Source organism: Streptomyces sp. NPDC053755 (genome assembly GCF_040677675.1).
Lineage (GTDB): Bacteria > Actinomycetota > Actinomycetes > Streptomycetales > Streptomycetaceae > Streptomyces.
Window position 1 is genome coordinate 262,551 of sequence record NZ_JBFASK010000001.1, and the last position, 56,299, is coordinate 318,849.

A 56,299-nucleotide genomic window follows, 5' to 3' on the forward strand; every position below is an offset into this window, starting at 1 on the left:
GGCGTCGTCCGTGTGACCGGCGGCGAGGAGCTGGAGCGTCGCGCTCTGCTGTGCGGTGAGACCGTGTTCGTCGTGCGCGGAGCCGCTTCCGAGAGGCTGGGCCGAGGCCCAGATGGTCTCGAAGAGCGCGCAGAGGGCGGTGACGATGCCGTCGCTCGTCAGGACCACCGCTCCGACCGCGGTGTCCTGGCTGGCGAGCGGGATGACCGCGGTCTTGCGGTCGACCACGATCATCCGGGTCGGCAGCATCGGTGCCGTGCGCACCTGAGCGCCGCGTGTGGTGAGCCAGTCCGCGTAACCGAGGGTCGGTTCGTCGTTGCGGACGCTGTCGAGGTAGACCGTGCGCATGCGGACGCCACGATCGAAGAGTTCCTGGTCCAGCGGGCGGGACGCTTCCATGGCTTCGGCGGTCTGCGCTCCGTCGGTGTTCAGCCCCAGCAACTCCTCCCGTACGTCCCGGGTCAGGATGGCGAGGCGTTCGCGGATCTGGTCGAGGCCGTCGAGCTGTTCCACGCCGGGTCCGCTGACCGTGGGCGTCAGGGTCGCGTAGTCGGCGATGAGACGGGCCGCCGCCTCCCGTGAGGCTTCCAGGCGCTGCTGGCGTGCGGCGAGTTCGGCCTGCTGGCGGGCCATCAGGACCTCCATGCCGAGGGCCGGCGGCACGGCCCGCAGCTGGTTGCGGGATTCGTACGACGGCCGGATCAGCGTCAGTTCGCTGAGTGTGTCCAGCGCGGTACGGACCTGGCCCTCGGCCAGGTTCAGACTCTCGGCGATGGCCCGCACACCATGCCGAGGGTGGGCGAGCATCATCCGGTAGACAGCCTCTGCCGTGCTGTCCAGGCCCAATTCCACGAGCATCTCTAACATCCCCCCCGGAACGTCTTCGACAGGTAGATCGACGGACGAGGATCATGCCAGGTACACCCATCGGTGACCAGGCAGAAAAGACCGTTCCAACCCCTTGGCCGATTCCGGCCTTGGGGTTGTACCGACCCCGTGGCCTGTTCCGGCCATGTCCCCAACCGGCCCGAAAGCGGGCAGGTCAGCGGCTGCCGCAGCTGGAAGCCTGACGGACATGTATCTCGTTCACGTCCATCTGCGCCGACCCGTGGGCGGTCACGTTCCCGAGGAGATCGGCGTCTGGGTGAGCGACGTCGCCGCCTTCGGGCGAGTCGAGCACGTCGCCGTGCACCTCACGACCCCCGCCCGCCCCGTCCTGGGCGTCTACCTGCTCGCCGACCGCCTGGAGGAGGCCGAGGAGCTGGCGCTGACGGCCTGTCGGCGGGTGGTGGCCGAGCGGCCCGAACTGCGGGGGTGGCAGGTCGTCGAGGGATACGTGCCGCTCCTCGCTCCCGTCTACGAATCCTTCGTCGGCGTCGCCGGTCCGGCCGCCGTGGACGAAAGCGTCCAGGGCCGATTCCGTCCACAGGAAAGCTCTTCTCCCGGGCCTGAGCTGGGGGAAAGCTAGAACTCGCCGCCGGGGAGACCCGGTCGGGCCACTGGATGCGGCATCACCGCGGGATGCGATCCGGAGTCCTACCGCCCACTCAGGAAAAGGAACCACGTCATGCTGCGCACCCGTATCGCCGAGACCGCCGCGGTCACCGTCCTCGCCCTCGGCGCCGTCCTCCTCGGCACCGCCGCCGCGACCACCACCGCGGGTTCCGAGTCCGTCGTCGCCGAGGCGACCACCACGGACGCTCCTCCGGCCACAGGGACCGACAACATGACCTGGCAGTAGCAGTGTCCGCCCGCACCGGGGCGGATCCCCTGACGAGAGCGCGTCCGGTCAGCCGACGCGACCGCGGCCCGAGGTCCTCGCCGCCGCCCTCCCCCCGTCCTCACCGCTTCGCCACCGGGAGGTTTGTCATGCCCAAGCCCTGCACCTCCCGCCGAAGCGCCGTCCTCGCCTTGTCGATCGCCTCCGACGACTTCGTGATCTGGGGCTAGGCCCCACGCCCGGCCTTCACCCCTCGTCAGCCCCCGTAGAGGAATCGAGCCTCCATGCCGTACGTCAGCTCCCGCACTCGTTCCACCCGACACCTCGCCGCAGCCGTGCTGATCGCCGTCGGAATCACCGGCCCGCTCACCGCCTGCGGAAGCTCTCCACCCTCACCTCCCCACGCCCTGACCGCGGGAGCCGCATCGGCCCAGTCGGCTCCCGGCGGCTCGAAACCGTCGGCCACCTCACCAGCCGCCCGGTCACCGCAGGCGGTGCTCCCTCCGCGGCGCGGGGGCACCCCTGGCGGACCCCAGGGCTCGCGGACGGCTCCGCCCGCCCCGGTTCCGATTCCCACCCCGCCCGCGGGGCAGTCGCAGCGTCTCCCCGAGGGACGGTTGACAGTCGCCGACTCCGCGCGGCTCACCGTCGAGATCGACGACCTGCCGGCCTCGCCCCGACTGGTCTCCGGCGGCGCACCGGTGGAGTTCACCGTGACACTGCGCAACTCCGGAGACACCGACTTCCCGTTGATCGCCCCCGTGGTGCGGTTCGACCAGTACGACGGCGGGCTCGCGCCCCTCGGTTCGGTCGCCGGCCGTCTGGAGCGCTTCGATCCGTCCACCCACGCCTGGCGGCCCGCCCCACTGCCGCAGGCCTCGGGGATGGACTATCTCCTCGCCGCCACCGGTGGTGCGCCCCTGCCCAGGAACGCGGTGACGACGATCCGCTATCGGGTCGCGCTCGACGCCGGCCTGCGCGCCGGTGTCACGGAACTCCAGGTGCACGCCGTCTCCCAGCCGTCCAACCAGCAGGCCGGCGTGGCCGCGGCCAAGGTGGTCATCGCCCCCTGAGCCGTCCGTGACCGGCAGCTCCCTCGCCCGACCGACCGCTCCTCACACACCCGGCACCACCCCGGCACCCACGTGCCCACACGAACTTCACCATGCCCGAAAACAGGAGACAAACAATGTCAAAGCTCGCTCTTCGCCGCACGCTTCAGGCCATGCTCGCCACCGCGGCCCTCGCTCCCGCCCTCGTCTTCGCCGGCGCCCATCCCGCCTCGGCCAGTGTGGGCACCACGATCACGGGCATAGCCGAGCAGAACCTCGGCAACGGGCCGTGCGACACGAACAGCGCAGGAGGCTCCGGTTACTACGGGAGTTGCTCGGAAGCGTGGTGCGCCGACTTCGCGAAGTGGGTCTGGGCCCAGGCCGGTGTGAACGTCACCGGTCTCACCGCGGCGGCCGGCAGCTTCGGCCAGTACAACGGCGGACTCCAGAGCACCCCGCACGTCGGTGACGCGGTGGTCTTCAACTACAACGGCGCCGGATACGCCGACCACGTGGCGCTGGTGAAGTCCATCAACGCCGACGGCACCATCACCACCATCGGCGGCAACCAGAGTGGCGCCGTGACCTACGGCACCATCAGCAACGGTTACTACAACTCCCAGAAGGTCAGCGGCTATGTCTCGCCGATCGGCGGGGTGGATGCCGCGCCCGCTCCGGTCTTCACGCAGACGGCGGCGGCGGACTTCAACGGTGACGGCGAGGCGGACATCATCGCCCGCGACGCCTCCGCGACGCTGAAGATCTGGACCCACAACCCGGGCGGCTACTTCAACTCCCCGGTCAACGTCACCGCGGGCTGGAACTTCACCCAGACCGCCGCCGCCGACTTCAACGGCGACGCGAAGGCCGACATCATCGCCAAGGACGCCAACGGCAACCTCAAGATGTGGACCGGCCGCGGCAACGGCACCTTCAACACCGCCGTCAACGTCACCGCCGGCTGGAACTTCACCCAGACCGCCGCCGCCGACTTCGACGGCAACGGCAAGACCGACCTCATCGCCAAGGACACCGACGGCAACCTCAAGATCTGGGCCGGCCGAGGCGACGGCACCTTCAACGCCCCCGCCCACCTCTCCGCCGGCTGGAACTTCACCCAGACCGCCGCCGCCGACTTCAACGAAGACGGCCAGGCCGACATCATCGCCAAGGACACCAACGGCAACCTCAAGATGTGGACCCACAACCCCGGCGGCTACTTCAACGCCCCCGTCCACGTCACCGCAGGCTGGAACTACTCCCAGACCACCGCCGCCGACTTCGACGGAAACGGCAAGGCCGACCTCATCGCCCGCAACGACACCACCGGCGACCTCACCATCTGGGCCGGCCACGGCGACACCACCTTCGGCACCGCCGCCAAGCTCACCGGCGGCTGGTAACCACCGCACCGGAACCGAGCCGGCCCGTGGCCGGTGAGCATCACACCAGCACCCGGCTCACCGGCGGCCGGTGACCACCTTCGGCCCCCCGCCCGGATCACCGGCACCCGGTGACCGCTGCACCCGCCTTCGCCGGTGCCGTACGGACGTGATCGGTACGGCACCGGCCCCCGGCCCGCGACGCGGCCGGTCCTCCTCGCTCTTCTCCCCGCTCTCCCGCCCGGAAGGTTCCTTCGCCATGCCCTCCCGCACCTCCACCGTCCGCCGCCGTACCCTCGCCCTCTCCCTCGCGACCTGCTCCGCGATCGTCGCGCTCGGCGGCGCGGCCGGAAGCTCCCACGCCGCCTCGGTCAGTACGTGGGAGAAGCTCGCCGAATGCGAGAGCGGCGGCAACTGGTCGATCAACACCGGCAACGGCTACTACGGCGGCCTCCAGTTCAGCCTCGCCACCTGGCAGTCGATCGGCGGAACGCAATACGCCGCCTACCCGCACCAGGCGACGAAGAACGAGCAGATCCTGATGGGCGAGAAGCTCCTCGACGCCGCGGGCGAGAACCAGTGGCCCGTCTGCGGCCCTCAGGTGGGACTCGGTTCCGACCCCGCCGACCCGTTCCCCGTGGACGTACCCCCGGCCGCGGTGTACACGCAGACGGCGGCGGCGGACTTCAACGGTGACGGCGAGGCGGACATCATCGCCCGCGACGCCTCCGCGACGCTGAAGATCTGGACCCACAACCCGGGCGGCTACTTCAACTCCCCGGTCAACGTCACCGCGGGCTGGAACTTCACCCAGACCGCCGCCGCCGACTTCAACGGCGACGCGAAGGCCGACATCATCGCCAAGGACGCCAACGGCAACCTCAAGATGTGGACCGGCCGCGGCAACGGCACCTTCCACACCGCCGTCAACGTCACCGCCGGCTGGAACTTCACCCAGACCGCCGCCGCCGACTTCGACGGCAACGGCAAGACCGACCTCATCGCCAAGGACACCGACGGCAACCTCAAGATCTGGGCCGGCCGAGGCGACGGCACCTTCAACGCCCCCGCCCACCTCTCCGCCGGCTGGAACTTCACCCAGACCGCCGCCGCCGACTTCAACGAAGACGGCCAGGCCGACATCATCGCCAAGGACACCAACGGCAACCTCAAGATGTGGACCCACAACCCCGGCGGCTACTTCAACGCCCCCGTCCACGTCACCGCAGGCTGGAACTACTCCCAGACCACCGCCGCCGACTTCGACGGAAACGGCAAGGCCGACCTCATCGCCCGCAACGACACCACCGGCGACCTCACCATCTGGGCCGGCCACGGCGACACCACCTTCGGCACCGCCGCCAAGCTCACCGGCGGCTGGTAACCACCAGACTGGTGGCAGCGTTCGACGACATCGACCAGACCAGGAAAGGCAGTTCTCCATGCCCCGCACCGCATTCGGGTCCGCCAGGACGAGAGTCGTGGCGGCCGCCCTCGTCCTCGGGCTGGCCACCACCGGGCTCGCGGCCATACCCGTGGCCGCCGCCGAGACCACCACCTACCCCACGTTCGGCAGCGCGTTCAACAACGCGGGTATCGCCACGCAGGCCAACCCGGGCGTGGCGAACCTCGACGGCAGCGGCGACAGCCTGTCGGCCGACGCGCTCAGCGCCGCCGGGTGGGCGCGGGGAGCGCGCGTCACGGTCAACGGCACCACCTACACGCTCCCCGACGTGGCGCCCGGCCAGCCGGACAACATCGTCGCCGACGGCCAGCGGGTCCCGGTGGCCGGTGCCGGCAACGCCCTCGGCCTCCTGCTCACGGCCACCGGGGGCACGGTGACCGGGTCCGGCACGGTGCACTACAGCGACGGCAGCACCTCGGCGTACACGCTCGACGGCGTCGGCGACTGGGAGGCGGGGAACACCCTCGCCGCGGCCGTCGTCCTCGACCGCTCGGCGCGCGGCACCACCCCCGTGAAGCTGTTCGCGGTCACCGTCCCCCTCACCGCGGGCAAGACGGTCGCCTCGGTCACCCTGCCCGCCGCGTCCTCGGGCGGCCGGCGCCTCCACGTCTTCTCCATGGCGGTGCGCAGCACCCCGGCCGCGCCCGGCGGGGCCTCCTGGACCGGTAGTTGGGCCGCCTCCATCGGCAACGCGGCGTCCACCTCCATGGATGGGGGATATCCCGACTGGACGAACCAGACCCTCCGGATGGTCGTCAACCCGCACACCAGCGGCAGTACGGTCCGCCTGCGGTTCGCCAACACGTTCTCTCCCGACCCGCTGAAGCTCGGTCACGTCACGGTCGCCACGCAGTCCGCCGGGGGAACCGCCACGCAGACCCCGGTCACCGTGACGTTCGGCGGCAGCCAGCAGGCCACCCTTCCGGCCGGCGGCGAGATCGTCAGCGATCCGGTCGCCTTCCCTGTCACCGCCGGGAAGAACCTGCTGGTCAGCTACTACCTGCCGGGTACGGTGAAGTTCTTCGCCCACCACGCCTACACCAAGGCCACCTCGTACTCCACCGTCTGGAAGGGCGGCGACCGGACGACCTCCGTGGATCAGAACGCCTTCCCGAACGACGGCATCGAATTCTGGGGCGTGGTCAGCGGTGTCGACGTGGCCACGAGCGGAAACCCGGGAACCGTCGTCGCCCTCGGAGATTCCCAGACCGACGCCGGCCACAGCAGCCTGAACGCGAACAAGCGCTACCCCGACTTCTACGCGGCCTTCCTCAAGGAGAAGGGCGACGGCAGGGGGGTCCTCAACGCCGGCCTCAGCGGCAACCGCATTGCCAGGGACGTCACTGGGGGTCAGGGACCCGGCGCGGTCACCCGCCTCGACCGCGACGTCTTCTCCCAGCCCAACGTCCGTGAGGTCGTTCTCTACGAGGGCGTGAACGACATCACCGACGGCGCGTCGGCGGCAACGGTCACTCACGCCATCCGGACGATCGCGTCCCAGGCCCGTGCACGAGGGGTCCGGATCACCGTCGCCACCATCCCCGGCTTCTCCGGCTACACCTCGGCCGCCTCGACCTTCCGCGTCAAGGATGCCGTCCGGCAGGCGGTGAACGACTACATCCGCACCACGAGCGACATCGACGACTACATCGACTTCGACGTCGCCACCAAGGACCTCGACGACCCCTACGCCCTTCGGCCTTCGGTCGCGAGCCCGGACAAGCTGCACTTCGACGACGCCGGCACGGAGCTCCTCGCCCGCACGCTGGCCGACCGCACCCCTCGGGCGTCGCTCCCCATGGGAGAGACCACGGCAGCCGACTTCAACGGCGACTCGATCTCCGACCTCATGGCCCGGCACGACCCGACGGGCACCCTGAAGATCTGGTTCGGCCGCGGGGACGGCACCTTCGCCGCGGCGCAGGACCGCACCGGCGGCTGGCAGAACTACTCCCAGACCGTCGCCGGGGACTTCACCGGCGACGGCAAGGCCGACATCATGGCCCGCTACCAAGGCCCTGCCGACGAGAGCATCCCCCACAACACGCTCCGCCTGTGGGTCAACCAGGGTGACGGCTATTTCCACGCCCCGACGAACGTGACCGGTGGCTGGAACTTCACCCAGACCACCGCGGCCGACTTCGACGGCAACGGCAGGACCGACCTCATCGCCAGGGACCCCGACGGCAACCTCAAGATCTGGGCCGGCCGAGGCAATGGCACCTTCAACGCCCCGGCGCACCTCACCGCCGGCTGGGACTTCACCCAGACCATCGCAGCCGACTTCAACGAGGACGGGCGGGCCGACATCATCGCCCGCGACCCCTCCAACGACTCGCTCAAGATGTGGACCCACAACGCGGGCGGCTACTTCAACGCCCCCGTCCACGTCACCTGGGGCTGGACCTTCTCCCAGACCACCGCGGCCGGCGACATCGACGGCGACGGCAAGGCGGACCTGCTCGCCCGGGACAACGCCACGGGAAAGCTGAAGGCCTGGTCGGGCCGGGGCGACACCACGTTCGGTGCGGCCCGGGACGTGACGGGCGGCTGGTGACCCCGAGGCGGGGCGTGCGCCACTCCGTCCACTCGTGAACGAAGCCCCAGGTCGTCTCGTCGGCCTGGGGCTTCTCGGCGCCCGACCCCGCCCGTACCTCGCGGCGGGCGGTCCGTACGTCGCACGGTCCGTCCGTCAGGCGGAGCGCCGGTTGCCCCGCGCGTCGCAGGGCAGGTCGGCCGCTGTGTGGCGGGTCAGGAAGTCGCGGGTGGCCTGCCGTTCGGCCTCGGCGATGGCGGTGGACTTCACGCTGATGACGCCGCCGAAGGGACGGTCGACATCGCGGATGATGCACAGTGCGGCGGTGAGGAGCGCGGTGATGACGGTGAGGGTGATGATCTGCCCGCGGTTGTTGCGGCGGGGCAGACAGACGCCGAGGGCCACCACCGTGATGACCAGCGTCACCAGCAGGAACCAGAGGATCACACCGGGAATGCTCGCGGTCGCCTGGGTGAGCCGCTCCTCGCGCTCCTCCGAGCGCTTGTTGTCGGCGGCCACCAGCATGCCGAAGGCGGGCTTGCCGTCCAACTCGCGGAAGACCCGGCGGAAGTCGGTGGACCAGACGCTCGGGGCCGCCGAGCCCTTGCCGTCGGCCATGGCGGGCCATTCCTGCTCGCGTACGGCACGGGTGTAGCAGACGGCGTCCGCCTGGACCTCGGCTCTCTGCGCGTCGGGCGCGTATTCGGCGGCCTCGACGAGCTGGTCGACGGCTCGGGCCTCGCCGCGAGAGGCGACCTCGGCCTTGCCGTAGGAACCGTTGGCGGTGACGAGGACGAACGCGAGCAGGAGCACGGTCAGGGTCAGCAGGGGGCCGACCAAGTCCTTGACGGCCATGCCCGAGTCGTCGTCCTCGCTGATGAGACGGGGCCGCAGGAAGCGGTTGGCGGCGAGGCCCGCGAGCAGGGCCAGTGCGGCGACGACGATGACGAGGACCACGGACGGTCACCTCCGGGTGGAAGGGGAGAGCCCAGGACGTGGGCGCGCCGGGATCCCTGCCTCGCCTCGGCGGCCTCCGGAACAGCGGAAACGTCTCCTCGCCTTCGAACGGGCGACGTCCTTGCGCCGGAGGGCCCCGTGTTCCCCCTCGGCACCCGCGCGGTACTCCCCCGGATGTCGCCCGCCGGAAACCCCGCGTCCGCCCCCGCGGCGGAGTAGGCTGCGAGTACCGGGAGTAACTCGAACACCCGCTCCCACGCGGACGTCGTTTCCGGCGATCAAGACACCTGGGCCGCCCTGCAGGGCGGCCCGGAGACGGGTCCGCGATCATGACCGCCACCCTCGCACCCCCGCTGTCGGCACGCCTGTCGCTGACGCCGAAGACCTCCCTCACCGGCCTGCTGGACGGCGCCTGGTGGCCCCGTTCACGCGACCTCGCGACCGAGCTTCCCTTGCTGGTCGACGCGCTGGAGGCGCGCTTCGGACGCATCACGCGTGTCACGGTGAACCCCACTCGTTGGCCCGTCGTCCCGCACAAGGTCCCCGCCACAGGGCACCTCGTGCACGTCGGCTGGTTCACCGAGCAGGACCCCGACAAGGTCATCCTGCTCTCCTACACCGTCGGCCGCTGCGACCTGCTGGTGATCCCGCCCGAGACCGAACCCGCCGCCGCGGCCCGCCTCATGACCGTCGCCGCCGTCCCCGGCGGCGCCCTCCCCGCCGGTGTGCTGATGTCCGACGAAGGAACCACCGGACGCCGTATGCGGGAGGCCCGAAGCCGTGAGGACGCCTGGGAGACCGACGGCGGATCGGCACCGCCGCCCCTCCGGCACCCCCTCGTCGGTGCGCGGATGATCTCCGTGCCGGGCGTCACGGGGAGGTGACGACATGGAGGTCCTGATCACGCTCGCGGCCGGCGCCCTCCTGATCGTGCTCGGCATGACCCTGATCCACCGGCTCAACGCCCAGCACACGGCCCGCATCGCGGCCTACCGCTTCAGCACCCCGTACCCCGCCCTCGCCCGTCCGCCCGGCCGGGGCCACCAGGAGCAGCAAGGGCGGACTCCCGGCCACCGGCGCACCGGCACCTGGCCCTGATCCCGACAGACCACTCCTCCGACCGAAGGCCGCGGGTGGGGCACCCGACACCCGGGACAACCCACCCGCCGGCCTCTCGCTTCGCCCCGAAGGGGACACATGCAGCACGCATTCGAGAACCAGGACGCGGTCGGGAACGAGACCCCGCCGGCGGCGGGGCACGCCGAGATCCGGATCGTCGCCGCCACCCCCGAGGCCGCCCGCGCGGTCGCCGAAGTGATCCGGCTCTCCTTCGCCGGGACGGAGCAGCGCAGTTACCCCGTTCCCGACGGCGGCACCCGGCTCCATCTCACCGTGGACACCGGGTCCGCCGCCGCGTCCGGGCTCTCCTGGCTCACCACCAGCGAGGCGTCCGCCCTCACCGGCACCCACGTCGACGAGGTCTGAGCCGGAAGGCCGGACGCCGAGACGTCGGACGCCGGGCGTCAGATGCGGGCGAAGTCCCGTGTCTGCTGGGCGAACTCGTGGGTCATGGCGGCGCTGACGGTGGGTTTGGTGTCGCCGATGGTGTCCAGGTAGTCGTCGGTGGTGGGGCGGGCCCGGGTGCCGGTGTCGAAGGTGCGCTCGAACTGGAGCTGGGAGACCGTACGGGCCACATGGGCGATGTCGGCGGGGGTGAATCCCTCACTGGCGGACGCCAGCGCCCCGCTGTCGGCCTCCGCCCCCGCCCGGTCCAGGTAGCTCTCCCACAGCGCGGTCCTGGCGCGGTGATCGGGAGGACCGATGGGCAGGACGTAGTCGAAACGGCCGTGCCGCAGGAACGCGGGGTCGAGCGTGGTCACGTTGTTCGTGGCGCACACGAGCAGCCGCCCCTCCTGGCCGCGGAACCGGACGATCGCCTTGAGCAGTTCGTTGACGACGCCGACCGCGGTCGCGTCCGCACCGCTGCGTGTCCCGGCGACCTCCTCGACCTCGTCGATGAAGACCAGCGCGTGATCGAGCTGGGCGATCTCGTCGAAGCGCCGGTTCAGCCCGTTCGCCAGCCCGTACTCGGCGGCCAGACGGGCGGGGAACAGTTCGAGGAAGGGCCATCCCAGGCGGCTCGCGATCGCGTGCGCGAACGTGCTCTTCCCGGTCCCCGGCGGACCGAAGAGCATCACCGCGCGCGGCGGCTCCACTCCGTGCTGGCCGGCGAGTTCCGGGTGGGCGAGCGGCAGGACCAGACGTCGTTCGATGAGGCGCTTCTCCCGCTGCATGCCCGCGACCTTCTGCCACAGCCCGCCGGGCGGCAGCTCCGCCCCGATCGAGGCGAGCATGCCGACCTCCTGAGCGGTCACCGGCCCGCGCTTCTCGAAGAAGACCAGGTCCGGGCGGTCGCCGAAGCCGCAGTTGCGCAGGGCGGCGGCACCCGTCCCGCCCTCGGGCAGAGCCGCGTGCACCGTCCGGACGCCACCGGCGAACAGCCGGTGCTCCAGAGCCGTGATCAGGTTGCTGCCCAGTCCCCTGCGCCGCCAGGCGGGCGCCATGCAGATCCGCAGGATCCACGCCCTGTCACCCTCCACGCGGCTCACCGCCGCGCCGACCACCACCTCGTCCGCCGTGGCCACCACCGCCGGGTGGAGGGCCTGGAGGGCCGCCACGGTGTCCGAGAGGGGGAAGAGCGGCGGCTCCTCGGCCGTACCGCTCTCCGCGTCGAGTCGGACCAGCGCTTCGAGATCGTCCTGGGCGTAGTCCCTGACCCGCCAACCCGTCATGATCAGCTCCGCGTGTTCGGCCGTACTCCCATCATCGGCCGAGGTGCGCGCGATGCGCGCGGGGGGCGGCTCAGCCCCGCTGCCGCGGGACCCTGGGCGGGCCCGCGGCGGCGCCACGCGAGAGAAGGCGACCGGGCCGGCGTGAGGGGCGGGGCGGCCTGTTCGTCAGCTTTGTGGCGGGTAGCGCCACGTACGGGTGATTACCGACCGTAAAACCGCTTCCGGGCGTTCCGGGCCCCGGCGACCCGCCAGAGTTACTCCATGATCATCGAGCCGGCGCAGAGCCCTCTCCCCTCCGACGAGCCCCACGACCCGCCGTCCCCCTCGCCCTTGCCCGGGCCGTCCCGCCGCACCCTGATCGCCGGGGCGGGCGCCGTCGCCGGGGCGGGGGTCGTGCCCGTCGCCGTCGGCGCCTTCGGCGGGGCCGAGGCCGTCGCGGCGCCCGTCGCGGCGGGGACGGACTGGGCCGCCTGCCTGACGGTCGCCCGGGCCATCCTCGTACGGGACGAGGAGGACGAGCCGCTGGTACCCCGTTACGCGGACATCCTGCTGCGGGACGGGCTGCCCCGGGGCCGGAACCGCAGGAACGTGCTGGTCGTCGGAGCCGGGCCCGCCGGGCTCACCGCCGCCCACCTCCTGCGCGAGGCCGGGCACCGCGTCACCGTCATCGAGGCCAACGGCAACCGCGTCGGCGGGCGGATCAAGACGTTCCGGGCGGGCGGGCACGAGCAGGCCGCACCGCCCTTCGCCGACCCCAAGCAGTACGCCGAGGCCGGCGCGATGCGGATCCCCGACAGCCACCCCCTGGTCACCGGGCTCATCGACAGCCTCGGGCTCAAGCGGCGGCGCTTCCACCTCGTCGACGTCGACGCGACCGGCCGCCCCGCGTACCGCACCTGGATCCTCGTCAACGGCATCCGCGTCCGCCGCGCCGACTACGCCGCCGCCCCGCAGGCCGTCAACCGTTCCTTCGGCGTGCCCGCGCGCTACGAGTCCGTCCCCGCATCGCGGATCGTGCGCGAGGCCTTCGCCCCCGTACGGGCGGAGATCGAGGGCAGGCAGGGCAAGGCGCTCGTCGAGGGCTGGGCCCGCGTCGTCCAGCGGTACGGCCACATGTCCATGTACCGCTATCTGACCGACGAGGCGAAGCTCGACGAGCGGACGGTCGACCTCGTCGGGACCGTCGAGAACCTGACCTCCCGTCTCCATCTCGCCTTCATCCACAGCTTCATCGGCGCCTCCCTGATCAGCCCGGACACCGCCTTCTTCGAACTCCCCGACGGCACGGGCACCCTGGTCGACGCGCTCTACGAGCGGGTGGAGGACCTCGTGCGGCTCGACCGGCGCGCCACCCGGATCACCCACGGGAACGGCGAGGTCACCGTCGACACCGTCTCGGAGGGCCGCGGCCGCCGCGGAGTCGAGCGGGAGACGTTCACCGGCGACACGGCGATCATCACCGTCCCCTTCTCCGGTCTCCGCCACATCCCCGTCACCCCCGCCCTCTCCTACGGCAAGCGGCGGGCCGTCACCGAGCTCCACTACGACGCCGCCACCAAGGTGCTCCTCGAGTTCAGCCGCCGCTGGTGGGAGTTCGACGAGGCCGACTGGAAGCGCGAGCTGGAGGCCGTACGGCCCGGGCTGCACCGCGCGTACCGGCTCGGCCGGACCCCGCACGACGGCAGTCTGCTGGGCGCCCACCCCTCCGTCCCCCGGGGTCACGTCTCCGCCGGGCAGCGCGCCCACTACGCCGCCTGCCGCCACGTCGCCCGCGACCAGCCCGAGGCGGCCCGCGTCGTCGGCGGGGGTTCGGCCACCGACAACCCCAACCGCTTCATGTTCCAGCCGTCCTACCCCGTCGAGGGCAGCCCGGGCGGGGTCGTGCTCGCCTCCTACAGCTGGTCCGACGACGCTCTGAAGTGGGACGCCTTCGACGACGAGGAGCGCTATCCGCGCGCGCTCGCCGGGCTGCAGGAGGTGTACGGGCAGCGGATCGAGGTGTTCTACACCGGCGTCGGCCGCACCCAGTCCTGGATGCGCGACCCGTACGCCTACGGCGAGGCCTCCGTCCTCTTCCCCGGCCAGCACACCGAGCTGTTCCCGCACATCCGCACGCCCGAGGGCAGCCTGCACTTCGCCGGCTGCCACACGTCGATCAAGCCCGCGTGGATCGAGGGCGCGCTGGAGTCGGCGGTCCGGGCCGCCCTGGAGGTCCACCTGGGGGGTTGACCGGGGCGGCCTCGAGCGCGGTGCGGCGGGGCGCCGGTGCGCGCGGGTGGCCGTGAGGGCGCCCGTGCCACCCGTCCGGGGCAAGGCGCGACGGGCTCGGGTGCCGGGACGGCGGCGGCGTGGTGTGCTGGCCGTGGGCAGAGGCCGCCACGGGGCGGCGGGGGGCGGCCCCCGCATCCGTACGAGGAGGGTCCACCCATGGCGATCCTGATCCATGCCGTACTCCCCGGTGTGACGACCGAGCAGTACGACGCCTTCAGCGCGAAGCTCCAGGAGGTGCCCGGCATCTTCCGGGGCTGCCTCTCCCACACCTGCGTGTCGACCGACGGCGGCCTGGAGGTCTTCGACCTGTGGGAGTCGGAAGCCGACATGGACCGGTTCGGCGAACGGATGACGCCCATCGCCCAGAGCATGGGCTTCGCCCAGGACGCCGGGCGGCCGAAGGTCCTGCGGGTTCACCGCTACATGCTTCCCGGTGCCGGTACACAATGAAGGTGTGGCCTATGTGGCGGTGACGGCACTCAGCCACGACGGGCTGGTGCGCGAGCACAACGAGGACAGCCTGGCCGTGGGTCCGTGGATCCTGTGCGGAACCGTCACCGAGACGCCGCAGACCTTCGTCTTCCCGCTCGGCAGGCCGCTCGTCGTCGCGGTCGCCGACGGGCTCGGCGGGCAGCCCGCCGGCGAGGTGGCCAGTGCCCTGGTCGTGCGGCGGCTCTCGTGGCTCGGGCCCTCGCTGGACGGGGAGGAAGCCGTCCGCGACGCGGTGGAGCTGTGCAACCGCGCGGTGTACGAGGCCGCCGGCGACGATCCGGCGCTCTCCACCATGGGGACCACCGTCGCCGGCGTCGTCGTGCTCGGTGACGCCCTGCTGTCCTTCAACGTCGGCGACAGCAAGGTGTACGACGCCACCGGGGACGCCTTGCGCCAGGTCAGCGTGGACGACAGCCCGCCGCCGGCGCCCGGGCACCGGACCACCTCCGTGGTGACGCAGACCCTCGGCGGCAGCCCGGACCTCACCGCCGTCACCCCGCACGTCTCGTCCGCCCCGCTGGCCGTCGGGCACCGGCGCCTGGTGTGCAGCGACGGCCTGACCGATCCCGTACCGGACGACGAGATCGCCGCCCTGCTGCGCGTGCACGACGACGGCCGGGCCGCCTTCGAGCTGTGGAAGGCCGCCATCGACGCCGGAGGTCCCGACAACATCACGCTCGCGCTGGTACGCGTCGGGGAGTAGGCGCGCGGCGCACGGGGGCGCGTCAAGGGGGCCACCCCGCGCGCTCGCCCCGACGGGTCCAGCCGCCGCCGGCTCGTGGACGCCTTCCCGGCCGCGATGCGCGGCTCCTCCTCATCACGGAGATCGACATCGTCGCCGATCCGGAGCGCCCGCCCTCGCTGGACATCGCGGTGGCCGACGGCTGACGCCGTGACGGATACCTCAACCCGCGTGCGCGCACAGTCGGATGAGCACATGGACGTATCGGCCGGAACGCTGCATTCCAGGCGGTAGGATCCGCGCCAATCGACGCGAAGCCGGTCTCATCAGCTGAGATCCGCCGGCAGTTCCGGGCAATCGCCGCGCCGTACAGAACCACGACCCTGATTTTCGCATCTTCCTCATCGCCGCATTCACCGTTTCCACACAGGGGGACCACTCGATGAACGTCCCGCGCACACCGAGGGTCTCCCTCGTCGTGCCCGTCTACAACGCCATGCCGTACCTGGAGCAGACGCTGGCCTCGGTCGCCCAGCAGACCATCGGCATGGACGCCTTCGAGATCGTGGCCGTGGACGACGGCAGCACGGACGGCAGCGGTGAGGTCCTGGACCGGTGGGCGGAGAAGTACCCGTGGCGGATGAAGGTCATCCACCAGGAGGCTTCCGGCGGGCCGAGCCGGCCGCGGAACGTGGGGCTCGACCACGCGGAGGGAACGTACGTCTTCTTCCTCGACGGTGACGACTGCCTGGGGCCCGAGGCCCTGGAGCGGCTCGTGGCGATGGCCGAGAAGAACGACTCGGACGTCGTCCTGGCGAAGCTGGTCGGCGTGGGGCGGCGCGTGCCCAAGCAGGTCTTCGCCAAGAACGTCGACAAGGCCGACCTGTCGAAGGGCGACATCTACTACACCCTCATGCCGTTCAAGCTGTTCCGGCGCGGACTCCTCGAGAAGCACGGCCTCCGGTTCCCGGAGCACATGCGCATCAGCGAGGACCAGCACTTCGTCGCGCGCGCCTATCTGCACAGCAAGGTGATCTCCGTCGTCGGCGACTACACCTGCTACTACGTCGTCAAGCGCGGCGACGACGGCAACATCACCGCGGACGGCATCGACCTCGACGTCTCCCTGCGCCAGGCGGCCGAGATGGTCGAGATGGTCACCGGCATGACCGAACCCGGTCCGCTGCGCGACCACTTGGTCTGCCGCCATGTGCGGGTGGAGATGCTGCGCCGGTTCGACGCCCGGTTCGTCGCCGCCGACGAGGCCGAGCGGGCGGCCCTGGTCGAGCTGGCCAGGCCGTACGCACAGCAGTGGGTCACTCCGGCGGTCCTGGCGAAGCTGAGCGTCGCCGAGCGGCTGGTCGCGCACTGCCTGCGCGAGGGGCTCGTCGAGGAGCTGGCCGACGTGGTCGCCTGGGACCTCGCGGGCCGCCCGGGCAAGGCACGGGTCCGCGACGGCAGGGTGTACGCGGCCCCGCCGTTCCCCTCGGCCGACTCCGCCGAGTACGAGCGGCTCTGCGACATCACCGCCGTCACGGTCGGCGCCAGTCCGCGCCGCTGGGTGGACCGCCTCGCCTGGAAGGGGACGGTCCTCGAACTCTCCGGCTACGCCTACGTCGACCAGGTGGACACCGACGACCTGACGACCGACGTGGTGCTCCGCGACGCGCGCGGCGGCCGGGAGTTCTCCGTGCGCGCCGAGCAGGTGCCCTCGCCCCACCTGACCGTCAGCCGCGGCAAGGAGACGTACGACTACGGCCGGGCCTGCTTCCGGGCCGTGGTCGACCTGGCCACCGTCGCCGACGGCGGCGCGCTCCCGAACGGCGACTGGCGCATCTCGCTGCGCTGCACCGCTCAGGGGGTGAGCGCGGAGGGCGGACTCGGCGCGGCGCTCGGCGGCCGGATCTCGCGCCGGGCGGACGAGCACGCGCTGTCCCTCCCGGGACCGGGCAAGCAGCTGCGCACCGGACGGGTCGGTCCGCGCGGCGGGGAGCTGGTCCTGCGGCTCAAGGCGGCGCCGTCGGCGCTGTCCGCCTACGCTGTCAGCATCGGCTGGAAGGCCGCCCGGGTGGTACGCGCCCGGGTCGACTGGCAGTAGCACCGCGGGAGAACGGGGCGGGGGAACGATGCGAGAGCCGTCGGGCCGGTCGGACGTGAGGCGGTCGACGTGAGGCTGCGCTGTGCCGTGCTCGACGACTACCAGGGCGTCGCGCTCGCCTCGGCCGACTGGAGTCCGCTCGAGGGCCGCCTGGACGTGCGCGTCCTGCGCGAGCACCTGACCGACCGGGACGCCCTCGTCGCCGCCCTGGAGGACTGCGAGATCGTCGTCGTCATGCGGGAGCGCACGCCGCTCGACGCCGGGCTGCTCGACCGCCTGCCCCGGCTGCGGCTGGTCGTCACCTCCGGGATGCGCAACGCCTCCATCGACCTGGCCGCCGCGGCCCGGCTCGGGATCACGGTCTGCGGCACGGCCAGCGGCCCGGAGCCGCCCGCCGAGCTGACGTGGGCGCTGATCCTCGGCCTGGCCCGGCAGGTGCGCACCGAGGCGCAGGCGCTGCGCGACGGCGGACCCTGGCAGTCCACCGTCGGCATGGACCTCGCCGGGCGCACCCTGGGCGTCGTCGGGCTGGGCCGGATCGGCGGCCGGGTCGCGCGCGTCGGTCTCGCCTTCGGCATGGACGTCGTCGCCTGGAGCCCGCACCTGACGGGGGAGCGGGCCGCCGAGCACGGGGTCCGTCTGGCGGCCGGCAAGGAGGAGCTGCTGCGGGTGGCGGACGTCGTCTCCCTGCACATGGTCCTCTCGGAGCGCACCCGCGGCCTGATCGGGGAGCGCGAGCTGCGGGCGATGCGCCCCTCCGCGTATCTGGTCAACACCTCGCGCGCCGGTCTCGTCGACGGCGGGGCGCTGCTGCGGGCCCTGCGGGAGGGCCGGATCGCGGGGGCCGGCCTCGACGTCTTCGACACCGAACCGCTCCCGCACGACGATCCCCTGCGCGCGCTGCCGAACGTCCTGGCGCTGCCGCACCTGGGGTACGTGACGGAGGCGAACTACGCGCGGTTCTACGGCGGCGCGGTCGAGGACATCGAGGCGTATCTGGCGGGGTCACCGGTACGCGTCCTGGGGTGACGGGCACGCGGCGGGACGCGGGCGGAGGGGGAGGCGGTGGGCCCCCGGGGCGGCCCGCGCGCGGCCCGCGAGGCTCAGGAGGCCGTGAGGCTGGTGCGGACCAGGGCCAGGACGTCCTCGTCCGACAGGCCCAGCTCCCTGGCCTCGGCCACCACGGCGCGGACCCGGCCGACCAGGCGTGCCCGGTCCGGGACGGCCGCCCCCGGGACGATGACCGCGCCCCGGCCGCGGCGGAGTTCGATCAGCCCCTCCTCGCGCAGCCGCTGGTAGCCCCGCAGGACCGTGTGGACGTTGACGCCCAGGGAGTCGGCGAGCTCCCGGGCCGCCGGGAGGCGTTCGCCGGCCGTGGCCGAGCCGTCGGCGAGGGCGCCCCGGACGCAGGCGGCGATCTGGTCGCCCAGGGGGACGGCGGATGCGGGGTCGACCCGGAAGAGCATGGTCAGACCCTCCCACGGCGCTCGACCAGCGTGTTCAACAGGGCCGCCGCCGTGGCCGCGTCGGGCACGGTGACCGCGAACTCCCGGCCGCCCTCGCGGCGGACCACCAGCGCCTCGCCCGACCGCAGGACCAGGCCGGTGCGGTGGGCACGGACGCGGTAACCCCAGCCGCCGAACTCGCGCACCGCGTCGACGTCCCGGGCGACGGCCCCCTCGACGCCCTCCAGGGGGACGCCGACGCGGGGCCAGGGCGCGAGGGCGGGGCGGACGGTCACGCCGCGCCGGTCGACGGTGACCCGGACCCGAGCCAGGAGCAGGACCAGGAGGCCGGGGGCGAGCAGGGCGAGGCCGAGCCACCGCGGTGCCGGGTACGCCCCGGCGAGGCCGACCAGCCCGGCTGCCGCGGACACGGCGCCCACGACCGTCAGGGAGCGCGAGTCCGTCGCGCGGGACCAGCCGGCGACCTCGCTCGCGCCGAGCGGCAGCCGTGGCCCGTCCGCGCCGCCCGCCCCCGGCCGCGCGGGCTCCCGCGGTACGCACCGGGTGAGGGCCAGGCCCGCGAGGGCCGTGAGGGCGGCCGCCCCGGCCGCGACCATGAGGCTCACCAGCGGCGAGACGACCTGGCCCGCGTCGGTGGCGTCGAGGTTGTCCCGCAGGAGCAGGGCGAAGAGGGCCGTGGTGAAGCCGGCGGTCGCCCACGCCCCCCAGAGCGTGCCGCGGCGTGTCAAGAGCGTCCAGCCGGTCCCGGCGACGAGGAGCAGGCCGCAGCTGACGAGGACGAAGCCCGTCAGGCCGATCAGGCCGTCGGCGCGGCCGCCGTCGGCGGCGGAGAAGTGGGTGGCCAGCGGGTCGGGCAGCCGGTCGCTCCAGAGCGCGAGGAGGGTGAGGTGGAGGACGAGCGCGAGGAGGAACGGGAGTGCGGTGAGCACCCTGAGTCGGGTCGGGCCACGGTTCATCGGAGAGCCTCCCTCTGGACTGATTGTTTGTACTCTACTAGAACAAGTGGTTTTACGGCGAGGTCAGGGCGGGGTGACGCCTCGCGCCCGCCCCGCCCCACCGGGCCGGCCGGCCCCGGAGTCCGGCGGCGCGCGGGCGCGGCGGGTGACCGTGCGGCGGGGTTGTGGGACCGTGGAGACATGGCCGTACCCGTGATCCTCGACTGCGATCCCGGACACGACGACGCGTTCAACATCCTGCTGGCCGCGGCCCATCCGGCGATCGACCTGCTGGCCATCACCACCGTCGCGGGCAACCAGACGGTCGAGAGCACCACCCTGAACGCGCGCCGGGTCTGCACCGTCGCCGGGATCGAGGGGGTGCCCATCGCGCCCGGCCGGGACCGGCCGCTGCACGGCGCTCCCTTGGCCGGCGAGAACATCCACGGCGACTCCGGCCTCGACGGGCCCGGCTTCGGCGACGACGAGCCCCGGGTGCCGCGGGACCCCCGCGACGCGCTCACGCTCGTCCGGGACATCCTGCGCACGCACCCCGCACCGGTGACCCTCGTGGCGACCGGGCCGCTGTCGAACGTCGCGACCCTCCTGCTCGCGCACCCGGAGCTGAGCCACCGGATCGAGCGGATCGTGCTCATGGGCGGATCGACCGGGCGCGGCAACACCACCCCGGCGGCGGAGTTCAACATCCTCTGCGACCCGGAGGCGGCGGACATCGTCTTCAGCTGCGGGCGTCCGGTGACGATGTTCGGCCTCAACGCCACCCACCAGGTGCGCGCGACCCCCGAGATCGTGTCGCGCATCGCGTCGCTGGGCACCCCGCTCGCCCGGCTCTGCGTCGAGCTGCTGACCTACTTCGCCGGGACCTACCGCGAGGTGTACGGCTTCGAGACCCCGCCCCTGCACGACCCGCTGACCGTGGCGCATCTGATCGACCCGTCGCTGATCAGCCTGGTCCGGGCGCCCGTGACGGTCGAGCTGGCGGGGGCCCACACCCGCGGCGCGACCCTCGTGGACCTCGACGGGGTGACGGGGCGGCCCGCCAACGCGGAGGTGGGGATGGAGGTCGACGTCCCGGGGTTCTGGGACCTGATGATCGAGGCCGTGCGGGTCCTGGGCGACCGCTGAGAGACCGCCGCGACCCGCCCGACGGGGCTCCGGACCCGAGACGAGACGCAACGTCTTGCGAAAAAGCGCGTACTGACCTAGAGTCGGGGCATCGACAAGACGATACGTCTCGTCTTGATCAGGCCTCGCCGTCGAACGAAGGAATCGCCCTTGTTCCGTGTCCTCCTCACCGACGTCGTCAAGCGCTACGACGACCGGCTCGTCCTCGACCGGGTCTCCCTCTCCGTCCGCGCCGGCGAACGCGTCGGCGTCGTCGGCGACAACGGCTCCGGGAAGTCCACCCTCCTGCGGCTCCTCGCCGGCCTGGAGACCCCCGACAACGGCACCGTCGCCGTCGAGTCCCCCGGTGGCACCGGACACCTCGCCCAGACCCTGGACCTGCCCGGCACCGCACGCGTCGGCGACGCGGTCGGCCTCGCGCTCGCCGGCGTACGGGACCTGGAGCGCCGGATCAGGACGGCCGAGGCCGCCCTGGCGCGCACGGGCGACCTCGACGGGTACGCGGAGCTGCTCGCCGCCTACGAGGCGCGCGGCGGCCGGGACGCCGACCGGCGGGTCGAGACGACGCTCCGGCAGCTCGGGGAATCCGCCCCGCTCGACCGCGAACGCCGGCTCGCCACCCTCTCCGGCGGGCAGCGCTCACGGCTCGCGCTCGCCGCGACGCTCGCCGCCGACCCCGAACTGCTGCTGCTCGACGAGCCGACCAACGACCTCGACGACGAGGCCGTCGCCTGGCTGGAGGAGCGGCTGCGCGCCCACCGGGGCACGGTCGTCGCCGTCACCCACGACCGGGTCTTCCTCGACCGGGTCACCACGACCGTCCTGGAGGTCGACCACGAGCGGCGTCGCCTGCGGCGGTACGGCAACGGCTACACCGGCTACCTGGCCGGCCGGGCCGCCGAACGGGCGCGCTGGGAGAAGGAGTACGAGGACTGGCGGGCCGAGCTGGCGCGCCACTCGGCGCTCGCGGACACCCACATCGACCGCTTCTCCGCGATCCCGCGCAAGGCACCGGCCTCCTTCAGCGGAGCGGGGGCTTTCCGGGCCCGGTCACGGGCGCACGGTGCGATGAGCCGCATCCGCGCGGCGCGGGAACGGCTCCAGCGGCTCACCGACCACCCGGTGGCCGCGCCTCCGGAGCCGCTGCGCTTCACGGCGCGGGTGGAGGGGGAGGCGGCGGCGGTCGACCTGACCGGCGTACGGGTGGAGGGGCGCCTGCGCCTGGACTCCCTGCACCTGGACGCCGGGGAACGGCTGCTCGTCACCGGACCGAACGGCGCGGGCAAGACCACGCTGCTCCGGCTCCTCGCGGGCGAACTCCTCCCGGACGGCGGGTCGGTGACGGCCCCGCGCCGGGTCGGCATGCTGCGCCAGGACCCGCCCGACGTGCCCGACGCCCCCCGCACGGTGGCGGAGTCCTTCGGCGCGGACCGTGCCGAGGAACTGCTCGCCCTGGGGCTCTTCACGGCGAAGGACCTCACCACCGAGGTCCGGCACCTGTCGGCCGGCGGGCGCCGCCGTCTGGAACTCGCCCACCTGGTCACCCGCCCGGCGGACCTGCTCCTCCTCGACGAACCGACCAACCACCTCTCCCCCGGCCTGGTGGAGGAGCTCGACGCGGCCCTGGCCGTGTACCCGGGCACGCTGGTGATCGTCACCCACGACCGCCGCCTCCGGGAGGGTTTCCGGGGGCGGCGTCTGGAACTGACGCCGTGGGCCGCCGCCCGGTGTCCGGCGTGAGCGGCGGCCCGGGACGTCAGTCCTCGGTGCCGTCGTCCTCCAGGTCGCCCTCGGTCTCCAGGAACACCTCGCGCAGCGCCGCCAGGACCTGCGGGTCCGGCTTCTCCCACATGCCGCGGGACTCCGCCTCCAGGAGGCGCTCCGCGATGCCGTGCAGCGCCCAGGGGTTGGCGTCCTTGAGGAAGGCCTGGTTCTCCGGGTCCAGGACGTACGTCTCGGTGAGCTTGTCGTACATCCAGTCGGCGACCACGCCGGTCGTGGCGTCGTAGCCGAAGAGGTAGTCGACGGTCGCCGCGAGTTCGAAGGCGCCCTTGTAGCCGTGGCGGCGCATCGCCTCGATCCACTTCGGGTTGACCACACGGGCCCGGAAGACGCGGGAGGTCTCCTCCACCAGGGTGCGGGTGCGGACCGTCTCGGGGCGGGTGGAGTCGCCGATGTACGCCTCGGGGGCCGTGCCCTTCAGCGCGCGGACGGTCGCCACCATGCCGCCGTGGTACTGGAAGTAGTCGTCGGAGTCGGCGATGTCGTGCTCACGCGTGTCGGTGTTCTTCGCCGCCACGGCGATCCGCTTGTACGCCGTCTCCATCTCCGCCCGGGCCGGGCGGCCTTCGAGACCGCGGCCGTAGGCGTAGCCGCCCCACACGGTGTAGACCTCGGCGAGGTCCGCGTCCGTGCGCCAGTCGCGCGAGTCGATCAGCTGGAGGATCCCCGCGCCGTACGTGCCGGGGCGGGAGCCGAAGATACGGGTCGTGGCGCGCCGCTCGTCGCCGTGCTCGGCCAGGTCGGCCTGGGCGTGCGCCCGTACGTAGTTGGCGTCGGCCGGCTCGTCGAGGGCGGCCGCGAGCCGGACGGCGTCGTCCAGGAGACCGATGACGTGCGGGAACGCGTCGCGGAAGAAACCGGAGATCCGCAGGGTGACGTCGATGCGGGGGCGGCCCAGCTCGGCGAGCGGGATCGGCTCCAGGCCGTTGACGCGCCGGGACGCCTCGTCCCACAGCGGCCGGACGCCCAGCAGCGCCAGCGCCTCCGCCACGTCGTCGCCGGCCGTGCGCATGGCGCTCGTGCCCCACAGGGAGAGACCGACCGAGGTCGGCCAGGTGCCGTTGTCGGTGCGGTAGCGCTCCAGGAGGGAGTCGGCGAGCGCCTGACCGGTCTCCCACGCGAGGCGGGAGGGGACGGCCTTGGGGTCGACGGAGTAGAAGTTCCGGCCGGTCGGCAGCACGTTGACCAGTCCGCGCAGCGGCGAGCCCGACGGCCCGGCCGGTACGAAGCCGCCGTTCAACGCGTGTACGGCGTGCGTGAGTTCGTTCGTGGTGCCGGCGAGCCGGGGCACGACCTGCTCGCAGGCGAAGCGCAGGACGTCCGCGACCTCGGGGCCGTATCCGCCGGCGATCCCGGCGACGGCGTCCACGGACCAGTCCGCGGCCTCCAGCGCCTCGACCAGCTCCCTGGCCTTCTCCTCCGCCTCGTCCGCGGTCCGCAGCGTCGCGGCCGACTCGTCGAGCCCCAGGGCCTCGCGGAGGCCGGGGAGCGCCTGCGTGCCGCCCCAGATCTGCCGGGCGCGCAGGATCGACAGCACGAGGTTGACCCGCGCCTCGCCCTTCGGCGCCCCGCCGAGCACGTGCAGACCGTCCCTGATCTGCGCGTCCTTGACCTCGCAGAGCCAGCCGTCGACGTGCAGCAGGAAGTCGTCGAAGCCGTCGTCGTCGGGCCGGTCCTCCATCCCCAGGTCGTGGTCGAGCTTGGCGGCCTGGATCAGCGTCCAGATCTGGGCGCGGATCGCCGGCAGCTTCGAGGGGTCCATGGAGGAGATCTGCGCGTACTCGTCGAGCAGCTGCTCCAGGCGCGCGATGTCGCCGTAGGAGTCGGCGCGGGCCATCGGCGGCACCAGGTGGTCGACGAGCGTGGCGTGCACCCGCCGCTTGGCCTGGGTGCCCTCCCCCGGGTCGTTGACCAGGAAGGGGTAGACCAGCGGGAGGTCGCCGAGAGCGGCGTCCGGGCCGCAGGCGGCGGAGAGGCCGGCGTTCTTGCCGGGCAGCCACTCGAGGTTGCCGTGCTTGCCGAGGTGGACCATCGCGTCCGCCCCGAAGCCGCCGTCCTCGGCGCGGGCGGCGATCCAGCGGTAGGCGGCGAGGTAGTGGTGGGACGGCGGAAGATCGGGATCGTGGTAGATCGCGATCGGGTTCTCGCCGAAGCCGCGCGGCGGCTGGATGAGGATCAGCAGGTTCCCGCGCCGCAGGGCCGCGAGGACGATGTCGCCCTCCGGGTTGCGGGAGCGGTCCAGGAACATCTCGCCGGGCGCCGGGCCCCAGTGCTCCTCGACGTGGCGGCGCAGCTCCTCGGGCAGGGTCGCGTACCAGCGCTTGTAGTCGGCCGCCGGGATGCGGACGGGGTTGCGGGCGAGCTGCTCCTCCGTCAGCCAGTCCCGGTCGTGGCCGCCGGCCTCGATCAGGGCGTAGATCAGCTCGTCGCCGTCGCCGGAGACCAGACCGGGGATCTCGTCCTCGGGCCCGAAGTCGTACCCCTCCTCGCGCAGGCGCCGCAGCAGCGCCACGGCGGAGGCGGGGGTGTCGAGACCGACCGCGTTGCCGATCCGGGAGTGCTTGGTCGGGTACGCGGAGAGGACCAGGGCGAGCTTCTTCTCGGCGTTCGGGATGTGCCGCAGGCGGGCGTGGCGGACGGCGATCCCGGCGACGCGGGCCGCGCGCTCGGCGTCGGCGACGTACGCGGGCAGGCCGTCCTCGTCGATCTCCTTGAAGGAGAACGGGACGGTGATCAGCCGGCCGTCGAACTCGGGGACGGCGACCTGGCCGGCGGCGTCCAGCGGGGAGAGCCCCTCGTCGCTCTCCTCCCAGGCCGCGCGCGAGCCGGTGAGGCAGAGCGCCTGGAGGATCGGCACGTCGAGGGCGGCGAGCGCGCCGGCGTCCCAGGCCTCCTCGTCCCCGCCCGCCTGGGCCTCGGCGGGCTTGGTGCCGCCGGCCGCGAGGACGGTGGTGACGATCGCGTCGGCGCCGCGCAGCCGGTCGAGCAGCTCGGGCTCGGGAGCGCGCAGGGAGGCGACGTACAGCGGGAGCGGGCGGGCGCCGGCGTCCTCGAGGGCGTCGCACAGGGCGCCGATGAAGGCGGTGTTTCCGCTCATGTGGTGGGCGCGGTAGTAGAGCACGGCGACCGTGGGGCCGTCGGCGTTCCCCGGCTCGCGCTCCAGGGGCCCCCAGGTGGGGGCGGCGGCCGGGGCCTCGAAGCCGTGGCCGGTGAGCAGCACGGTGTCGGCGAGGAACCGGGCGAGCTGCTCCAGGTTGTCCGGGCCGCCGTGCGCCAGGTAGGCGTGGGCCTCGGTGGCCACGCCGATGGGGACCGTGGAGGCCTCCATGAGCTGCGCGTCGGGGGCCTGTTCGCCGCTGAGGACGACCACGGGACGGGCCTGGCCCTCGGCGAGGAGGGCGTCCAGTCCGTCCTCCCACGCGCGCAGCCCGCCGAGGAGGCGGACGACGACGAGGTCGGTGTCGTCGAGGAGGCCCGGCAGCTCGTCGAGGCCGAGGCGGGAGGGGTTGGCGAACCGGTAGGCGACCGGGCCGCCGGCCGCGCGGGCGCTGAGCAGGTCGGTGTCGGAGTGCGACAGCAACAGAATTCGCATGCGAGCGCAGGCCTTCCTCGGGGTTGTCCGCGCCCCGGGTGGTCGTGTGGACGGCGGGAGTTCCTGACTCACCCGGCCCCCGTTTCCGGGACGGGCTCACAGTGGCGGGACCGCGCCGGAATCTCACCGGGCTTCCTCCCCGGGGTCCTGGGACCCCATGCCGTCTGCATAGTAGATCCTGCGCGCGGCGGCCCGAAGGGTCGGCCGGATCCTCGTGGGTATGCTCGCCGCCATGCCGCCCACCCCACCCACAACGCCCAACCAGGGCGAACCTCTCATACGGGACCGTGGCGATGCCTGCCCCGGGGCGCTGCGACTGCACCCCGCCGACGACGGCCGCCTGGCGCGATTGCGCCTGCCCGCGGGAAAGTTGACGGCACGTCAGGTGCGGTGTCTGGCCCTGGCCGCGGACGAGCTGGGCGACGGCCGGATCAGCGTCACCTCACGGGGGAACGTGGAGCTGCGCGGCCTCGGCGAGGACTGCGGGGCGGCCCTCGCCGGGCTGCTGGCCCCGGCCGGACTGCTGCCCTCCGTGACCCACGAGCGCGTCCGGAACATCGTCGCCTCACCCCTGGCCGGAGTCGACGGAAACGGCTGCCAGGACGTGCAGTTGTGGGCGCGCGAGCTGGACGCCCTGCTGTGCTCGCGGGACTGGACGACGGCGCTTTCCGGTCGTTTTCTCTTCGCCCTGGACGACGGGCGCGACGACGTCGGCGGACTCGGCGCGGATGTGACGTTGTTCTCAACGTCCGGGCACTCCTCCGCCCTCTCCGCGCCGCCCGCGACCTCGTCACGGGCCTCCGGATCCGGCGCGCTGCTGCGGGTCGCCGGGTGCCGGGTCTTCCGGGTCGCGGCCGCCGACGCGCCCCGCGCCGCCCTCGCGGCCGCCGACGCCTTCCTGGCCGCCGCCCGCGAGGCCGGCACGGGCGCCTGGCGTGTGCGCGAACTCCCCGAGGGCGTCGCGCCGGACCTCGCGGCCGCGCTCGACCGCGCGGGCGTCCCGGCCGCACCCGTGGGGCCGGACGCTCCCGGCGCGGCGGGTCCGGACAGCGGCGGCGCGGCCCCGCTCCCCGGCGTCCACGCCCACCCCCTGACCGGGAAGCACGCCGTCGCCGTCGCCGTCCCGCTCGGCCGCCTCACCTCCGCGCAGCTGCGCGCCCTCGCTCCCGACGACGGCGACGACGGCGAGCTGCGGCTCACTCCGTGGCGCGGAGCCGTCGTGACCGGCCTCGCCGACCGCGCGGCCGCCGGGGCGCGGCTCGACGCCCTCGCCGAGGCCGGACTGATCACCCGCGCCGGCTCCCCGTGGCTCGGCGTGGGCGCGTGCACCGGACGGCCCGGGTGCGCCAAGTCGCTCGCCGACGTCCGGGCGGACGCGACCCCCGGCCACGGCGCGGGCGGGCTCCCCGTCCACTTCTCCGGCTGCGCACGGCGCTGCGGCCACCCCAAGGGCACCTGGGTCGACGTCGTCGCCACCGGCGACGGAACGTACGAGGTCGACGGCGTCCCCACCCCGAGAACGCAACTGGCGGCCGCTGTGGCGACAGCCCGTACACCCACCACGAGATGAGCGAGAGCAACAGGATGTTCGACTACGAGAAGGACGGCGCGGAGATCTACCGCCAGTCCTTTGCCACGATCCGCGCCGAGGCGGATCTCGCGGGTCTGCCCGCCGACGTCAGCCAGGTCGCGGTCCGGATGATCCACGCCTGCGGCATGGTCGACCTCGTCCGTGACCTCGCCTACTCGCCCGAGGTCGTCTCGCGCGCCCGCGCCGCCCTGCGCGCCGGCGCGCCGATCCTCTGCGACGCGCAGATGGTGGCCAGCGGGGTGACCCGCAAGCGGCTGCCCGCCGACAACGACGTGGTCTGCACCCTCTCCGACCCCTCCGTGCCCGCCCTCGCCGCCGAACTCGGCACGACCCGCAGCGCGGCGGCCCTGGAGCTGTGGCGCGACCGCCTCGAAGGCTCGGTCGTCGCCATCGGCAACGCGCCCACCGCCCTCTTCCGCCTCCTGGAGATGATCGAGCAGGGCGCCGGCCGCCCGGCGGCCGTCCTCGGCATACCGGTCGGCTTCATCGGCGCCGCCGAGTCCAAGGACGCGCTGGCCGCGCACGCCTCCGGCGTCGACCACCTCGTCGTCCGGGGACGGCGCGGCGGCAGCGCCATGACGGCCGCCGCCGTCAACGCGATCGCGACCGAGGCGGAGATCCAGGCATGAGCGGCAAGCTGTACGGGGTCGGGCTCGGCCCCGGCGACCCGAACCTGATGACCGTCGCCGCCGTGAGGGCCATCGCGGCCGCCGACGTGATCGCGTACCACTCGGCCCGCCACGGCCGGTCCATCGCCCGCTCCATCGCGGCCGAGCACATCCGCGAGGACCACGTCGAGGAGCGGCTGATGTACCCGCTCACCGTGGAGACCACCGACCATCCCGGCGGCTACCGGGGCGCGCTCGACGACTTCTACGAAGAGGCGTCGGCACGGCTCGCCGCCCACCTGGACGCGGGCCGCACGGTCGCCGTCCTCGCCGAGGGGGACCCGCTCTTCTACGGCTCGTACCAGCACATGCACAAGCGTCTTGCACACCGCTACGACACGACGGTCATCCCCGGCGTGACCTCGGTGAGCGCCGCCGCCGCCCGGCTCGGCGAGCCGCTGTGCGAGGCGGAGGAGGTCCTGACGATCATCCCCGGCACGCTGCCGGAGGACGAGCTGACGGCCCGGCTCGCGGGCACCGACTCGGCGGTCGTGATGAAGCTGGGGCGGACCTTCCCGACCGTGCGGCGCGCCCTGGAGCGGGCCGGCCGGCTCGACGACGCGCGATACGTCGAGCGGGCGTTCATGGCCGGCGAGCGGACGGCGACGCTGGCCGAGGTCGACCCGGCCTCGGTCCCCTACTTCTCGGTGGCCGTGCTGCCCTCCCGCATCGATCAGGAGGCGCCCGTACGCGAACGGGGCGAGGTCGTCGTCGTCGGCACCGGCCCGGCGGGCGCGCCCTGGCTGACGCCGGAGTCGCGCGGCGCGCTGGTCAACGCCGACGACCTGGTCGGCTACACCACCTACGTCGACCGGGTGCCGGTCCTGCGGCCGGGCCAGCGGCGCCACGGGTCCGACAACAAGGTCGAGTCCGAGCGGGCCGAGTTCGCCCTCGACCTGGCGCGGCGCGGGCGGCGGGTCGCGGTCGTCTCCGGCGGCGATCCGGGCGTCTTCGCGATGGCCACGGCGGTCCTGGAGGTGGCGTCCGAACCGCGCTACGCGGACGTGCCCGTGCGCGTCCTGCCCGGGGTCACCGCGGCCAACGCGGCGGCCGCGGCGGCGGGCGCCCCGCTGGGCCACGACTACGCCACGATCTCCCTGTCCGACCGCCTCAAGCCCTGGGACGTCATCGCCGAACGACTGCGCGCCGCGGCGGGGGCGGACCTGGTCCTCGCCCTCTACAACCCGGGGTCGAAGTCCCGTACGCACCAGGTGGCGGCCGCCCGTGACCTGCTGCTCGAACTCCGCTCGCCCGAGACGCCGGTGGTCGTGGCGCGGGACGTGGGCGGGCCCGAGCAGTCGGTGCGGGTGGTGACCCTGAAGACGCTGGAGCCGTCGGAGGTCGACATGCGCACGCTGCTGCTGATCGGCTCCTCGCAGACCCGGGCCGTCGAGCGCGGCGACGGCCGGACCATCACCTGGACGCCCCGCCGCTACGGGTGAAGGTCCCCAGGCCCTCCGTGTTCAGGTACTCGACGGTGAAGGACCTGCCGTCCGGGGTGAAGGTGACCCCGGTGAGCCCGACGGCGTTCTCGCCGGCGGTGGGGAAGCTGAACGTGTCGCCGGCGTAGTGGGTGAGCCGGTACGTCTGGGGCTCCGGCCCCAGACGGAGCGTCAGGGCGCCGTCGGCGCCGGCGACGACCTCGGCCCGGCCGTAGTAGTCGTTCCCGTACGTGCCCGCGTAGGTCTCCGGCGCCTTCGCGGGCGCGGCACCGGACGGCGGGTGGGCGTAGTCGGTCTTCGAACGGCCCGCGTCCGCCTCCTGCTGGTACAGCGCGTCGACGAGCGGGATCCAGTCGCGGCTGACCTCGCCGGTCTGCGCGATGTCGAAGAAGTCGAGGGCGACGGCGTCGGCGACGCCGACCGGTGCGGTGTTGGTCAGGACGACGATGCCGAGCCGCTCGCCGGGCAGCATCGTGACGTTCGTGTGCGCGCCCTCGGCGAAGGCTCCCGTGTGGGAGAGCCTGAGCCGGCCCTGGTCGTCGTAGCTCACGTTCCAGCCGAGGCCGTAGAAACCGGTCCGGGCGGCCGGGGCGTGGGGCGGGTTCGACACCGACTCGGGCCAGTGGGTGCGTTCCAGGGCCTCGGCGTCGATGATCCGCCGGCCGTCCAGCGTGCCGTTGGCGAGCTGGAGCCGCATCCAGGTGGCCATGTCACGGGCCGTGGAGCTGACGCCGCCGGCGGGAGCCTGGGCGTCCGGGTCCCTGACGAACTCCGGCTTCCAGACGCCGTCCACCTCCACGTGGCCGTAGGCGCGGTCGGGGGCCTTCGCGAAGTCCTCGAAGCGCGAGCTGGTGGAGTCCATGCCGGCCGGCTTGTAGAGGGTGTCGGCGGCCAGCTTCTCCCAGGGCACGCCCTTCTCGTCGGCGACGGCCTGGGCGGCCGCCGTCAGGCCGAAGTTGGTGTAGGCGTAGCTCGCGCGGAACGGGGCCAGGGGCTCGTGGCGCAGGTGGGACAGGATGTACGCGCGGTCGTAGCCGAGGTCCTCCAGGAGGTCTCCCGCGTGGTCGGGCAGGCCGCTGCGGTGGGAGAAGAGGTCCGCGACCGTCACGTGCGAGGTCACCCACGGGTCCTTGAGCCGGAAGCCCGGCACGTGCGGGGCGACGGGCATGGTCCAGCCGTCGGTGCCCACGGCCCCGGAGACGATGGTCGAGGCGATCGGCTTGGAGACGGACGCGAGCTGGAAGACGGTGTCGGCGCCGACGGCCGCCTTCTCGCCGGCCTTCCGCACGCCGTACCCCTTCAGGTGCAGCACCTCGCCGTCGTGGACGACGGCGACGGCGACGCCCGGTACGCCGGTGCGTTTCATGGCCGCCTCGACGACTCCGTCGAGCCGGTCGACGGCGCGTTCCACGTCCGCCCGGTCGAGCTGGGCGGGCGGCTGGGGCGGGGGCGGCGACGGGCCGGGCGCGACGAGTCCCGCTCCGCCGAGCAGCCCGACGAGCCCCGCGCCGAGAAGGCCACGGACGTTTCCCATGCCTCTCATTGAACGACGAGGACCGGTCTTTGTCGCCCGGGGGACGAACCGCCCGGCGCGGGGCCGGCTGCGCGTCCCGGCGCGCCCGTGCGAACGGCGGCGGAACCCCGGCCCGGACCGCTCAGCGGCGTCCGCGGACCCAGTCCGCGGCCTCCTCCGGGGTCGTGGCGACCGGGACGCCGTCCGGTACGGGCGGGCGGCGGACGACGACCACCGGGATGCCCGCCTCCCGCGCGGCACGGAGCTTCGGGGCGGTCGCCGCGCCACCGCTGTCCTTCGTGACGAGGACGTCGACGCGATGGCGGCGCAGCACCTCCCGCTCCCCTTCGAGCGTGAAGGGCCCCCGGTCCAGAAGGACTTCGGCACGGTCCGGCATCGGGGCGTCGGGCGCGTCCACGGACCGTACGAGGAACCACTGCGGGCAGCCGGCGAACGCGGCCAGCCCCATCCGTCCCGTCGTCAGGAACACCCGCTCCCCGAGGCCGTCCAGGGCGGCGGCCGCCTCCTCCAGGGAGGCGACGGAGCGCCAGTCGTCGCCCGCCACCGGGACCCAGCCGGGACGCCGCAGCGCGAGCAGGGGAACATGGGCGGTGGCGGCCGCCCGGGCCGCGTTGAAACTCATGGTCCGCGCGAAGGGATGGGTGGCGTCGATGACCGCGTCCACACCGTGCGCGCGCAGCCAGTCGGCCAGCCCCTCGGCACCGCCGAACCCGCCGATCCGCACCTCTCCCTCCGGCAGCCGCGGCCGCGCGACCCGTCCGGCGAGGGAGCTGGTGACCCGGACCTCGGAGTGGAGCGCCGCGGCCAGGGCGCGGGCCTCGGTCGTGCCCCCGAGGATGAGTACGTGCATGGGAGTCCGTTCATGAGTTCCGGCGGCGGGCGCGAGGCCCAACTCAAGCACACGGGTCTGCGCCCCGGATGGACGACCGGTGCCTGCGCGACGGCGGCGACCACGGCCGCTTACACGGCGCTGCTGGGCGGCGACTTCCCGGACCCGGTGACGATCACGCTCCCGAAGGGCGGGCGTCCGGCGTTCGCTCTCGCCGCCGAGGAGCGCGGCCGCGACCACGCCATGGCGGGGATCGTGAAGGACGCGGGCGACGACCCGGACGTGACCCACGGCGCGCTGGTCCGCTCGACGGTACGGATCCTCCCGCCCGGCTCCGGCGTCGTGTTCCGCGCCGGACCCGGCGTCGGCACCGTCACGCTTCCCGGCCTGCCCCTGGAGGTCGGGGAACCGGCGATCAACCCCGTCCCGCGCCGGATGATGCGCGAGCACGTGGCCGAGGTCGCCGCCGCGCACGGCGCCCCCGGCGACGTCGAGATCACCGTCTCGATCGACCACGGCGAGGAGATCGCCCGCTCCACCTGGAACCCCCGGATCGGCATCCTCGGCGGGCTGTCCGTCCTCGGGACGACCGGCGTCGTCGTGCCGTACTCCTGCTCGGCCTGGATCGACTCCATCCGCCGCGGCGTCGACGTCGCCCGCGCGGCGGGCCTCACCCATGTGGCGGGCTGCACGGGCTCCACCTCCGAGCGGACCGTGACGACGCTCTACGACCTGCCGGAGATCGCCCTGCTCGACATGGGCGACTTCGCGGGCGCCGTCCTGAAGTACGTCCGCCGCCACCCCGTGGACCGGCTGACGGTGTGCGGCGGCTTCGCCAAGCTCTCCAAGCTGGCGGCCGGCCATCTCGACCTGCACTCGGCCCGTTCGCAGGTCGACAAGCCGTTCCTCGCGGACCTGGCCCGCGCGGGCGGCGCCCCGGAGTCCCTCGCGGACCGGATCGCCTCGGCGAACACGGGCCTGGAGGCCCTGCGCCTCTGCGAGGCCGCCGCCGTGCCCCTCGGCGACCTGGTGGCGTCCCGGGCCCGGGACGAGGCACTGGCGGTCCTCCGGGGCGCGCCGGTCGCGGTCGACGTGGTCTGCATCGACCGGGCGGGTACGGTCGTGGGCCGCTCGGACGTCAGGGGTCCGCGGGGCCCGGGCGGGGTGTAGCCCGCCGGAGGGCCTGAGGGGCCGCACGGGGCCGGGGCCCGCGCGGACCAGAGGGCCCGAACCGCGCACGGTGACCCGGCCGCACGGCCGGGCGGGGTGCAGCCCGCCCTACGGGCCTGAGGGCCGCACGAGGCCGGGGCCCGCGCGGACCGCAGGACGGGACGGGGCCGCGGGGCCCGAGGGATCCGGCCCGGACACGGTGACCCGGCCGCACGGGGCCGGGGCTCGTCGGGGTCAACGGGCGCGTGGGTAGCCGGTCTCCGTGATGTCCTCGGCGAGGCCGGCCAGCGTCACCCGGGGATTCAGGGCGGCGACCAGATCGTCGGTGAGCGGGCGCAGGGCGAGCACGTGCCGGACGGCGTCGGGGTCGACGGGGAGTTCGAAGTACTCACCGGCCCACCGCGCGTACGCCTCCGCCGAGCGGTCGACCAGGAGGCCGAAGAGGAAGTCCGTGTCGTCCGTGTCCCGGCCGGAGGCGCCACCGGCCGAGGCGGCCCCGAGGGAGGCCGCCCCCACCTGCCAGGCGCTGTCCCCCGTCAGCCGCCACAGGCAGACCGTGACGAGCGGTTCGCCGTCCGGGTGGGCGAACGCCGGCTCCTCCACGTACGCCCGGAAGGCGTCCGGCACCCGCGCGACCGCGCGCCGCCCGCCGCTGCCGATCTCGTGGGCGAAGCCCCGCAGGTACACCCCGGCGGGGGACATGACGAGCGAGTACTCGTCGCCCTGCCCGTCGCGCATCGAGGCCATCTCCTCCGTCGGCGACCAGTGCGCGTCGAAGGAGTGGTAGCGGTCCTCCCACTCAGGGCTGAGCACCGCGTCCAGCATCGCCAGGGCGCGGCAGTGGTCACGCAGGGCGGCCGGCTCGGGCAGGCGCCGGGCTACGTCGTGTACGGTCACGCGCCCATCCAAGCGCACGGCGTCCACCAGGGCCCACGGCGCCCGCGTGCGGCGAGGCCCCCGCCACCCTAGACTCGCGAGGGCAGAGAGTCCCGATCGAAAGGGTTCGTACCCATGTCGAAGCGAGGCAACAAGCGACGCGCCCGGAAGAAGAAGGGCGCGAACCACGGCAAGCGCCCCAACAGCTGAGGCTCCCCCGCGCGTTCCCGGGGCCGGTGTCACGTCGTCCGCGACGGACCGCCGGCCCCGTTCCGCGTCAGCAGACGTGCCGCTCCCGCGCCGGGTCGTAGAGGTGGCTGTCACGGAACTGGGTGGCCGCCAGCGTCCGGCCCACGAGGATGACGGCCGTCTTCGTGATCCCGGCCTCCTTCACCTGGGCCGCGATGTCCTCCAGCGTCCCCCGCAGGATCACCTCGTCGGGGCGGCTGGCCATCGCCACGACCGCCGCCGGGCAGTCGGCGCCGTAGTGCGGGAGCAGCTCGCCGACCACGCGGTCGACGTAGCGCGCCGCCAGGTGCAGGACCAGGAGCGCGCCGCTGCGGCCGAGGGTCGCGAGGTCCTCGCCCTCGGGCATGGGGGTGGCCTGCTGGGCGATGCGGGTGAGGATGACCGTCTGGCCGACGGTGGGCACGGTCAGCTCCCGCTTGAGGGCGGCGGCCGCCGCCGCGAACGCCGGGACGCCCGGGACGACCTCGTACGGGATCCCCAGCGCGTCCAGGCGGCGCATCTGCTCGGCGACCGCGCTGAAGACCGAGGGGTCGCCGGAGTGCAGGCGGGCCACGTCCTGTCCGTCCTCGTGGGCCCGGACGATCTCGGCGACGATCCGGTCCAGGTCGAGGTCGGCCGTGTCGACGAGGCGGGCGTCCGGCGGGCACTCGGCGAGCAGCTCGCGGGGGACCAGGGAGCCGGCGTAGAGGCAGACTCCGCACGCGGCGAGCGTCCGCGCGCCGCGCACGGTGATCAGGTCGGCCGCGCCGGGCCCGGCGCCGATGAAGTAGACGGTCATGCCTCTGAACCTTTCGTTACGGACCACTGGGTGACCGGCATCGCCTGCCGCCAGCCGGTGAAGCCGCCGACGGGGACGGCCTGGGCGACGGCGAGCCGGACCAGCTCGCCGCCGAGCCGGCGGTACCGGTCCGCGAGCAGCGCCTCGGACTCCAGCGTGACGGTGTTCGCGACCAGCCGGCCGCCGACGGGCAGCGCCTGCCAGCAGGCGTCCAGCAGGCCCGGCGCGGTCAGGCCGCCGCCGATGAACACCGCGTCCGGTGCGGGCAGCCCGGCGAGCGCCTCGGGCGCCGGGCCGGTGACGACCCGGAGTGCGGGTACGCCCAGTGCGGCGGCGTTGCGGTCGATCCGGGCGGCCCGCTCGGGCGCCTTCTCCACCGCGATCGCCCGGCAGGTGCGGTGCGTGCGCATCCACTCGATGCCGATCGAGCCCGAACCGCCGCCGACGTCCCAGAGCAGCTCGCCCGGGGCGGGGGCCAGCGCCGCGAGCGTGGCCGCCCGGACGTACCGCTTGGTGAGCTGGCCGTCGTGCTCGTAGGCCTCGTCCGGCAGGCCGGGGGCCGCGCCGAGCCGGGGCACGTCAGGGGACCGTACGCAGTCGAGCGCGACGATGTTGAGGGGGTCGCCGGGCCGCTCGGGCCAGGTGGCGGCGGTCGCCTCGACGATCCGTTCGTCCCGCGAGCCCAGCTGTTCCAGGACCCGCATCCGGGTCTCCCCGTAGCCCTTCGCCCGCAGCAGTCCCGCCACCTCCGCCGGAGTGGCGCCGTCGGCGCTGAGGACGAGCAGACGGCGCCGGTCGTGGAGCGCGGCGGCGAGGGAGGCGAGGGGCCTGCCGACGAGGGTGACCGTCTCGACGTCCTCCAGCGGCCAGCCGAGGCGGGCGCAGGCGTAGGAGACGGAGGAGGGATGGGGCAGGACGTGGAGCCGCTCGGCGCCGATCGTCTCGGCGAGGGTGCGGCCGATGCCGTGGAACATCGGGTCCCCGCTGGCGAGGACGGCGACCGCGCGGCCCTCGTGGGCGGCGAGCAGGCCGGGGACGGCGGGGCGCAGGGGCGACGGCCAGGCGATCCGCTCTCCGGGGCACTCGGCCGGGGGCAGCAGGTCGAGCTGGCGGGGGCCGCCGACGAGGACCTCGGCGGTGCGCAGGGCCCTGCGGGACCTCTCGGGCAGTCCGTCCCAGCCGTCCGCGCCGATTCCGACGACCGCTATCGCACCGTTCACGTCGGCGACTCTACGTGAGCCGGCGCGGGCCGCTCCGGGCGGCCGGTCCTCCCCGGCCGAAGGACGCCGGGAGCGTCCGGCGCAGCGGAATAGGAGGGCGGGATGCGCCGTTGGAACTGATAGTTTAAGCTTCAACCAACACCGGCCGAGCGAGCCGGTCCGCGAGAGGTGAGCACGATGCAGTTCGGGATCTTCACCGTCGGCGACGTCACGGCCGACCCCACCACCGGCCGCACGCCGAGCGAGAACGAGCGGATCAAGGCCACCGTCGCCATCGCCCTGAAGGCGGAGGAGGTGGGGCTCGACGTCTTCGCGACGGGCGAGCACCACAACCCGCCGTTCGTGCCGTCCTCCCCGACGACGCTCCTCGGCCACATCGCGGCCCGCACGGAGCGGCTGATCCTGTCCACGTCCACGACGCTGATCACCACCAACGACCCGGTGAAGATCGCCGAGGACTACGCGACCCTCCAGCACCTCGCCGACGGCCGGATGGACCTGATGATGGGCCGCGGCAACACCGGCCCGGTCTACCCCTGGTTCGGCCAGGACATCCGCCAGGGCATCCCGCTCGCCATCGAGAACTACGCACTCCTCCACAGGCTGTGGAGGGAGGACGTCGTCGACTGGGAGGGGAAGTTCCGCTCCGCGCTCCAGGGCTTCACCTCGACGCCCCGCCCGCTGGACGGCGTCCCGCCGTTCGTCTGGCACGGCTCGATCCGCTCCCCCGAGATCGCCGAGCAGGCGGCCTACTACGGCGACGGGTTCTTCGCCAACCACATCTTCTGGCCCAAGCAGCACACCGAGAAGATGGTCCGCCTCTACCGGCAGCGGTACGCGCACTACGGCCACGGCACCGCGGAGCAGGCGATCGTCGGCCTCGGCGGGCAGGTCTTCATGCGGAAGAACTCGCAGGACGCGGTCCGCGAGTTCCGCCCCTACTTCGACAACGCGCCGGTCTACGGCCACGGACCGTCCCTGGAGGAGTTCAGCCGGGAGACCCCGCTGACCGTCGGCTCGCCCCAGGAGGTCATCGAACGGACGCTGTCCTTCCGGGAATACGTGGGCGACTACCAGCGTCAGCTGTTCCTGGTGGACCACGCGGGTCTGCCGCTGAAGACGGTCCTGGAACAGCTCGACATACTCGGCGAGGAGGTCGTCCCGGTGCTGCGCAAGGAGTTCGCCAACCTGCGGCCGGCCGGTGTCCCGGCGACCGCCCCGCTCCACCCCGCCGTACGCACTCAGGAGGCGTAAGCCATGCAGACGCTCCAGCTGGTCGCCGTGTCCGCCGGACTCAGCGCCCCCTCCTCGACCCGGCTGCTCGCCGACCGTCTCGCGAAGGCCGCCGAGCAGCGCCTGACCGAGCAGGAGTACGCCGTCGAGGTCCGGGTCGTCGAGCTGCGCGACCTCGCCGTGGACATCGCGAAGAACTTCGTCACCGGCTTCCCCTCGGCCGGCCTCCAGGCCGCGATCGACGCCGTGACCGGCGCCGACGGCGTCATCGCGGTGACCCCCGTCTTCACCGCCTCGTACAGCGGCCTGTTCAAGTCCTTCTTCGACCTGATCGCCCCCGACGCGCTCACCGGCAAGCCGGTCCTCGTCGCGGCCACGGGCGGCACGGCCCGCCACTCCCTCGTGCTCGACCATGCCCTGCGACCGCTCTTCGCCTATCTGCGGGCGCTCGTGGTCCCCACCGCGGTCTACGCCGCGTCGGAGGACTGGGGCTCGGGCGGCGACGAGTACACCGACGGCCTGCCCTCCCGGATCGCCCGCGCCGGGCGGGAGCTGGCGGACTTCGTCGCGGCCCGGCCGGCCCGGGAGGCGGAGGACGACGAGGTCGTGCCGTTCGAGCAGCAGCTCGCGGACCTTCGCCTGGACTGACGCACGGCTACTTGCGGTTGTAGAGCCGCATCGTCACCGTGCCGAAGACCACCACGAAGAGCGCCGACCACCCCAGCGACCAGGCGATGTCCGCGGCCGGCCAGTGCCCCGCCATCAGCTCCCGTACCGCCGTCGCCAGATGCGTCACGGGACTGTTGTTGACGAAGGCCTGCAGCCAGCCCGGCATCGTCTTCGGGTCCACGAAGACGTTGCTCAGGAACGTCAGCGGGAAGATCACCATCATCGAGACGCCCATGACCGACTTCTCGCTGCGCAGCATCAGCCCGAACATCGTCCAGATCCAGGAGAACGCGAACGAGAACACCATCAGCAGCACCACGCCCGCCACCACGCCGAGCACCCCGCCGTCCGGCCGGTAGCCGATGAGCAGGCCGACGGTGAGCATCACCGCCGAGGCGATCAGATAGCGCACCACGTCCCCGAGGAGATAGCCGACCATCGGGGCCGGCCGCCAGATCGGGAGCGTACGGAAGCGGTCGAAGACGCCCTTCTCGATGTCGGTGTTGACCGACACCCCGGTGTACATCGTGATCATCACGACGCTCATCACCAGGATGCCGGGCAGCAGGAACTGGATGTACGCCGAGACCGACCCGGCCAGCGCGCCCCCGAAGAGGTACGTGTACATCAGCACCATCATGATCGGGAACGCGGTCACGTCGAAGAGCTGCTCGGGCACGTGCTTGATCTTGAGCATGGCGCGCCAGCCGAACGTCAGCGACGCCGACAGCGCGCTGGGCCGGGGCGGCCGCTCCCGCCCGACCAGGAGCGCGGTCAGCTCCTCGGCCCGGGGGGCCTCGAAGTCCAGGGCGTCGCTCTGCTGCGCGTCCTTGTTGGTGGCGACGGTGCTCATGCCGTCGTTCCCTTCCGGTCGGTGAGGGCGAGGAACACCTCGTCGAGGCTGGGCTGGCCGAGCGCGAAGTTGTCGACCGTGATCCCGGACGCGGCGAGTTCGGAGAGGGCCCGGGCGGCCTGCTCGGCGGCGCCGAGGTCCGTGCCGTGCCCGTTCACGGTGGCGGTCAGGGCGACCGGGTCCGGGTCGAGCTGGACGGAGGCGCGCAGGGCGGTGGCCAGGACCCGCTCGGCGGCCGGACGCTGCTCGGCGTCCCGCAGCCGCACGTGGACCGAACCGGAGCCCACCGACGCCTTCAGCTCGCCCTTCGTGCCCTCCGCGATCACCTTGCCGTGGTCGATCACGGCGATGCGGGAGGCCAGCTGATCGGCCTCGTCGAGGTACTGCGTGGTGAGCAGCACGGTCGTGCCCTGCGCCACGACCGCGCGGACGATGTCCCAGACCTGGTTGCGGCTGCGCGGATCGAGGCCCGTGGTCGGCTCGTCGAGGAAGAGCAGGTCGGGGGTGTTGAGGATGGACGCGGCGATGTCGATACGGCGCCGCATCCCCCCCGAGTAGTGCTTGACCTGCTTGTCCGCCGCCTCGGCCAGCCCGAACGCGGCGAGCAGCTGCGCGGACCGTTCCCGGGCGGCCGGGCGGGCGTGGCCGAGGAGCCGGGCCAGGAGCACAAGGTTCTCGGTGCCGGTCAGGTCCTCGTCCACGGAGGCGTACTGCCCCGTCAGGCTGACCCGGCCCCGCACGGTGTCGGCGTCCCGGACCACGTCCTTGCCGAAGACCCGGGCCCGGCCGCCGTCGGGGCGCAGCAGTGTGGCGAGCATCTTGACGGCGGTGGTCTTGCCGGCTCCGTTGGGGCCGAGGACGCCGTAGACGGTGCCGACGGGGACACGGAGGTCGACACCGTCCACCGCGCGGTTCGTGCCGAAGACCTTGACCAGGCCCTCGGTCTCGATGGCGAGGTCGGTCATACGCGCTTCCCTCCGGGGTACGGGACGACGAGCGCCGGCCCCTGGCCCGGGAGCCGAGGGTCCGGGACGTGCCGTGCGGCCCTTCAGGCCGCCCCTCCCAGTCTCCGACGGCGGCGCGCCCGGGTCCACCGCTTCCGCGATGTCGCCGCCCGCCGGTCCCCGCGGCGGGCCCCGCGCTCAGGGCCCTTCGTCGGCCGGCGACGCCAGCCGGGCCAGAGCGGCTTCCAGCTCCGGCGGCGACGGCGAGGCGAGCCCCGCGCGCAACCACCGCGAGCTGCTCACCACCGTGGCCGTGCCCGCCCTGGTGGTCGTGGGCCGGGACGACACGTACACCCCCGTGTCGGACGCCGAGGCGATGCACGCGGCGCTGCCCCACTCCACGCTCGTCATCGTCGGACGGGCCGTCCACCTGCCCGACCTGGAGCGGCCCCGAGGAGTTCGACGCGTCCATGGAGGCGTTCCGGCGCTCACCCGTCCGGCCCCGCTGAGCGATCGCACCCGGCCGGCCGGCTCCACTATGGGCCCATGAGCCAGAACACCGCACCCCGTAAGCCCGGCACCGGTGCCGGGGCGGCCTGGGCCGCCGGCGGCACCCTCTTCGCCGGTGTCCTGATGCTGGTCATCGGCATCATGGACGTCTTCCAGGGCATCGCAGGGATCGCCCAGGACGACATCTACGCCGACATCGGCGACTACGTCTTCGAGTTCAACCTCACGACCTGGGGATGGATCCACCTGATCCTCGGCATCATCGTGGCCGTCACGGGCTTCGCGATCCTCCGGGGCTCGGACGCGGGCCGCGTCGCCGGTCTCACCCTCGCCGTCCTGAACGCCGTCGCGCACTTCCTCTTCATCCCGTACCAGCCCTGGTGGTCGCTGCTCTCGATCGCCGTATCGATCTTCGTGATCTGGGCGCTCGCCACCTATGACGACGCCCCGGGCCGCGGCGGCGCGGCGGCCCGGTGAACCGCCGACGGGCCGTGGTCCTCGCGACCGCCACCGCGCTCCTCGCCCTGTCCTCCGCCTGCACGGAGGAGGACAGGGCGAAGGTCGAGGGCGTCGTCTCGTCCGCGACCGGGGCGGCCGCGTCGAAGATGGGCGAGATCAAGGACGGCGTGGACGCCACCGGCGACGTCAAGGCCGGGCCGGTGAAGGCGGACGGCGACCGGGTCGCCACGGAGGTCACCGTCTCCCGGCCCGCGGGCGGCGACGCGCGGACCGCCGACTACACGGTCCTGGTCAACTTCCGCGATGACGGGGGCGGCCTCCTCGACTCGGTCGTCCTGTCCATCGACGGTGTCGCACCCGGCGCGTCCAAGAACGGCACGGCCCGCAGCAACCGGCCGCTCTCCGGCGCGACGAAGGCCGAGATCGGGCAGGCCCTGCGCCACTGACGGCGCGGGGCGCGCGGGCGTCTCGACCTGCGCGCGGGCCCCCGATCAGCCACGCTTGAATACATGAACCACTTCGACCGCATGGACGACGACCAGATCCTGGAGAGCATCGGCACGCTCGTCGAGGAGGAACGCGCCCTGCGGCAGCGCGTGGGCGGACTGCTCGACGAGGAGCGCTCCCGGCTCGCCGAACTCGAAGTGCAACTGGACCAGTGCTGGGACCTGTTGCGCCAGCGCCGCGCCAAGGCGGAGTTCGGCGAGGACCCCGACACGGCGGCCGTCCGCCCGGCGGCCGAGGTGGAGAACTACCGCAGCTGAGAGAGAAGGACCGCCCGGCCCGCCCGGCCGACCGGAGGAGGCCGCCACCTCGGCCTCGGCCGCGGACGCCCCGGTTCCAAGGCCGCCCTCCGCGGCGGAGACGTCCGCGTCCCACGGCCCGGTCCTCCGCGGCCGAGACGGCACGACGCGGAGCGGTCGCCCCGCGTACGGGCCGACGAGCGCCGTACGTTGGTCGCATGGCGCGCACCCCACGGCTCACCCCGCCCTCCTGGCTCACCGCCGGCCTGCGGCCGCAGGCCGCCCCCGTGCCCTGGGCCGCCGTCGCCCGCGCCTCGATCGCCCTCTCCGCCCCCCTCGCCGTGGGCATGGCCGCCGACCGGACCGTCTCCGGAGCGCTGGTCTCCATGGGCGCCCTCTCCGGCGTCATCGGCGACACCGCAGACGCGTACCGGATGCGGATCTTCAACATCGCCGTCCCGCAGCTCTTCGGCGCTCTCGGCGTCACCCTCGGCACCCTCGTCTTCGACCAGGGCTGGCTCGCCGTCGCGGCGCTCACCCTCGTCGCGCTGGCCTCGGGGATGATCTCCTCGATCGGCGCCGTCGCCTCCGTGTCGGGCCTGGTCCTGCTCCTCAACGCCGTCGTCGGCGCGGGTCTGCCCATGCCCGACCCCTGGTGGAAGGCCCCCCTCCTGCTCACGCTCGGCGGGGGCTTCGTCCTGGTCCTGACGCTGCTCGGCTGGCCGCTGCGCGGCAAGGTCCCCGAGCGCGCGGCCGTGGCCGGCACCTACCGGGCGGTCGCCGACCTCCTCGAAGCCGCCGGGTCCGACGCGTACGAGGTCCGCCGCCAGGCCGTCACGACCTCGCTCAACCAGTCCTACGACCTCATCCTGGGCCGCCGTGCCCGCCAGCACGGCCGCGCCCCGTCCCTGGTCCGCCTCCTCGCGCAGCTGAACGTGGTGATCCCGCTGGTCGAGGCGGCGCCCGCCGCCCATCTGGCGGCCCACCGGTTCCACCGGCCGCTGCCCGACGAGATCCCGGCGACCGTCCGCACGCTGGCCGAGGCGGTCGAGGAGGGCCGCACCCGCGCCGGCGTCCTCGACCTGCCCGAGGCCACCCGGCCCTCCGAGAAGGCCGTCGACCGGGCCCTGCGCCACGCGGCGAGCGTCGTGCACGAAGCCGACCCCGGCCATCTCGACGCCGCCGACCGGCTCGGCCGACCCGCGTCGCTGCGCGTCCGCGCCCGCCGCACCGCAAGGGCCGTCCTGTTCTCCGGGGCGTCCTGGCGGTACGGGCTGCGGCTCGCGCTCTGCATCGGACTCGCCCAGGCGCTGGTCTCGCTGATCGCCGTGCCCCGCTCGTACTGGGTGGCGCTCACCGTCACCTTCGTGATGAAGCCGGACTTCGGCTCGGTCTTCTCCCGTGCCGTGCTGCGCGCGTTCGGCACGGCCCTCGGGCTCGTCGTCGCCGCGCTCGTCCTCGCCGAGGTGCCCCGGGGATGGTGGGACGTGCCGGTGATGATGGTGCTCGCCGCGCTGATCCCCGCCTTCTCCGCGAAGGGGTACGCCTTCCAGACCGCGGCGATCACCCCCGTCATCCTGCTGCTCTCCGACCTCCTCAACCAGCAGGGCTTCGACCTGGTGCTGCCCCGGCTCTACGACTCCCTGATCGGCTGCGGCATCGCGCTCGTCGCCGGATACCTGCTGTGGCCGGAGTCGTGGCACACCCGGATCGGAGACCGGCTCGCGGACGCGGTGGCGGACACCGCGACCTACGTGCGGTGCGCGTTCGACACGGGTACGGCCACGGCCGCCGCCTCGGCGAGCGGCTGGGGCGGGGCGCCGGAAGACCGGTCGGCGACGCGGGAACAGGCGCAGGAGCGGGCGCAGGAGCAGACGCTGGAGCAGGAGCAGGAGCAGGAGCGGGCCGCGGCCCGGGTGCGGGCGCGGCGCGCCCTGTTCCGCGATCTGTCGAGCGTGCGTTCGGAGTTCCAGCGGGCCCTGACCGAACCGCCGCCGGCCGGCGCCCTGGCCTCCGCCTGGTGGCCACTGGTCGTGGCTGTCGAACGGATCGTGGACGCGACGACCGCCGCCCGGGTCCGCGTCGACCACGGAGCACCGGCCCCCGAACCGGCCGAGGTGGCCGAGGTGGAAAGGGAGTTGCGCGAACTGGCGGACAACCTGCGCCACAGCGCCGTACTCGTGGAGGTCAGGGCGCGGTTGACCGACGACGAGGACGGCGTGCTCGCGCCCCTGCGCCACGAGGTGCGGGCGGCCCGCGCGATCGCCTCCCCGCGGACGGACCCGGACGAGGCGGCGCCGGGCGGTCCCCGGACGAGCACGCCGACGTGAGACCGGCCCGGCCGGACCGCGTCACCCAGGACGCCGGAGCGACGCCCACCGGACCCGGCAGGCATCGCCATGACGCCCCCCTGCCCCGGGGGGGACGTCGCCACGACGCCCCCGTCGATCCGGCCAAACGGAACGAACTCGCCGCGCCGTCACGCCCCTTCCCGGCCGCCGTCGCCGCCCGGCACCACGCCCGGGGGCCTGGGAAGGAACTTACCGACGGTCACCCCGTGGAACCCTCCCCGCCGCCGTTACCGGAATCCACCGGGGCGACTACGATGCGCTCGATTCACCTTGACCCGTGCCCCCACCGGGCCATCCGGCCCGACCGGCACGGTCACCCCGTCCTGCGCCATCTCCCCGTGCCATCCAAGGACATCGCCATGCGCACCACGACCGGCAGAGGGCTCCAGCCCAACGTCCTCGGGACCTTCGACACCATCGTCATGGCCGTCGCCGGCAGCGCACCCGCCTACTCCCTGGCCGCCACCACCGCCGTCCTGTTCGGCGCGGTCGGCCTGGCGGGACCCGCGGCACTCCTCTACTGCGCGCTGCCGATGCTCGGGATTGTCCTCGCCTACGCGCGCCTCGGCCGGATCGACGTCAACGCGGGCGCCGGGTACTCCTGGGTGGGCCGCACCCTCCACCCCTTCCTCGGCTTCCTCTCCGGCTGGGCCCTCGTCGTGTCCACCACCATCTTCATGGTCGCCGGTTCCCTGCCCGCGGGCGCGCTCACGCTCTCCCTCCTCGACCCCGAGCTGGCCGAGAACACCCCGCTGGCCGCCGCCGTCGGCGCCGGCTGGTTCCTGATGATGCTGCTGGTGGTGCTGGGCGGTGCCCGGCTCACCGTACGAGCCCAACTGGTCATGTCGGGCGTCGAGATGGCCGTCCTCGTCTGCTTCGTCCTCGCCGCGCTCGCCCATCGCGGGCACGCGACCGCGTTCGACTGGTCCTGGCTCGGCTTCTCCCACTTCGACGGGGCCTCGGGCTTCGCCGCGGGCGCGCTGATCGCCGCCTTCTACTTCTGGGGCTGGGACGTCACCAGCAACCTCAGCGAGGAGACCCGCGACAGCCGCCGTACGGCGGGTCTCGCCGCACTCGTCGGCGTCGGTGTCGTCTTCCTCCTCTTCGAGGCGTTCACCATCTCGGTCAACGTGCTGCTGACCGCCGGGCAGATCGAGGCGTCCGGGGCCAACGTCCTCGCGGTCCTCGGCCAGGAGATCTGGCCGGGCGTCGGCGGCAAGCTGCTCGTCGCGGCCGTGCTGCTGTCCACGGTCGCCACCCTGGAGACCACGCTCATCCAGGTCACCCGCTCCCTCTTCGCGATGGGCCGTGACCGCACCATGCCGGCCGCGCTCGGGACCGTGCACCGCCGCTGGAACACCCCGTGGGTGGCGATCGCCGCCGTCGGCGCCGCCGCGCTGCTGATGTTCGGCGCGGCGGCGGCCGCCGGTTCGGTGAACCGGATCCTGCGTGACGGCGTCGCCGCGATCGGCCTCCTGATCGCGTTCTACTACGGGCTCGCGGGCATCGCCGCCGTCGTCGCGTACAAGTCGGTGCTCCTGTCCTCCGTACGGCACTTCCTGCTCGGCGGGGTGTGGCCGCTGGCCGGTTCGGCCTTCATGCTGTGGGCGTTCGTCGAATCGCTCGGCGAGCTGTCGACGACGGCGCTGACCATCGGCCTCGGCGGCCTCCTCGTCGGAGTGGTCCCGATGACCGTGTACTGGCGCAAGGGCAGCGCCTACTACCGCCCCGCCCGGCTCGACGCGGTCAGCGCGCTGGCGGCGGCGGACCCCTTCGCGGGCGGCCCGGCACGGGCCCGCCGCGCGGACGAGTCGCTGGCCACCGACTTCTGACGACCGGCCGCCGCCCGTCGACGGCACCGGGCCGCCCCCGCCGCCCGCGGACCCGCGGGCCCACAGATGAACAGCACCACAGCCGTAGCCGAGTCTTCGCGTCTTCGAGGGAGGAAAGCCGATGCACGTCCGCCGACGCTCGGGCCGTGCGGCCCGCTTCACGCCCGACTTCGACCCGGACCACGGGGACCGCCCGCTCACCGAGGCCCGGCAGGACATCGTCATCGGCCGCTGGCAGGGCGTACGGGACCTGCTGGCGTCCACCGGCGAGAACCCGGCCCGCCGCACGCACCGCCTGCGGCTCCTCGCGCACGCCGCCGCGGGCAGCTCCGCGGTCGAGGCCTGGCGGGCCGCCGAACCGGACAACCCCGACGCGGCGGTGCTGCGGGCGGCGACCGAGGTCGTACGGATCTTCGACACGGCCATCGCCGCCGGCCGGGGCGCCGCCGTGGACCGGGGGCGGCTCGACGCGACCGTCGACACCTGCCTCGGAGCGGCGCAGGCGGCACCCGACGACCCGATGCCCTGGGTCTCCCTCCTCACGGTGGCCCGCCTCCACGAAGGCGGCGTGCCGCGCCGGCAGCTGCGGCAGTGGTTCGACGAGGTCCGGCGGCGCGACCCGTACCACGTCGAGGGCCACGCCCAGCTGCTGCGCTACTGGTCGGCGCGGTGGCACGGCACCCACGGGGCGATGTACGACTTCGCGCGCGACGCGGCCGGCGTGGCTCCGCCTGGCTCCCCGCTGCCGGTCCTGGTGCAGCTGGCCCGGGTCGAGGAGTACCGCTACATCGCCGACGGGGCCCTGGGCCGGGGCCCGGTGCGCGGCTTCGACCAGCACTGGAAGCACGAGCTGGCGGTGACCGAACTGCGCCGGACGTACGCCCGGTGGATCGGCGGCCGGGAGCCGGGCCGGCCGGTGGACCCCGAGGAGGTCGTCGACCTGAACTACCTGGCCCACGCGGCCTGCTACGCCGGCCAGGTGGAGATCGCGCGGGAACTGCTCGGCATGCTCGGACCACGGGCGTCGTGGGTGCCGTGGTCCTTCACCGGCGAGCCGGCCGAGCAGTTCGTCCGCTTCAGGGAGGGCCTGGGGGTGGTGTGAGGCCCCCGTCGGGGCTCAGACTCCGATGTCCCCGCCGTCCTTGCGCCAGACGGCGACGACGGACGGGCGGACGATCTTCCCCGGCCCGTCGGGCCACACCGAGGCCGGCTTCTCGACGGACGCGCCGTCGATCTCGCCGGGGTGCTGGACGGCGACCAGGACCCGGCGGTCCTGGATGATCGGGCCGCAGGTCTCGGCGCCCTTCGGGACCGTCAGGAACTGCTTCAGCTCACCGCGCCGCTCGCCCTGCGTGGCGACGCCGAACAGGCCGTCGTGCGAGCCGAGCTGGTTGCCGTCGGTGGAGATCCACAGGTTGCCGTACGGGTCGAAGGCGACGTTGTCGGGGCAGGAGATGGGCGAGACCTTCTCCTTGGGGAAGCCGGCGAAGTAGGTGGCCGGGTCGTTCGGGTCGCCGGCGACGAGGAACAGCCGCCAGGCGAAGCCGTCGGAGGCCGGGTCGTCCCAGTGCTCGGCGAGCTCCAGGATCTGCCCGTGCTTGTTGAGGTTGCGCGGGTTGGCCTCGTCGGCCGGGGCCTTGCCCGCCTTGCCGCGGTCGGAGTTGTTGGTGAGCGCGACGTAGACACGGCCGGTGCGCGGCGACGGCTCGACGTCCTCGGGACGGTCCATCTTGGTGGCGCCGACCTTGTCACCGGCGAGGCGGGTGAAGACGTACACCTCCTCGGCGGTCATCCCGGGCACGTGCGAGACGTCGCCGGTCGCGAGCGGGATCCACTGGCCGGAGCCGTCGAACTCGCCGTCGCTCGGCAGCTTGCCGGTGCCGTCGACGTCCTGCGGGCTGTCACCGGTCAGCTTGGCGACGTACAGGGTGCCCTCGTCGAGCAGGGTGAGGTTGTGGGCACGGGCCGCCCGGGAGTTGCCCTTCTTCATGCGCCTGGACGACACGAACTTGTAGAAGTAGTCGAACCGCTCGTCGTCGCCCATGTACACGACGGGACGGCCGTCCTCGGTCAGCCGGGGCTGCGCGGCCTCGTGCTTGAAGCGGCCGAGCGCGGTGCGCTTGCGGGGCGTGGAGTCGGGGTCGTAGGGGTCGAGTTCGACGACCCAGCCCTGGCGGTGGACCTCGTTGGGCTCCTGCGCCAGGTCGAAGCGCTTGTCGAACCGCTCCCACTTGCGCTCGGTGGCGCCGGTGCCGATGCCGTACCGCTTGTCGGTGGCGCGGGAGCCGTTGGCGAAGTACTGGTTGAAGTTCTCCTCGCCGTGCAGCGTGGTGCCCCACGGGGTGGTGCCGCCGGCGCAGTTGTTGAGCGTGCCGAGGACCTTGCGGCCGGTCGGGTCGGCTGACGTGCGCAGCAGCGCGGAGCCGGCGGCCGGGCCGGTCAGCTCGAACTCGCTGGTGGTGTGCAGCCGGCGGTTGAGCGGGTGGCGCGAGACGGGCGTGAGCCTGCCCGAGCGGTGCTCCTCCTGGACCACGACGACGGACAGCCCGTGGGCGGCCCAGGCGATCTCCACCTGCTCGCGGGTCGGGTTCGCCGGGTCGTACCCCTTGAACATCAGGACCTCGTCGGTGTACTCGTGATTCGCGACGAGGACCTGCCGCCCGTGCTCGCCGCGCAGCGGCAGCAGGGACAGGAAGTCGTTGTTGTAGCCGAACTGGCCGGCCTGCGCCTTGGCGGTCTGCCTGTCGGCGTCGAAGGCCGGCGCGCCGCGGAGGATCGGCTCGCCCCAGCGGATGACGACGTTCTGGGAGTAACCGGCGGGCACGGTGACCTGGTCGGCCGTGTTGGGCGCGACGGGAGCGAACCGCAGGCCACGGGCGCCGTCGGTGCGGCCGGGAGTGCCGGGCTTGTGCGTACGTGCCTCGGCGACCGGGGCGTTGCCGGCCGCGAGGCCGGTCCCGGCGGCGGTCGCGACCGTCACGACGGCGGCTGCGCGCATCATGGAGCGGCGGGAGAGGGCGCCGGCTATGACGTCGCCGACGTACTCGTTGTCGCTGGTGTTCGGCACCTCGTGGAAGCAGGCGTCGCCACAGCGGAACCGGCAGGTGAGGGCGGAACGGCCGCCTCCGTGCGGGTTGGTGCTCAGCAGCGGCAGCAGTTTGCGCACTTCGTCCTCCTCCGGCGCAACCCTGCGCCGACATGGTGTCGGGAATCCGTCCGGCGGTGACGTTATGTGTGCACATCCGCGCGGGGGCGGCGCCGGAGTGAACGACGGATGAATGCGCGGCGACCGGGGTGGCGGGGGTACCGGCGGGGGTACGGGCGGCGGTGCGCGACGCCGCGTGTCGGGGCGCCGGAGGCGACACACCAGGGGCCGCTAACCTTACGTGTCCGCCCTGGCCAGGGATGATTCACCCAGTACGGACATACACCGCACCCAACTCATGCGAAAGGCCTCGCCCATGGGCATTCGGAGCTTGCTGCGCAAGGTGTTCGGACGCGACCGTGCGGACCAGCACGTCGAAACTACGGCAACCTCCGTTCCGCCCCAGACGGCGACGGAACGCGTGACTCCCGACGGGGCCGACTCGGTGACGCTCCCGTCCCCGACCCCGCCGGACGAGGCCGCGAAGCGCGCGGCTGACGACCTGGTGGCGGCCGCCTTCGACAATCCGAAGGTCCCGCAGGCCCGCACGTCGACGCCGGCCCGCGAGAGCGTGCCGGCGGGCACGGGGTCGGCGGGGAGGGGAACGTCGTCCGACGCGACCGAGGACCCGGCCGACGGAGCGGCCGTCCCGGCCGCCCGCGACGGTGCCCAGGCCCCGGCGGAGCCGGAGACGACCGCGATCGAGGAGCCGCTGGTCACGGACACCCACGGGAAGCCGTCCGAGACGGCGGAGGCGGAAGCCGCCGCGACCACGCCGACCGCCGACGCGCCCTCGGACACCGAGGAGACGGTCGCGTCGGACGGGACCGTGGAGGCGAAGGCGGACGCGGAGACCGCTGTGGCCGAGACGGCTGCCGAGGAGCCGGCCGAGGCGGCTGCGGAGACCCCGGCTGCCCAGGAGCCGGAAGCGAGCGCCTCCGAGGCTGCCGCCGAGGAGCCCGCCGTCGAGGCCGAGGTCCAGGACCAGGCGCCCGAGCAGGCGGCCGAGGTGGAGACGCCGGCTGCCGAGGAACCGGCCGTCGAGGCCGAGGAGGCCGACGCCCCGGCGGAGCCGGAAGCGACCGCCGAGCCGGCTGCCGCCGAGCAGCCGGCCGTCGAGTCCGAGTCCGCCGTCGAGGCGGCCAAGGAGACCGAGGCGGTGGCCACGGACGAGTCCGAGGCGCCCGCGGACGCCGAGGCGACCATCGCGGACGAGCCCGCCGAGGCGGCTGCCGAGGTCCCGGCCGACGAGCCCGAGGACCAGGCGCCCGAGCAGGCAGAGACCCCGGCCGACGAGGCCGACGACGCCCCGGCGGAGCCGGAAGCGGCCGCCGAGGAGCCGGCCGTCGCGGACGAGCCCGCCGAGGCGGAGGCCACGCCGGAGACCGACGCGGACGCGGACGAGCCGCAGACGCCCGCCGCCGAGGAGGGCTCCCTGCCGGAACCGGCCGTCGCCGCCGAAGCGGAGGCCGAGACCGACGCGGACGCCGAAGCCGCCCCCGACGCCGAACCCGTCGCCGCCGCCCAAGCCGCGGAACCGGCCCCCGACGCCGAACCCGTCGCCGCCGCCCAAGCCGAGACCGCTGCCGCCGACGCCGTGCCCGCCGTCGCCCTCGCCGAGGTCAAGGCGAGTGCGCCGCAGCTCGTGGACGCCTACAAGGCCGCCGGGGCCGTGCTCAAGAAGCAGGGGCTCACGGGGGCGCGGGCCGCCGTGTACCTCGTCGTAGACCGGTCGGGCTCGATGCGCGGGTACTTCAAGGACGGTTCCGTCCAGCGGATCGCCGAGCAGACCGTCGCCCTCGCCGCCCACCTCACCGAGGACGCCACCGTCACGGCCGTCTTCTTCTCCACCGACATCGACGGCACCGCGGAGCTGCGCCCCGAGGGCATCGACGGCCGCGTCGACGAGATCAACGCGGGTCTGGGCCGTCTGGGCCGCACCAACTACCACCGCGCCGTCGAAGAGGTCCTCGCCCACCACGAGAAGGCCGACCCGACCCGACCCGCGTTCGTCGTCTTCCAGACCGACGGCGCCCCCGAGTCGAAGACCGCCGCCACCGAGGCCCTGGCCCAGGCCGCCGACCGCCCGATCCACTGGCAGTTCGTGGCCTGGGGCGAGGAGGACAACAAGGCCTTCGACTACCTCCGTAAGCTCACCGCCCCCCGTACCGGCACGTTCTTCGCCGGACCGACCCCCGCCGAGACGGCGCACCCCGCCTTCTTCCGCGGGCTCCTCGCCGACTGGCAGGTCTGACACAGGATCGAGGGGTGGCCCGCCGGTCGGCGGGCCACCCCTCGTCCGTGTCCGGCCCCAGGTGTCCGGGTCCCCGTCTAGCGACGGCCGACGGCTGCGATCCCCGGCGCGGCGACGGGCAACGTCACCGTCACGACCAGGCCGCCGCCCTCCCGCGCGCTCCGGGCCACCGCGTCCGCCGCCCCGCCGTGGGCGCCCGCGATCGACCGGACGATCGAGAGGCCGAGCCCCGCGCCCGGCCCCATCCGGTCGCGGCCGTCGCCCCGCCGGAAGGGCTCGAAGAGACCGGGCAGGTCGGCGGCCGCGACCACGGGTCCGGTGTTGGCGACGGTCACCACACCGCCCCGCGCCGTCACCTCCACCGTGCCGCCTGGGATGTTGTACGCGACGGCGTTCGCGACCAGGTTCCGTACCACCTGGGCCAGGAGCACCCGGTTCCCCAGGACCGTCCCGGCGCCGCCCGTGCGGCAGTCGATCCCGTACCCCTCGCACTCCTCGACGACCACCGCCCCCAGGTCCACCTCCTCCCGCTCCTCGAGGCCGCGCTCGCTCCGTGCCAGGACCAGCAGCCCCTCGATGAGCCGCTCGCTGCGCCGGTTGGTGTCGAGGAGCACCTGCTTCACGTCCGAGGAGTCCTCGATCCCGATCTGGATGGCGGCCCGCTGGGTGGCGAGCGGGGTGCGCAGCTCGTGCGAGGCGTTCGCGATGAACCGCCGCTGGCTGTCGAAGGCCCGCTCCAGCCGTCCGAGAAGGGCGTCGATCGTGTCGCCCAGCTCCTTCAGCTCGTCGTCGGGGCCGCTCACCGCGAGCCTCTCGTGCAGGGTGCGCTCCGAGAGCCGGCGCGCCCGTGCCGTCATCTCGTGCACCGGCCGCAGCATTCTCCCGGCGGTCCACCACCCCACGGCGACCGCCGCGAAGGCCATGGCGGCGAGGGCGAGGCACGACCACATGAGCATCTGCTCGCCGGCCGCCCGGCTGACGTCACCGCTCAGCCGGTAGGCGGTGACGGTCTCGAACGGCGCCACCACCCGCACCCGCGCCGCGATGGCCTCCGCCTCCCCCTCCGTACCGGCGCGCGACAGCAGGTTCACCACCGCCAGCAGGCACCCGCCGAGGACGACGAAGACGCCTCCGTACACGAGGGCGATCCGGGTGCGGATCGTGGAGCCCGCGCCCATCACAGGGCGTACCCCACGCCCTGCACGGTGCGGATCAGCGCCGGCTCCCCCAGCTTGCCCCTGAGCTTGCTCATGCAGACCCGCACGGCGCCGGTGAAGGGGTCGGTGTGCGCGTCCCAGGCGCGTTCGAGGAGCTCCTCGGCGGAGACGGCCGCGCCGTCCGCCTCCAGCAGGATCTGCAGCACCGAGAACTCCTTGGGGGAGAGGTCGAGGTCCCGCCCGTCCCTGGTCGCCGTCCTGCGGGCGGTGTCGACCAGCAGGCCGTCCTTCGCCAGCAGCGGCGGTACGGGGCGGGCGCTGCGCCGCCGCAGGGCCCGGACCCGGGAGACCAGCTCGGGGAACTCGAAGGGCTTGCCGAGATAGTCGTCCGCGCCGAGGTCGAGCCCCTGGACGCGGTCCTCCAGGGACGCCGCGGCCGTCAGCATCAGGATCCGGGTCCGGGAGGTCCCGGCGACGAGGGCGCGGGCGACGTCGTCTCCGTGGACGCGCGGCAGGTCGCGGTCGAGGACGACGACGTCGTAGTCGTGCAGCCCGAGGTAGGCGAGGGCGGCGTCACCGGTGTAGACGGTGTCGACGGCGAAGCCGGCCCGCCTCAGTCCGGTGGCGACCAGCTCCGCGAGGACCTGCTCGTCCTCGGCGACCAGTACGCGCATGATCACTCCCTCGCCGCTGTGCACGGTCCTTTCTACGCCGGGGAACGTTTCGCGGACCTCTCCGCGCTCCCGGCCCCCTCGGCGATGTGAGTGGATCTTCGACAGACCGTTAGGATTTCGACCATGGCGGCCACTGGATCCGAGAAGCAGGGGGCGAAGGCGTACTACGTCTCGACCCCCATCTACTACGTCAACGACGCTCCTCACCTGGGCCACGCCTACACGACCGTCGCAGGCGACGTGCTCACGCGCTGGCACCGTCAGCGCGGCGAGAAGGTGTGGTACCTCACCGGCACGGACGAGCACGGTCAGAAGATCATGCGCACGGCCGAGGCGAACGACGTCACGCCCCAGGCATGGTGCGACAAGCTCGTCGAGGAGGCGTGGAAGCCGCTCTGGGAGCACCTGAACATCGCGAACGACGACTTCATCCGGACGACGGAGAAGCGTCACACGGACCGCGTGCAGGAGTTCGTGCAGGACCTGTACGACAAGGGCGAGATCTACAAGGGCGGGTACGAAGGCCCGTACTGCGTGGGCTGTGAGGAGTACAAGCTCCCGGGCGACCTCATCGAGGCGGAGGACGGCACGAAGCTGTGCCCGATCCACAAGAAGCCGGTGGAGATCCTCAAGGAGGAGAACTACTTCTTCAAGCTGAGCGTGTACGGCCCGAAGCTCCTGGAGTTCTACGAGGCGAACCCGGGCTTCATCCAGCCGGAGTCCGCGCGCAACGAGGTCGTGAACTTCGTCAAGCAGGGTCTTCAGGACCTGTCGATCTCCCGCTCCACGTTCGACTGGGGCGTCCCGGTGCCGTGGGACGACAAGCACGTCATCTACGTGTGGGTCGACGCGCTGCTGAACTACGCCACGGCCGTCGGCTACGGCTCGAACCAGCAGAAGTTCGACGAGACGTTCCCGGCGAACGTGCACCTGGTCGGCAAGGACATCCTGCGCTTCCACGCGGTGATCTGGCCCGCGATGCTGATGGCGCAGGGCCTGCCCGTGCCCGGCAGGGTCGCGGCCAACGGCTGGCTGATGGTCGGCGGCGAGAAGATGTCGAAGTCGAACCTGACCGGCATCAAGCCGCAGGACCTCACCTCGCACTTCGGCGTGGACGCCTACCGCTGGTACTTCCTTCGGGCGATCGCCTTCGGCAGCGACGGCTCGTTCTCGTGGGAGGACTTCACCGCCCGCTACACCTCCGAGCTGGCCAACGACTACGGCAACCTGGCGTCGCGCGTGGCGGCCATGGTCGGCAAGTACTTCGACGGCGCCCTGCCGGCCGCGACGGCCGACGGCGACGCGGAGACGGCGATCCACGAGGGCCTGGCCAAGGCGGTCGAGACGGCCGACCGGAAGATCGGCGAGGAGCTGGACTTCCAGGGCGGCATCCTGGCGATCTTCGACTTCGTGAAGCAGGTCAACGGCTACATCACGGAGCAGGAGCCGTGGAAGGTCGCGAAGGACGACTCGGAGGCGGGCCGCGCCCGCCTGGCGACGATCCTCTACACGGCGGCCGAGTCGCTGCGCGCGGTCGCGGTCCTGCTCAACCCGGTCATGCCGGAGACCTCGCAGGCCCTCTGGGACTCACTGGGCGCCGAGACCTCGCTGGGCGCCCTGTCCGCCCAGCCGGTTCAGGACGCGGGCACGTGGGGGCGGCTCCCCGCCGGCACGACGGTGACGAAGGGCGCGGTGCTGTTCCCGCGCCTGGAGGAGCCGAAGAAGGACTGACGTCCCCGGATCCACGTACGACGCGCCCCGCGCCTGGTGAGAGCCAGGTGTGGGGCGCGCGTCGTCACCGAGGCCGGCCGCCCGCCGCGTAGGCCACGAAGCCCGCCCACGCAGTCGGCGTCAGCGCGAGCTGCGGGCCCTCGACGCACTTGGAGTCCCGGACGTGGACGGTGCGGGGGGCGGTGGCGACCTCGACGCAGGAGTCGCCCTCCGGGCCGCTGCTGTGACTGCTCTTGAACCACGCCAGTACGGAGGCGTCGCCGGCGGGGGCCTTGCGGATCATGTCTCTCCCAGCAGTTGCTCGATAAGGGCCAGTGACTCCCTTGGCGGAAGCGCCTGAGCCCGGATGGTGCCATACCGCAGCTCAAGAATCCGCAGCTGTTTCGGCTCGTGCGTCGGGCGCCCATTGAACGCACCGTCGGAACGCCCCACCGCTGTGCCGTCCTCGAACTTCAACAGCTCGATCCTCCCGCTGAGGCCAGGGTGAGCATCACTTCGCGTCGGCATGACCTGGAGCGAGACGTTCTTCATGCGTCCCACCTCCAGCAAGCGTTCGAGCTGCTGCCGCCACACCATTGTGCCGCCGACACGGCGCCTCAGCGTCGCCTCTTCCTGGACGAAGCTGAGCGCCGGTGCCGGCGACCGGTCGAAAACCGACACTCGCGCCATGCGTGCGACCACAAGACGCTCCACCTCCGGCCTTGCGTACGAGGGTTGCCGTGCCTCGAACAGGGCTCGTGCGTGCGCGGGAGTCTGCAAAAGGCCATTCAGGCTGATGCACTCGTATACGCCGATCTCCACCGCCCGGGCCTCCAGCTTGGCCAGTTCCCGGACCTTCTTCGGGTACCGGACCTTCGCCACGTCCTCCTTCATGGCCGAGAGCAGCCCACCCGCCCCCAGGACCTCGTCCGCCTTGTCCAGGAACTCGGGGCGGGGGATCCGCTTCCCGCTCTCGATCTTGTAAATGAGGTCCTCGCCGTATCCGACAGCGAGGGCGAACTCGGCGGCGCGCATGCCCA

Annotated in this window: 48 protein-coding genes, 1 pseudogene and 1 riboswitch (2 of these 50 only partly in view); of the genes and pseudogenes, 31 read left to right on the forward strand and 18 right to left on the reverse strand. The window is 73.1% G+C overall.

Annotated elements, in window-relative coordinates:
* Positions 1-858: the 5' portion of a LuxR C-terminal-related transcriptional regulator gene (locus tag AB0K65_RS01165; protein ID WP_365713006.1), read on the reverse strand. It extends 138 nt beyond the left edge of the window; only the first 858 of its 996 coding nucleotides appear in the window; the start codon lies at positions 856-858; the stop codon falls past the left edge of the window.
* A gap of 217 nt (positions 859-1,075) precedes the next feature.
* Here AB0K65_RS01165 and AB0K65_RS01170 point away from each other — a divergent pair, with 217 nt between their 5' ends.
* From AB0K65_RS01170 to AB0K65_RS01195, 6 genes are all read left to right on the forward strand, one after another.
* Positions 1,076-1,468: a hypothetical protein gene (locus AB0K65_RS01170; RefSeq protein ID WP_365713008.1), complete on the forward strand. Its 393-nt coding sequence runs from the start codon at positions 1,076-1,078 to the stop codon at positions 1,466-1,468.
* A 99-nt stretch (positions 1,469-1,567) separates the two neighbouring features.
* Positions 1,568-1,741 (forward strand): hypothetical protein, encoded by a 174-nt coding sequence (locus AB0K65_RS01175; RefSeq protein WP_365713010.1) that lies wholly within the window; start codon positions 1,568-1,570, stop codon positions 1,739-1,741.
* 596 nt (positions 1,742-2,337) lie between these two features.
* Complete coding sequence (locus AB0K65_RS01180) at positions 2,338-2,793, forward strand: hypothetical protein (RefSeq protein ID WP_365713012.1); 456 nt, start codon at positions 2,338-2,340, stop codon at positions 2,791-2,793.
* A gap of 116 nt (positions 2,794-2,909) precedes the next feature.
* Positions 2,910-4,175: an FG-GAP-like repeat-containing protein gene (locus AB0K65_RS01185; RefSeq protein ID WP_365713014.1), complete on the forward strand. Its 1,266-nt coding sequence runs from the start codon at positions 2,910-2,912 to the stop codon at positions 4,173-4,175.
* A 238-nt stretch (positions 4,176-4,413) separates the two neighbouring features.
* Positions 4,414-5,538, forward strand: a complete 1,125-nt coding sequence (locus tag AB0K65_RS01190) for an FG-GAP-like repeat-containing protein (protein WP_365713016.1) — start codon at positions 4,414-4,416, stop codon at positions 5,536-5,538.
* A 58-nt stretch (positions 5,539-5,596) separates the two neighbouring features.
* Positions 5,597-8,176: an FG-GAP-like repeat-containing protein gene (locus AB0K65_RS01195; RefSeq protein WP_365713018.1), complete on the forward strand. Its 2,580-nt coding sequence runs from the start codon at positions 5,597-5,599 to the stop codon at positions 8,174-8,176.
* A gap of 135 nt (positions 8,177-8,311) precedes the next feature.
* Here AB0K65_RS01195 and AB0K65_RS01200 read toward each other — a convergent pair whose 3' ends face one another.
* On the reverse strand, positions 8,312-9,112 hold the full coding sequence (locus AB0K65_RS01200; RefSeq protein WP_365713020.1) for a hypothetical protein: 801 nt from the start codon (positions 9,110-9,112) through the stop codon (positions 8,312-8,314).
* Between the two features lie 329 nt (positions 9,113-9,441).
* Here AB0K65_RS01200 and AB0K65_RS01205 point away from each other — a divergent pair, with 329 nt between their 5' ends.
* The 3 genes from AB0K65_RS01205 to AB0K65_RS01215 all read left to right on the forward strand — a co-directional run bounded on the left by AB0K65_RS01205 (position 9,442) and on the right by AB0K65_RS01215 (position 10,597).
* Positions 9,442-9,996: a DUF5994 family protein gene (locus AB0K65_RS01205; protein ID WP_365713022.1), complete on the forward strand. Its 555-nt coding sequence runs from the start codon at positions 9,442-9,444 to the stop codon at positions 9,994-9,996.
* 4 nt (positions 9,997-10,000) lie between these two features.
* Positions 10,001-10,210 carry a hypothetical protein gene (locus AB0K65_RS01210; RefSeq protein ID WP_365713024.1) on the forward strand — a complete coding sequence of 70 codons (210 nt, stop codon included), beginning with the start codon at positions 10,001-10,003 and terminating at the stop codon, positions 10,208-10,210.
* Between the two features lie 99 nt (positions 10,211-10,309).
* Positions 10,310-10,597, forward strand: a complete 288-nt coding sequence (locus tag AB0K65_RS01215) for a hypothetical protein (RefSeq protein WP_365713026.1) — start codon at positions 10,310-10,312, stop codon at positions 10,595-10,597.
* 38 nt (positions 10,598-10,635) lie between these two features.
* Here AB0K65_RS01215 and AB0K65_RS01220 read toward each other — a convergent pair whose 3' ends face one another.
* Positions 10,636-11,904 (reverse strand): bifunctional GNAT family N-acetyltransferase/ATP-binding protein, encoded by a 1,269-nt coding sequence (locus tag AB0K65_RS01220; RefSeq protein ID WP_365713028.1) that lies wholly within the window; start codon positions 11,902-11,904, stop codon positions 10,636-10,638.
* Between the two features lie 261 nt (positions 11,905-12,165).
* Between AB0K65_RS01220 and AB0K65_RS01225 the strand changes: the two genes are divergently transcribed.
* The 5 genes from AB0K65_RS01225 to AB0K65_RS01245 all read left to right on the forward strand — a co-directional run bounded on the left by AB0K65_RS01225 (position 12,166) and on the right by AB0K65_RS01245 (position 18,476).
* Positions 12,166-14,133, forward strand: a complete 1,968-nt coding sequence (locus AB0K65_RS01225; RefSeq protein ID WP_365713030.1) for an FAD-dependent oxidoreductase — start codon at positions 12,166-12,168, stop codon at positions 14,131-14,133.
* Positions 14,134-14,331: 198 nt separating this feature from the next.
* Positions 14,332-14,625 carry a hypothetical protein gene (locus AB0K65_RS01230; RefSeq protein ID WP_365713032.1) on the forward strand — a complete coding sequence of 98 codons (294 nt, stop codon included), beginning with the start codon at positions 14,332-14,334 and terminating at the stop codon, positions 14,623-14,625.
* 4 nt (positions 14,626-14,629) lie between these two features.
* Positions 14,630-15,370 (forward strand): protein phosphatase 2C domain-containing protein, encoded by a 741-nt coding sequence (locus AB0K65_RS01235; RefSeq protein ID WP_365713034.1) that lies wholly within the window; start codon positions 14,630-14,632, stop codon positions 15,368-15,370.
* A gap of 421 nt (positions 15,371-15,791) precedes the next feature.
* Positions 15,792-17,447, forward strand: coding sequence for a glycosyltransferase (locus AB0K65_RS01240; protein WP_365713036.1), 1,656 nt, complete (start codon positions 15,792-15,794; stop codon positions 17,445-17,447).
* Positions 17,448-17,516: 69 nt separating this feature from the next.
* Positions 17,517-18,476, forward strand: coding sequence for a D-2-hydroxyacid dehydrogenase family protein (locus AB0K65_RS01245; RefSeq protein ID WP_365713038.1), 960 nt, complete (start codon positions 17,517-17,519; stop codon positions 18,474-18,476).
* 74 nt (positions 18,477-18,550) lie between these two features.
* Here AB0K65_RS01245 and AB0K65_RS01250 read toward each other — a convergent pair whose 3' ends face one another.
* Positions 18,551-18,913 carry a GntR family transcriptional regulator gene (locus tag AB0K65_RS01250; protein ID WP_365713040.1) on the reverse strand — a complete coding sequence of 121 codons (363 nt, stop codon included), beginning with the start codon at positions 18,911-18,913 and terminating at the stop codon, positions 18,551-18,553.
* A 2-nt stretch (positions 18,914-18,915) separates the two neighbouring features.
* Positions 18,916-19,869 (reverse strand): hypothetical protein, encoded by a 954-nt coding sequence (locus AB0K65_RS01255; RefSeq protein WP_365713042.1) that lies wholly within the window; start codon positions 19,867-19,869, stop codon positions 18,916-18,918.
* A 180-nt stretch (positions 19,870-20,049) separates the two neighbouring features.
* On the opposite strand from AB0K65_RS01255, the gene AB0K65_RS01260 reads away from it, so the two are divergent.
* Positions 20,050-20,994 (forward strand): nucleoside hydrolase, encoded by a 945-nt coding sequence (locus AB0K65_RS01260; protein ID WP_365713044.1) that lies wholly within the window; start codon positions 20,050-20,052, stop codon positions 20,992-20,994.
* Between the two features lie 150 nt (positions 20,995-21,144).
* Entirely contained in the window at positions 21,145-22,734 is a 1,590-nt protein-coding gene (abc-f, locus tag AB0K65_RS01265) for a ribosomal protection-like ABC-F family protein (RefSeq protein ID WP_365713046.1), read from the forward strand.
* A 16-nt stretch (positions 22,735-22,750) separates the two neighbouring features.
* On the opposite strand, the gene cobN is transcribed toward abc-f, so the two are convergent.
* Positions 22,751-26,368: a cobaltochelatase subunit CobN gene (gene cobN / locus AB0K65_RS01270; RefSeq protein ID WP_365713048.1), complete on the reverse strand. Its 3,618-nt coding sequence runs from the start codon at positions 26,366-26,368 to the stop codon at positions 22,751-22,753.
* A gap of 34 nt (positions 26,369-26,402) precedes the next feature.
* Positions 26,403-26,548, reverse strand: a riboswitch (cobalamin riboswitch).
* A 40-nt stretch (positions 26,549-26,588) separates the two neighbouring features.
* Between cobN and cobG the strand changes: the two genes are divergently transcribed.
* From cobG to AB0K65_RS01285, 3 genes are read left to right on the forward strand one after another with little or no spacing between them, the layout of a single operon-like run.
* Positions 26,589-27,938 carry a precorrin-3B synthase gene (gene cobG, locus AB0K65_RS01275; RefSeq protein ID WP_365713050.1) on the forward strand — a complete coding sequence of 450 codons (1,350 nt, stop codon included), beginning with the start codon at positions 26,589-26,591 and terminating at the stop codon, positions 27,936-27,938.
* Between the two features lie 14 nt (positions 27,939-27,952).
* Positions 27,953-28,588: a precorrin-8X methylmutase gene (locus tag AB0K65_RS01280; protein ID WP_365713624.1), complete on the forward strand. Its 636-nt coding sequence runs from the start codon at positions 27,953-27,955 to the stop codon at positions 28,586-28,588.
* The gene (locus AB0K65_RS01285) at positions 28,585-30,069 is read left to right on the forward strand and encodes a precorrin-2 C(20)-methyltransferase (RefSeq protein WP_365713052.1); all 1,485 of its coding nucleotides are present in this window, start codon (positions 28,585-28,587) and stop codon (positions 30,067-30,069) included. The genes AB0K65_RS01280 and AB0K65_RS01285 overlap by 4 nt, the downstream gene beginning before the upstream one ends.
* Here the strand turns inward: AB0K65_RS01285 and AB0K65_RS01290 are convergent.
* Together AB0K65_RS01290 and AB0K65_RS01295 are read right to left on the reverse strand one after the other, a co-directional pair.
* On the reverse strand, positions 30,041-31,603 hold the full coding sequence (locus AB0K65_RS01290) for a serine hydrolase (RefSeq protein ID WP_365713054.1): 1,563 nt from the start codon (positions 31,601-31,603) through the stop codon (positions 30,041-30,043). The genes AB0K65_RS01285 and AB0K65_RS01290 overlap by 29 nt on opposite strands.
* A gap of 121 nt (positions 31,604-31,724) precedes the next feature.
* On the reverse strand, positions 31,725-32,453 hold the full coding sequence (locus AB0K65_RS01295; RefSeq protein ID WP_365713056.1) for a cobalt-precorrin-6A reductase: 729 nt from the start codon (positions 32,451-32,453) through the stop codon (positions 31,725-31,727).
* Between the two features lie 12 nt (positions 32,454-32,465).
* On the opposite strand from AB0K65_RS01295, the gene AB0K65_RS01300 reads away from it, so the two are divergent.
* Positions 32,466-33,602 carry a cobalt-precorrin-5B (C(1))-methyltransferase gene (locus tag AB0K65_RS01300; RefSeq protein WP_365713058.1) on the forward strand — a complete coding sequence of 379 codons (1,137 nt, stop codon included), beginning with the start codon at positions 32,466-32,468 and terminating at the stop codon, positions 33,600-33,602.
* A 234-nt stretch (positions 33,603-33,836) separates the two neighbouring features.
* On the opposite strand, the gene AB0K65_RS01305 is transcribed toward AB0K65_RS01300, so the two are convergent.
* From AB0K65_RS01305 to cbiE, 3 genes are all read right to left on the reverse strand, one after another.
* Entirely contained in the window at positions 33,837-34,499 is a 663-nt protein-coding gene (locus AB0K65_RS01305) for a hypothetical protein (RefSeq protein WP_365713060.1), read from the reverse strand.
* A 256-nt stretch (positions 34,500-34,755) separates the two neighbouring features.
* A complete protein-coding gene (gene cobM / locus AB0K65_RS01310) occupies positions 34,756-35,505 on the reverse strand; it encodes a precorrin-4 C(11)-methyltransferase (protein WP_365713062.1) in 750 nt (249 codons plus the stop codon).
* On the reverse strand, positions 35,502-36,725 hold the full coding sequence (cbiE, locus tag AB0K65_RS01315; RefSeq protein WP_365713064.1) for a precorrin-6y C5,15-methyltransferase (decarboxylating) subunit CbiE: 1,224 nt from the start codon (positions 36,723-36,725) through the stop codon (positions 35,502-35,504). Before cbiE ends, cobM begins: the two co-directional genes overlap by 4 nt.
* A gap of 177 nt (positions 36,726-36,902) precedes the next feature.
* Between cbiE and AB0K65_RS01320 the strand changes: the two genes are divergently transcribed.
* On the forward strand, positions 36,903-37,979 hold the full coding sequence (locus AB0K65_RS01320) for an LLM class flavin-dependent oxidoreductase (protein ID WP_365713066.1): 1,077 nt from the start codon (positions 36,903-36,905) through the stop codon (positions 37,977-37,979).
* A 3-nt stretch (positions 37,980-37,982) separates the two neighbouring features.
* Positions 37,983-38,606, forward strand: a complete 624-nt coding sequence (locus AB0K65_RS01325; RefSeq protein WP_365713068.1) for an FMN reductase — start codon at positions 37,983-37,985, stop codon at positions 38,604-38,606.
* A 7-nt stretch (positions 38,607-38,613) separates the two neighbouring features.
* Here AB0K65_RS01325 and AB0K65_RS01330 read toward each other — a convergent pair whose 3' ends face one another.
* Together AB0K65_RS01330 and AB0K65_RS01335 are read right to left on the reverse strand one after the other, a co-directional pair.
* Entirely contained in the window at positions 38,614-39,480 is an 867-nt protein-coding gene (locus AB0K65_RS01330; RefSeq protein WP_365713070.1) for an ABC transporter permease, read from the reverse strand.
* Entirely contained in the window at positions 39,477-40,445 is a 969-nt protein-coding gene (locus AB0K65_RS01335) for an ATP-binding cassette domain-containing protein (RefSeq protein WP_365713072.1), read from the reverse strand. The genes AB0K65_RS01330 and AB0K65_RS01335 overlap by 4 nt, the downstream gene beginning before the upstream one ends.
* 262 nt (positions 40,446-40,707) lie before the next feature.
* Between AB0K65_RS01335 and AB0K65_RS01340 the strand changes: the two are divergent.
* The 7 genes and pseudogenes from AB0K65_RS01340 to AB0K65_RS01370 form a co-directional block, all read left to right on the forward strand.
* Positions 40,708-40,875, forward strand: a pseudogene (locus AB0K65_RS01340) (alpha/beta hydrolase); the annotation flags it as partial.
* Between the two features lie 95 nt (positions 40,876-40,970).
* Entirely contained in the window at positions 40,971-41,411 is a 441-nt protein-coding gene (locus AB0K65_RS01345) for a hypothetical protein (RefSeq protein ID WP_365713074.1), read from the forward strand.
* Positions 41,408-41,839: a hypothetical protein gene (locus tag AB0K65_RS01350; protein WP_365713076.1), complete on the forward strand. Its 432-nt coding sequence runs from the start codon at positions 41,408-41,410 to the stop codon at positions 41,837-41,839. Before AB0K65_RS01345 ends, AB0K65_RS01350 begins: the two co-directional genes overlap by 4 nt.
* 81 nt (positions 41,840-41,920) lie before the next feature.
* Positions 41,921-42,157 carry a DUF2630 family protein gene (locus tag AB0K65_RS01355; protein WP_365713626.1) on the forward strand — a complete coding sequence of 79 codons (237 nt, stop codon included), beginning with the start codon at positions 41,921-41,923 and terminating at the stop codon, positions 42,155-42,157.
* Between the two features lie 197 nt (positions 42,158-42,354).
* On the forward strand, positions 42,355-44,466 hold the full coding sequence (locus AB0K65_RS01360; protein WP_365713078.1) for an FUSC family protein: 2,112 nt from the start codon (positions 42,355-42,357) through the stop codon (positions 44,464-44,466).
* A 380-nt stretch (positions 44,467-44,846) separates the two neighbouring features.
* Positions 44,847-46,319, forward strand: a complete 1,473-nt coding sequence (locus AB0K65_RS01365) for an APC family permease (protein WP_365713080.1) — start codon at positions 44,847-44,849, stop codon at positions 46,317-46,319.
* A gap of 121 nt (positions 46,320-46,440) precedes the next feature.
* Positions 46,441-47,421 (forward strand): hypothetical protein, encoded by a 981-nt coding sequence (locus AB0K65_RS01370; protein ID WP_365713082.1) that lies wholly within the window; start codon positions 46,441-46,443, stop codon positions 47,419-47,421.
* A gap of 15 nt (positions 47,422-47,436) precedes the next feature.
* Here AB0K65_RS01370 and AB0K65_RS01375 read toward each other — a convergent pair whose 3' ends face one another.
* Positions 47,437-49,485, reverse strand: a complete 2,049-nt coding sequence (locus AB0K65_RS01375) for a PhoX family protein (RefSeq protein ID WP_365713084.1) — start codon at positions 49,483-49,485, stop codon at positions 47,437-47,439.
* Positions 49,486-49,885: 400 nt separating this feature from the next.
* Between AB0K65_RS01375 and AB0K65_RS01380 the strand changes: the two genes are divergently transcribed.
* Positions 49,886-51,718 (forward strand): VWA domain-containing protein, encoded by a 1,833-nt coding sequence (locus tag AB0K65_RS01380; protein WP_365713086.1) that lies wholly within the window; start codon positions 49,886-49,888, stop codon positions 51,716-51,718.
* Positions 51,719-51,795: 77 nt separating this feature from the next.
* On the opposite strand, the gene AB0K65_RS01385 is transcribed toward AB0K65_RS01380, so the two are convergent.
* Both AB0K65_RS01385 and AB0K65_RS01390 read right to left on the reverse strand, forming a co-directional pair.
* Positions 51,796-52,896: an ATP-binding protein gene (locus tag AB0K65_RS01385; protein ID WP_365713088.1), complete on the reverse strand. Its 1,101-nt coding sequence runs from the start codon at positions 52,894-52,896 to the stop codon at positions 51,796-51,798.
* Positions 52,896-53,549: a response regulator transcription factor gene (locus tag AB0K65_RS01390; RefSeq protein ID WP_365713090.1), complete on the reverse strand. Its 654-nt coding sequence runs from the start codon at positions 53,547-53,549 to the stop codon at positions 52,896-52,898. The genes AB0K65_RS01385 and AB0K65_RS01390 overlap by 1 nt, the downstream gene beginning before the upstream one ends.
* 123 nt (positions 53,550-53,672) lie before the next feature.
* Here AB0K65_RS01390 and metG point away from each other — a divergent pair, with 123 nt between their 5' ends.
* Entirely contained in the window at positions 53,673-55,280 is a 1,608-nt protein-coding gene (gene metG / locus AB0K65_RS01395; RefSeq protein ID WP_365713092.1) for a methionine--tRNA ligase, read from the forward strand.
* A gap of 64 nt (positions 55,281-55,344) precedes the next feature.
* Here the strand turns inward: metG and AB0K65_RS01400 are convergent, their stop codons facing one another.
* Positions 55,345-55,563 (reverse strand): DUF397 domain-containing protein, encoded by a 219-nt coding sequence (locus AB0K65_RS01400; RefSeq protein WP_365713094.1) that lies wholly within the window; start codon positions 55,561-55,563, stop codon positions 55,345-55,347.
* A protein-coding gene (locus tag AB0K65_RS01405; RefSeq protein WP_365713096.1) for a helix-turn-helix transcriptional regulator crosses the window boundary here: on the reverse strand, positions 55,560-56,299 show its 3' portion. It continues 142 nt past the right edge of the window; the window shows 740 of its 882 coding nt (coding positions 143-882); its start codon lies beyond the right edge, outside the window — the gene reads right to left on this strand; it ends in the stop codon at positions 55,560-55,562. Before AB0K65_RS01405 ends, AB0K65_RS01400 begins: the two co-directional genes overlap by 4 nt.

Excerpts from the sequence above, each read along its gene's own strand:
- AB0K65_RS01170 (WP_365713008.1), top strand. The coding sequence starts at position 1,076 with ATGTATCTCGTTCACGTCCATCTGCGCCGACCCGTGGGCGGTCACGTT.
- AB0K65_RS01175 (WP_365713010.1), top strand. The coding sequence starts at position 1,568 with ATGCTGCGCACCCGTATCGCCGAGACCGCCGCGGTCACCGTCCTCGCC.
- AB0K65_RS01185 (WP_365713014.1), top strand. The coding sequence starts at position 2,910 with ATGTCAAAGCTCGCTCTTCGCCGCACGCTTCAGGCCATGCTCGCCACC.
- AB0K65_RS01190 (WP_365713016.1), top strand. The coding sequence starts at position 4,414 with ATGCCCTCCCGCACCTCCACCGTCCGCCGCCGTACCCTCGCCCTCTCC.
- AB0K65_RS01195 (WP_365713018.1), top strand. The coding sequence starts at position 5,597 with ATGCCCCGCACCGCATTCGGGTCCGCCAGGACGAGAGTCGTGGCGGCC.
- AB0K65_RS01205 (WP_365713022.1), top strand. The coding sequence starts at position 9,442 with ATGACCGCCACCCTCGCACCCCCGCTGTCGGCACGCCTGTCGCTGACG.
- AB0K65_RS01210 (WP_365713024.1), top strand. The coding sequence starts at position 10,001 with ATGGAGGTCCTGATCACGCTCGCGGCCGGCGCCCTCCTGATCGTGCTC.
- AB0K65_RS01215 (WP_365713026.1), top strand. The coding sequence starts at position 10,310 with ATGCAGCACGCATTCGAGAACCAGGACGCGGTCGGGAACGAGACCCCG.
- AB0K65_RS01220 (WP_365713028.1), bottom strand. The coding sequence starts at position 11,904 with ATGACGGGTTGGCGGGTCAGGGACTACGCCCAGGACGATCTCGAAGCG.
- AB0K65_RS01225 (WP_365713030.1), top strand. The coding sequence starts at position 12,166 with ATGATCATCGAGCCGGCGCAGAGCCCTCTCCCCTCCGACGAGCCCCAC.
- AB0K65_RS01230 (WP_365713032.1), top strand. The coding sequence starts at position 14,332 with ATGGCGATCCTGATCCATGCCGTACTCCCCGGTGTGACGACCGAGCAG.
- AB0K65_RS01240 (WP_365713036.1), top strand. The coding sequence starts at position 15,792 with ATGAACGTCCCGCGCACACCGAGGGTCTCCCTCGTCGTGCCCGTCTAC.
- AB0K65_RS01250 (WP_365713040.1), bottom strand. The coding sequence starts at position 18,913 with ATGCTCTTCCGGGTCGACCCCGCATCCGCCGTCCCCCTGGGCGACCAG.
- AB0K65_RS01255 (WP_365713042.1), bottom strand. The coding sequence starts at position 19,869 with ATGAACCGTGGCCCGACCCGACTCAGGGTGCTCACCGCACTCCCGTTC.
- AB0K65_RS01260 (WP_365713044.1), top strand. The coding sequence starts at position 20,050 with ATGGCCGTACCCGTGATCCTCGACTGCGATCCCGGACACGACGACGCG.
- cobN (WP_365713048.1), bottom strand. The coding sequence starts at position 26,368 with ATGCGAATTCTGTTGCTGTCGCACTCCGACACCGACCTGCTCAGCGCC.
- cobG (WP_365713050.1), top strand. The coding sequence starts at position 26,589 with ATGCTCGCCGCCATGCCGCCCACCCCACCCACAACGCCCAACCAGGGC.
- AB0K65_RS01280 (WP_365713624.1), top strand. The coding sequence starts at position 27,953 with ATGTTCGACTACGAGAAGGACGGCGCGGAGATCTACCGCCAGTCCTTT.
- AB0K65_RS01285 (WP_365713052.1), top strand. The coding sequence starts at position 28,585 with ATGAGCGGCAAGCTGTACGGGGTCGGGCTCGGCCCCGGCGACCCGAAC.
- AB0K65_RS01290 (WP_365713054.1), bottom strand. The coding sequence starts at position 31,603 with ATGGGAAACGTCCGTGGCCTTCTCGGCGCGGGGCTCGTCGGGCTGCTC.
- AB0K65_RS01295 (WP_365713056.1), bottom strand. The coding sequence starts at position 32,453 with ATGCACGTACTCATCCTCGGGGGCACGACCGAGGCCCGCGCCCTGGCC.
- AB0K65_RS01300 (WP_365713058.1), top strand. The coding sequence starts at position 32,466 with ATGAGTTCCGGCGGCGGGCGCGAGGCCCAACTCAAGCACACGGGTCTG.
- cobM (WP_365713062.1), bottom strand. The coding sequence starts at position 35,505 with ATGACCGTCTACTTCATCGGCGCCGGGCCCGGCGCGGCCGACCTGATC.
- AB0K65_RS01320 (WP_365713066.1), top strand. The coding sequence starts at position 36,903 with ATGCAGTTCGGGATCTTCACCGTCGGCGACGTCACGGCCGACCCCACC.
- AB0K65_RS01325 (WP_365713068.1), top strand. The coding sequence starts at position 37,983 with ATGCAGACGCTCCAGCTGGTCGCCGTGTCCGCCGGACTCAGCGCCCCC.
- AB0K65_RS01330 (WP_365713070.1), bottom strand. The coding sequence starts at position 39,480 with ATGAGCACCGTCGCCACCAACAAGGACGCGCAGCAGAGCGACGCCCTG.
- AB0K65_RS01335 (WP_365713072.1), bottom strand. The coding sequence starts at position 40,445 with ATGACCGACCTCGCCATCGAGACCGAGGGCCTGGTCAAGGTCTTCGGC.
- AB0K65_RS01345 (WP_365713074.1), top strand. The coding sequence starts at position 40,971 with ATGAGCCAGAACACCGCACCCCGTAAGCCCGGCACCGGTGCCGGGGCG.
- AB0K65_RS01355 (WP_365713626.1), top strand. The coding sequence starts at position 41,921 with ATGGACGACGACCAGATCCTGGAGAGCATCGGCACGCTCGTCGAGGAG.
- AB0K65_RS01360 (WP_365713078.1), top strand. The coding sequence starts at position 42,355 with ATGGCGCGCACCCCACGGCTCACCCCGCCCTCCTGGCTCACCGCCGGC.
- AB0K65_RS01365 (WP_365713080.1), top strand. The coding sequence starts at position 44,847 with ATGCGCACCACGACCGGCAGAGGGCTCCAGCCCAACGTCCTCGGGACC.
- AB0K65_RS01370 (WP_365713082.1), top strand. The coding sequence starts at position 46,441 with ATGCACGTCCGCCGACGCTCGGGCCGTGCGGCCCGCTTCACGCCCGAC.
- AB0K65_RS01385 (WP_365713088.1), bottom strand. The coding sequence starts at position 52,896 with ATGGGCGCGGGCTCCACGATCCGCACCCGGATCGCCCTCGTGTACGGA.
- AB0K65_RS01390 (WP_365713090.1), bottom strand. The coding sequence starts at position 53,549 with ATGCGCGTACTGGTCGCCGAGGACGAGCAGGTCCTCGCGGAGCTGGTC.
- metG (WP_365713092.1), top strand. The coding sequence starts at position 53,673 with ATGGCGGCCACTGGATCCGAGAAGCAGGGGGCGAAGGCGTACTACGTC.
- AB0K65_RS01400 (WP_365713094.1), bottom strand. The coding sequence starts at position 55,563 with ATGATCCGCAAGGCCCCCGCCGGCGACGCCTCCGTACTGGCGTGGTTC.